The 41,422-nt window shown below is 62.7% G+C and carries 39 protein-coding genes and 2 tRNA genes; 18 read left to right on the top strand and 23 right to left on the bottom strand.

Features of this window, described 5'->3' with window-relative positions; all coding sequences use genetic code 11:
- A partial coding sequence (locus D580_RS0111315; RefSeq protein ID WP_018954497.1) for an ISL3 family transposase occupies nucleotides 1-273 on the top strand: 273 nt, incomplete at its 5' end.
- On the opposite strand, the gene D580_RS15480 is transcribed toward D580_RS0111315, so the two are convergent.
- The 6 genes from D580_RS15480 to rfbC all read right to left on the bottom strand — a co-directional run bounded on the left by D580_RS15480 (nucleotide 245) and on the right by rfbC (nucleotide 6,664).
- A complete protein-coding gene (locus D580_RS15480) occupies nucleotides 245-2,608 on the bottom strand; it encodes a glycosyltransferase (RefSeq protein ID WP_155999828.1) in 2,364 nt (787 codons plus the stop codon). The two genes, D580_RS0111315 and D580_RS15480, sit on opposite strands and share 29 nt — an antisense overlap.
- A 66-nt stretch (nucleotides 2,609-2,674) precedes the next feature.
- Nucleotides 2,675-3,607, bottom strand: coding sequence for a glucose-1-phosphate thymidylyltransferase RfbA (gene rfbA / locus D580_RS0111305; protein ID WP_051081801.1), 933 nt, complete (start codon nucleotides 3,605-3,607; stop codon nucleotides 2,675-2,677).
- A gap of 70 nt (nucleotides 3,608-3,677) precedes the next feature.
- A complete protein-coding gene (locus tag D580_RS0111300) occupies nucleotides 3,678-4,040 on the bottom strand; it encodes a four helix bundle protein (protein WP_018954493.1) in 363 nt (120 codons plus the stop codon).
- A gap of 31 nt (nucleotides 4,041-4,071) precedes the next feature.
- Entirely contained in the window at nucleotides 4,072-5,205 is a 1,134-nt protein-coding gene (gene rfbB, locus D580_RS0111295; protein WP_018954492.1) for a dTDP-glucose 4,6-dehydratase, read from the bottom strand.
- The gene (gene rfbD, locus D580_RS0111290; protein ID WP_018954491.1) at nucleotides 5,202-6,110 is read right to left on the bottom strand and encodes a dTDP-4-dehydrorhamnose reductase; all 909 of its coding nucleotides are present in this window, start codon (nucleotides 6,108-6,110) and stop codon (nucleotides 5,202-5,204) included. Before rfbD ends, rfbB begins: the two co-directional genes overlap by 4 nt.
- Nucleotides 6,107-6,664, bottom strand: a complete 558-nt coding sequence (gene rfbC / locus D580_RS0111285; RefSeq protein WP_026289924.1) for a dTDP-4-dehydrorhamnose 3,5-epimerase — start codon at nucleotides 6,662-6,664, stop codon at nucleotides 6,107-6,109. The genes rfbD and rfbC overlap by 4 nt, the downstream gene beginning before the upstream one ends.
- A gap of 610 nt (nucleotides 6,665-7,274) precedes the next feature.
- On the opposite strand from rfbC, the gene D580_RS15860 reads away from it, so the two are divergent.
- The 5 genes from D580_RS15860 to D580_RS0111260 are packed head-to-tail and all read left to right on the top strand — an operon-like array spanning nucleotide 7,275 to nucleotide 11,822.
- Complete coding sequence (locus D580_RS15860; protein WP_231363544.1) at nucleotides 7,275-7,589, top strand: DVU3141 family protein; 315 nt, start codon at nucleotides 7,275-7,277, stop codon at nucleotides 7,587-7,589.
- Complete coding sequence (locus tag D580_RS0111275) at nucleotides 7,589-9,286, top strand: polysaccharide biosynthesis/export family protein (RefSeq protein WP_026289923.1); 1,698 nt, start codon at nucleotides 7,589-7,591, stop codon at nucleotides 9,284-9,286. The genes D580_RS15860 and D580_RS0111275 overlap by 1 nt, the downstream gene beginning before the upstream one ends.
- 15 nt (nucleotides 9,287-9,301) lie before the next feature.
- On the top strand, nucleotides 9,302-10,081 hold the full coding sequence (locus D580_RS0111270; protein WP_018954487.1) for an ABC transporter permease: 780 nt from the start codon (nucleotides 9,302-9,304) through the stop codon (nucleotides 10,079-10,081).
- Complete coding sequence (locus tag D580_RS0111265; protein WP_018954486.1) at nucleotides 10,078-10,740, top strand: ABC transporter ATP-binding protein; 663 nt, start codon at nucleotides 10,078-10,080, stop codon at nucleotides 10,738-10,740. The genes D580_RS0111270 and D580_RS0111265 overlap by 4 nt, the downstream gene beginning before the upstream one ends.
- Nucleotides 10,740-11,822 (top strand): chain-length determining protein, encoded by a 1,083-nt coding sequence (locus tag D580_RS0111260; RefSeq protein ID WP_018954485.1) that lies wholly within the window; start codon nucleotides 10,740-10,742, stop codon nucleotides 11,820-11,822. Before D580_RS0111265 ends, D580_RS0111260 begins: the two co-directional genes overlap by 1 nt.
- 155 nt (nucleotides 11,823-11,977) lie before the next feature.
- On the opposite strand, the gene D580_RS16995 is transcribed toward D580_RS0111260, so the two are convergent.
- The gene (locus tag D580_RS16995; protein WP_269208102.1) at nucleotides 11,978-12,112 is read right to left on the bottom strand and encodes a hypothetical protein; all 135 of its coding nucleotides are present in this window, start codon (nucleotides 12,110-12,112) and stop codon (nucleotides 11,978-11,980) included.
- Between the two features lie 20 nt (nucleotides 12,113-12,132).
- Between D580_RS16995 and D580_RS0111255 the strand changes: the two genes are divergently transcribed.
- Nucleotides 12,133-13,467, top strand: coding sequence for a capsule biosynthesis protein (locus tag D580_RS0111255; protein ID WP_018954484.1), 1,335 nt, complete (start codon nucleotides 12,133-12,135; stop codon nucleotides 13,465-13,467).
- A gap of 102 nt (nucleotides 13,468-13,569) precedes the next feature.
- Here the strand turns inward: D580_RS0111255 and D580_RS0111250 are convergent, their stop codons facing one another.
- On the bottom strand, nucleotides 13,570-14,202 hold the full coding sequence (locus D580_RS0111250) for a hypothetical protein (protein ID WP_018954483.1): 633 nt from the start codon (nucleotides 14,200-14,202) through the stop codon (nucleotides 13,570-13,572).
- 360 nt (nucleotides 14,203-14,562) lie between these two features.
- Between D580_RS0111250 and D580_RS0111245 the strand changes: the two genes are divergently transcribed.
- The 5 genes from D580_RS0111245 to D580_RS0111225 all read left to right on the top strand — a co-directional run bounded on the left by D580_RS0111245 (nucleotide 14,563) and on the right by D580_RS0111225 (nucleotide 20,774).
- Complete coding sequence (locus D580_RS0111245) at nucleotides 14,563-15,858, top strand: citrate synthase (RefSeq protein WP_018954482.1); 1,296 nt, start codon at nucleotides 14,563-14,565, stop codon at nucleotides 15,856-15,858.
- A 50-nt stretch (nucleotides 15,859-15,908) separates the two neighbouring features.
- The gene (locus D580_RS0111240; protein ID WP_018954481.1) at nucleotides 15,909-16,112 is read left to right on the top strand and encodes a YgaP family membrane protein; all 204 of its coding nucleotides are present in this window, start codon (nucleotides 15,909-15,911) and stop codon (nucleotides 16,110-16,112) included.
- A gap of 98 nt (nucleotides 16,113-16,210) precedes the next feature.
- Nucleotides 16,211-16,924, top strand: a complete 714-nt coding sequence (locus D580_RS0111235; protein WP_018954480.1) for an MBL fold metallo-hydrolase — start codon at nucleotides 16,211-16,213, stop codon at nucleotides 16,922-16,924.
- A gap of 212 nt (nucleotides 16,925-17,136) precedes the next feature.
- Nucleotides 17,137-17,991 carry a phosphate/phosphite/phosphonate ABC transporter substrate-binding protein gene (locus tag D580_RS0111230; protein ID WP_018954479.1) on the top strand — a complete coding sequence of 285 codons (855 nt, stop codon included), beginning with the start codon at nucleotides 17,137-17,139 and terminating at the stop codon, nucleotides 17,989-17,991.
- A 2-nt stretch (nucleotides 17,992-17,993) separates the two neighbouring features.
- Nucleotides 17,994-20,774 carry an EAL domain-containing protein gene (locus D580_RS0111225; protein WP_018954478.1) on the top strand — a complete coding sequence of 927 codons (2,781 nt, stop codon included), beginning with the start codon at nucleotides 17,994-17,996 and terminating at the stop codon, nucleotides 20,772-20,774.
- Between the two features lie 443 nt (nucleotides 20,775-21,217).
- Here the strand turns inward: D580_RS0111225 and D580_RS0111220 are convergent.
- Nucleotides 21,218-21,294 (bottom strand) — tRNA-Arg (locus D580_RS0111220).
- Between the two features lie 245 nt (nucleotides 21,295-21,539).
- On the opposite strand from D580_RS0111220, the gene D580_RS0111215 reads away from it, so the two are divergent.
- On the top strand, nucleotides 21,540-22,004 hold the full coding sequence (locus D580_RS0111215) for a c-type cytochrome (protein WP_018954477.1): 465 nt from the start codon (nucleotides 21,540-21,542) through the stop codon (nucleotides 22,002-22,004).
- Between the two features lie 92 nt (nucleotides 22,005-22,096).
- The gene (locus tag D580_RS0111210; protein WP_038043630.1) at nucleotides 22,097-22,927 is read left to right on the top strand and encodes a c-type cytochrome; all 831 of its coding nucleotides are present in this window, start codon (nucleotides 22,097-22,099) and stop codon (nucleotides 22,925-22,927) included.
- Between the two features lie 16 nt (nucleotides 22,928-22,943).
- Here D580_RS0111210 and D580_RS0111205 read toward each other — a convergent pair whose 3' ends face one another.
- The 14 genes from D580_RS0111205 to D580_RS0111140 form a co-directional block, all read right to left on the bottom strand.
- Complete coding sequence (locus D580_RS0111205; RefSeq protein WP_018954475.1) at nucleotides 22,944-23,498, bottom strand: YqiA/YcfP family alpha/beta fold hydrolase; 555 nt, start codon at nucleotides 23,496-23,498, stop codon at nucleotides 22,944-22,946.
- A gap of 12 nt (nucleotides 23,499-23,510) precedes the next feature.
- Entirely contained in the window at nucleotides 23,511-25,322 is a 1,812-nt protein-coding gene (locus D580_RS0111200; RefSeq protein WP_018954474.1) for a 3'-5' exonuclease, read from the bottom strand.
- 61 nt (nucleotides 25,323-25,383) lie between these two features.
- Entirely contained in the window at nucleotides 25,384-25,728 is a 345-nt protein-coding gene (locus tag D580_RS0111195) for a DUF86 domain-containing protein (protein ID WP_018954473.1), read from the bottom strand.
- Nucleotides 25,721-26,254, bottom strand: coding sequence for a nucleotidyltransferase family protein (locus tag D580_RS17025; protein WP_331270972.1), 534 nt, complete (start codon nucleotides 26,252-26,254; stop codon nucleotides 25,721-25,723). Before D580_RS17025 ends, D580_RS0111195 begins: the two co-directional genes overlap by 8 nt.
- Before the next feature lie 248 nt (nucleotides 26,255-26,502).
- A tRNA-Ser gene (locus tag D580_RS0111185) sits at nucleotides 26,503-26,593 on the bottom strand.
- A 90-nt stretch (nucleotides 26,594-26,683) separates the two neighbouring features.
- Nucleotides 26,684-26,878 (bottom strand): carbon storage regulator CsrA, encoded by a 195-nt coding sequence (gene csrA / locus D580_RS0111180; RefSeq protein ID WP_012637860.1) that lies wholly within the window; start codon nucleotides 26,876-26,878, stop codon nucleotides 26,684-26,686.
- 90 nt (nucleotides 26,879-26,968) lie between these two features.
- On the bottom strand, nucleotides 26,969-28,198 hold the full coding sequence (locus tag D580_RS0111175) for an aspartate kinase (RefSeq protein ID WP_018954471.1): 1,230 nt from the start codon (nucleotides 28,196-28,198) through the stop codon (nucleotides 26,969-26,971).
- Nucleotides 28,199-28,288: 90 nt separating this feature from the next.
- Entirely contained in the window at nucleotides 28,289-30,886 is a 2,598-nt protein-coding gene (alaS, locus tag D580_RS0111170; RefSeq protein WP_018954470.1) for an alanine--tRNA ligase, read from the bottom strand.
- Between the two features lie 102 nt (nucleotides 30,887-30,988).
- Complete coding sequence (locus tag D580_RS0111165) at nucleotides 30,989-31,396, bottom strand: regulatory protein RecX (RefSeq protein ID WP_018954469.1); 408 nt, start codon at nucleotides 31,394-31,396, stop codon at nucleotides 30,989-30,991.
- A gap of 37 nt (nucleotides 31,397-31,433) precedes the next feature.
- Nucleotides 31,434-32,465, bottom strand: coding sequence for a recombinase RecA (gene recA / locus D580_RS0111160; RefSeq protein ID WP_018954468.1), 1,032 nt, complete (start codon nucleotides 32,463-32,465; stop codon nucleotides 31,434-31,436).
- Nucleotides 32,466-32,553: 88 nt separating this feature from the next.
- On the bottom strand, nucleotides 32,554-33,120 hold the full coding sequence (gene thpR, locus D580_RS0111155) for an RNA 2',3'-cyclic phosphodiesterase (protein WP_018954467.1): 567 nt from the start codon (nucleotides 33,118-33,120) through the stop codon (nucleotides 32,554-32,556).
- A gap of 171 nt (nucleotides 33,121-33,291) precedes the next feature.
- Complete coding sequence (locus D580_RS0111150; protein ID WP_018954466.1) at nucleotides 33,292-33,789, bottom strand: CinA family protein; 498 nt, start codon at nucleotides 33,787-33,789, stop codon at nucleotides 33,292-33,294.
- Between the two features lie 4 nt (nucleotides 33,790-33,793).
- Nucleotides 33,794-34,090 (bottom strand): PilZ domain-containing protein, encoded by a 297-nt coding sequence (locus D580_RS0111145; protein ID WP_018954465.1) that lies wholly within the window; start codon nucleotides 34,088-34,090, stop codon nucleotides 33,794-33,796.
- Nucleotides 34,091-34,199: 109 nt separating this feature from the next.
- On the bottom strand, nucleotides 34,200-34,634 hold the full coding sequence (locus D580_RS0111140) for a host attachment protein (RefSeq protein WP_018954464.1): 435 nt from the start codon (nucleotides 34,632-34,634) through the stop codon (nucleotides 34,200-34,202).
- Nucleotides 34,635-34,932: 298 nt separating this feature from the next.
- Here D580_RS0111140 and mutS point away from each other — a divergent pair, with 298 nt between their 5' ends.
- The 4 genes from mutS to fdxA all read left to right on the top strand — a co-directional run bounded on the left by mutS (nucleotide 34,933) and on the right by fdxA (nucleotide 41,240).
- A complete protein-coding gene (gene mutS, locus D580_RS0111135) occupies nucleotides 34,933-37,524 on the top strand; it encodes a DNA mismatch repair protein MutS (protein WP_018954463.1) in 2,592 nt (863 codons plus the stop codon).
- Between the two features lie 311 nt (nucleotides 37,525-37,835).
- A complete protein-coding gene (locus D580_RS15470) occupies nucleotides 37,836-40,079 on the top strand; it encodes a glycosyltransferase (RefSeq protein ID WP_018954462.1) in 2,244 nt (747 codons plus the stop codon).
- On the top strand, nucleotides 40,025-40,771 hold the full coding sequence (gene bcsS / locus D580_RS0111125) for a cellulose biosynthesis protein BcsS (RefSeq protein ID WP_018954461.1): 747 nt from the start codon (nucleotides 40,025-40,027) through the stop codon (nucleotides 40,769-40,771). Before D580_RS15470 ends, bcsS begins: the two co-directional genes overlap by 55 nt.
- Nucleotides 40,772-40,916: 145 nt before the next feature.
- Nucleotides 40,917-41,240, top strand: a complete 324-nt coding sequence (gene fdxA, locus D580_RS0111120; protein WP_018954460.1) for a ferredoxin FdxA — start codon at nucleotides 40,917-40,919, stop codon at nucleotides 41,238-41,240.
- Nucleotides 41,241-41,422: the final 182 nt, after the last annotated feature.

Here is a 41,422-nt window from a genome sequence, read left to right as displayed (position 1 = left end):
TTCTTCGAGCGCTGGCAAGACGCCCTCAAGTGGCAGCGGCTGGAACCCTACCGCAAGTTCGCGCGCATGATCGAACGTCATTGGGACGGCATCGCCTCTTACTGTCATCCGAACAACAAGGTTAGCCTCGGATTGGTCGAGGGGTTGAATAACAAGATCCGCGTCCTGCAACGCAGGGCCTACGGCTATCGCGACGAAGAGTATCTCAAGCTCAAGATCATCGCCGCCTTCCTGCCGCCTCTGCCTAAATATGCAGAAAATGACCCACACTAATCCGCGAAGACCCATTAAGTTTCTGAATCGCCTCATCATCTCTGTACTTACCGGTTACATGTACCCCCTGTGCAATCAGCGCCGCGTTATTCATGGTGTAGCCTAGCACTGAAAACCTCAGCGGAAGATCACGTTCTTTGGCGTCTCGCGCACAGGCTAGCAGTACGTCATACCCCTTGAGTTTACCGATGGCGCCGATCACCACGACATGCAGCTCGTCTTTACCTGGCTGAATCGATCGTTTTACATGTCTGTAAATGCTATCGACATCTTCATGAGGTGACACAGTCATCTCGAGACCGGGGAAGTAACGCCCGATGCGACTCGAGACATCCTCGTCGGGTACAAGCACCTGATCTGCCGCCTCCAGGGCCTGCCAGTGCATCGTCCTCCAGTGTCGAATATCCCTGACGCCGAAATCACTGCCACGCACAGCCAGACAACGATTGCATTCATCTTCTCCAGGCTCACCGCAGTAGCGACCTTCAGTGTCTGCGAGATTGATCCGTGGGCAGATAACCTTGTAGTCGTGCAGATTGGCTTCCCAACGTATGCCCATCTCCTGCACCAACTGCTGGATCAGTTTCGGCGACTCCGGTTCGAAATCAACGAGGCTGTGGGTGTGAAGCTCAGTAATACCCAGCTGATTCAAGCGAAGCATGAGGTCACTCAGGTCCCTGAGTGGAAACGACGGCAGATTCGGCACAGACTTAATATTTGGGCTTCCCAGATAGACATGGGCGCTGTTCTCACGGGCTGGACGCATGTGGAACACGCCGACACCAGACTCCGTCAGCCTTGCACTGTCTTCCTGCACATGGCGTTCTGTACCACCGCCCCGATTGTGGCTGACAATCAGTACGTTGTTGTCTCTCCGTAACCTTTTGAGTCGTGCCCAATCCAAGCACTCACGCGCGGGGGCAAGGGGGTCCTTCTGGATGAATTCAGACACATCCTTCTTATAGCTGGGGTAGCGCTTATCCAGTATCTTGAGTGCATGCTTGACCCGCTTGGCCTTTTCCCCCTGAAATGAAGTGGAGCCCCAGTGGCGGACGAAGACATCTGCAGCAATGACGTTGCGCCAGGCGCGGCGGATCGCTCTTTGGCAAAAATCGTTTTCCTCGCCATAACCCTTGCCAAAGGCCTGCTGGTCGAAACGGCCCACCTCAGCCAGGCAGGCGCGCTTGATGTACATGCAGAAACCCACGCCGGTGGGCGCTTCGACTTCGAACCCGGCGTTGATGCTCGCAGCTAAGGCGTCCAGCTCTCTGTAACTCAACTCCAGAGGATACGGGTTATCGTGCAGGAACCTCGGATAGCTGCAGATCGTGGCGTTGTTCGAGAGTGGCGTGACGGTGCCCGTACGAGGATGCCGACAGGCAGCCGCGTGTAAACGATCAAGCCAGCCGTCATAGACCTCGGTGTCGGAATTGAGAAGGACCACGTCACGGCCATTATGCAGACCCATCCCCCGATTGACGGTTTTCACAAAGCCTCGATTCTCGTCATTTGTGATGAGTGTGAATAAACCCGATTCTGCCAATCGTTCCAGCTCGGCGACCAGATCCGCTTCCGGACTGGCGTCGTTGATGACGATCAACTCATAAGGGGTCGTGTTTTTTGATGCGAGCACACTGAACAGGCAGGCGAGCGTTTCAAGTTTGCCTTTGTAGACTGGCACGATAACGTCCACCCGTGCACCACTGACACCAGCACGGGGTTGCAACTCTCTCCATTGATCAGGCTCAGGCACTATGGGCGGCAGGATCTCAAGCGATTCAACACCCTGATCGCATTCCGGATCTGGCCGTACTGGACGACCATCCGTACGCCCACCCAACAGGTAGTGCATGAGCGGATTCATGCGTGCGTGCATCACATCGGGATTGGTGCGCAGATAGAAGGCGCCGTCGAATTGCGGACTCGGGGAGCGGCCTTCCAAACCACCCCACTTGAGGTAATGCAGCAGAGGATCGATCCCGGATCGCGCAACGTCCTTGTTTTCACACAGGTAGAAGTCGACATCGAACCAGGGGCTTGGAGAGATGCGCAGGTATCGACCGACGTAGATGTAGTGCAGCAAAGCATTGACCTGCTTGGTGCGTCCGGGGGCATGGGCGCGGTAGTAGACCGGGTCAAAAAATGCCATGGGCGCGCGCCCTTCACGGTCTCCGTGGGACACGTAATGACGCAGGGGGAGCATACCCGCCTGCGCCACGTCGTGGTGGTGTTCCAGGTAGTAAGCCCGATCGAAGAGCTCGGTCTTTTTAATAAGGTGTACCAAGAGGGAACGATAGACAGATCGTAACCCGGAGGACGTGAAAAGCAGCTTCATGAGCCATAGCAGGCCCAGAAGCACGCATCCTCTCAATGCCTTGATACGATCGCGGACTAGCACGCACTACTCCACGCTACCAGGGCGATCCAGCACGAGCAGCTCCCGCAGATACTGGCCATAACTGCTCTTGGGAAAGGACTCTGCAATGGCGTTGAGCTGGGCATCATCGATCCAGCCACTGCGCCAGGCGATCTCTTCGGGACAGGCGATCTTGAGTCCCTGCCGACGTTCGATGGTCTCGATGAACTGGGAGGCCTCGAGCAGGGATTCGTGGGTACCGGCATCCAGCCAGGCATCACCCCGCCCCATGCTGATGACATTCAGTTCACCCTGGGAGAGGTAGATATTATTGAGGTCTGTGATCTCCAGCTCTCCTCGCCGGGAGGGCTTCAGAGTCTGGGCGTACTCCACGACACGGCTGTCATAGAAGTAAAGACCGGTGACCGCGTATCGTGAACGCGGCACGCTGGGCTTCTCCTCCAGGGAGACAGCCCTGCCCTGTGCATCAAACTCCACAACGCCATAACGCTCCGGATCCTTGACCCGGTAAGCGAATACCGTAGCGCCGCGTTCATCGACGGCAATCGACTTCAGGTTCCTGGTCAGGCTCTGACTGTGAAAGATATTGTCTCCCAGGACCAGGGCACTCGAGTGCCCATCGATGAACTCGGCACCGAGGATAAAGGCCTGCGCCAATCCATCGGGGCTTGGCTGCATCTGGTAGCTGAGACTCAGACCCCACTGGCTGCCATCCCCCAGTACCTGTTCGAAACGCGGGGTATCCTGGGGCGTGGAGATAATGAGGATATCGCGGATACCCGCAAGCATCAGGGTGCTGAGCGGGTAGTAGATCATGGGCTTGTCGTAGACCGGCAGTAGCTGCTTGGAAACGCCTGCGGTGATGGGATAGAGGCGCGTGCCTGAGCCGCCGGCCAGGATGATGCCCCTTCTAGGTGAGTTAGGGGGTGAGGGGTTAGGGGTTAGGGGGGAAGACATTAGTCCTTCTCCGTTGAGGGCTTCGGGACCCAGTTATAGGGTGAGCAGTGAGGGGTTAGGGAGGGAGACATTAGTTCTTCTCCTTTAGCTTTCGGATGAGGCCTGCGAGGAGGGTGAAGGTCTTGTCGATTCGGGCCTGCACCGCCTTCCCTTCGACTGGATAACCGAGGTCTCGGGCAATCAGATACTCGGTTTCCAATTCGCTCAGGGAACCGCGAGCGATGTAGAGGAAGTTCATGAACTCCTTAGCGCTGTTACGAGCCGCGCCCTCGCTGATGTTCGCTGGAACCGAGACCGCAGCCCGTCTCATCTGGCTGATCAGCCCGAACTTCTCATCCTGTGGAAAACAACTCGTCATGTCGTAGACGTCCCTTACCAGATTCATGGCTTCTCGCCAGACCAACAAACCGTGATGCGCCCTCTCCCTGGCCACCCCTCACCTCCTAACTCCTAACTCCTAACTCCTAACTCCTAACTCCTGACTCCCCAAGTCCAAGCCGTTCCCCCCTGTAGCTTCCATCCCTCACGCGCCGCCACCAGGTTTCATTGTCCAGATACCACTGTACCGTTTTGCGCAGGCCGGTTTCGAAGGTTTCCTGGGGTTTCCAACCTAGTTCACACTCGATCTTGCTGGCGTCGATGGCGTATCGACGGTCGTGGCCCGGGCGATCTTTGACGAAGGTAATGAGTGAGGAGTGAGGAGTGAGGGGTGAGGTTTTACCCTCCTGACTCCTGACTCCTGACTCCTGACCATCCTTTCCTGACTCCTCGCCCCTGCCCCCTAACGCCTCATCAAGGATGAGGCACAGTGCCTCAACCACCTCAATATTGCGCTTCTCGTTGTGTCCGCCGATGTTATAGACCTCGCCGACCTGCCCATGCTCCAGCACGTGGACCAGGGCGCGGGCGTGGTCGTCGACGTAGAGCCAGTCGCGGATCTGGCCGCCGTCTCCGTAGACGGGCAAGGGCTTTCCGTCCAGGGCGTTGAGGATCATCAGGGGGATGAGTTTTTCCGGGAACTGGTAGGGGCCGTAATTGTTAGAGCAGTTCGTGATGATCGTGGGCAGGCCATAGGTGTGGTGCCAGGCGCGGACCAGGTGGTCCGAGGCTGCCTTGCTGGCGGAATAGGGTGAATTGGGGGCATAAGCCGTGGTTTCGGTAAACAAACCCTCTTCGCCCAGACTGCCGTAGACCTCGTCGGTGGAGATGTGGTGGAAGCGAAAGCGTGTGCGGGCCTCGGCATCCAGCTGATTCCAGTAACTGCGGCTCACCTGCAGGAGCTGGTAGGTGCCGACGATGTTGGTGTCGATGAAGGCGGAGGGGCCATCGATGGATCTGTCCACGTGGGATTCGGCCGCGAGGTGCATCACCCCATCGGGACGAAAATCCTCGAACAAGGCGGTCATGGCCTGGGCATCGCAGATGTCTACATGGGCAAACCGGTACCGGGGGTCATCGGACACCGAGACCAGGGATTCCAGGTTGCCGGCATAGGTGAGCTTGTCCACGTTGAGGACGTGATGATCGGTGTGCGCGATCAGGTGGCGGATGACCGCCGAGCCGATGAATCCGGCGCCGCCTGTAACCAGCAGTTTCATGAGTGTCCCTTAGGGGAAAGGTCTTCCAGGCACAGTGACAGCGCATCGCGCCAGTCGGGCAAAGTGATGCCGAAGGCCTGTGAGAGCTTTTTGTTGGAAAGGACTGAATAGGCCGGGCGCTTGGCCGGCGTCGGGAATTCCGCGGTGGCGATAGGCTCGATCACGTTCGCGCGTCGCTCGGCTGGGTCCATGGCCTCGACAATGGCTCGGGCGAATTCATACCAGGTGCATTGGCCCTGGCAGGTCAGGTGGTAGATGCCCTGGTGCGCCCGGAGATAGTCCGGGGTCAGTGCGCCCTGCGCCAGGATCTGGCTGGTGGCCTCTGCGATGCTGCGGCTCCAGGTGGGGGCGCCGATCTGGTCGTTGACGATTCTGAGTTGTTCCCTTTCCCGCGCCAGGCGCTGGATCGTGGCCAGGAAATTGCGCCCACGGGCGCCGTAGACCCAGGCGGTGCGCAGGATCAGGTGGGCCACGCCGGAAGCGGCAATGGCCTGCTCTCCGGCCAGTTTGCTCTGACCGTAGACGCCCAGCGGTGCGGTGGCATCCGTCTCCTGGTATGGGCTGAGAGCAGAACCGTCGAAGACATAGTCAGTGGAATAATGAATCAGCCATGCGCCGATCTGGCTGGCCTCTTCGGCCATGATCCCGGGCGCGATGCCATTGATGGCCATCGCGGTTTCGGCATCGGCTTCCGCCGCATCCACGGCGGTGTAGGCGGCCGCGTTGACGACGATGTCCGGCCGGGTGTCGCGGATGACAGAGCGGACCTGGTCCGGGTCCGCCAGGTCTGCGCACGGGCCCAAGCCATCGCGCGCAGCCACAGTGACCCGTCCTAGGCTTGCCAGCGTGCGCCTCAGCTCATAGGCAACCTGACCGTCGCGACCGAATAACAGGATCTGCTTCATGGGCGATAGGGCACGAGTCGGTCCTGGGGCAGATCCCTGAGGCGCATGCCTTGCCGGTCCTTGTCAGCCAGCTGCGGGGCCTCAGTGGGCCAGGGGATGCCGATGTCCGGATCGTCCCACAGCAGCGTACCCTCGGCCTCGGGGTTGTAGTGATCGCTGCACTTGTAGGCAAACAGGGCCTCGTCGCTGGTCACGCAGAAGCCATGGGCAAGACCGGGTGGAATGTAGAACTGCCGGTGGTTCTCGGCGCTCAGGGTCACGCCATACCACTGACCGAAGGTGGGCGACCCCAGGCGGATATCAACAGCCACGTCGAACACCTCCCCTTGCAGGACATAGACCAGCTTGCCTTGGGGGTTGGGATTCTGGAAATGCAGACCGCGCAGCACACCCTTGCGCGAATAGGAGAGGTTGTCCTGCACGAATTGCTCGAACAGGCCGATCTTGGTATAGCGTGACTGATTCCAGAGCTCGGTGAAGTAGCCGCGATGGTCGCCGAATACCTTGGGCTCAATCACCAGCACGCCATCTATAGGGGTTTTTGAAACTTCCATATCAATCTTCATGCCTGAAGATCTGAAACAGGATTCCCCGAATCAAATCCGTCGATTCTTAAAATCTCTATCAATGGTGAGTGTGGCCTACATCACACTCTCGGCAAAGATAGCCATAGCTGGAGCCAAAAACCACTACAGATTATCCGGCCAAGCAATATAAATAATTTATGGATTTCTAATACTTAGAGTCTGAATACACCCCACGTGATGGGGTTAGGCAGACTTGAGTGTCGGTGATTTTTACACGAATGACAGGGTAGAATCCAGATGTTTATTCCACTGCTCCAAGCCGCACGTAGCGCCTGCGAGCCTTGTTGCGCCAGCTTGCTGAGGCATTGGGGGGGCGAGTATCGCGTCTCGTAGACCTGAATCGGGTGCCTTGCTAACATCCGTGCCATCTGCGGGGAATAACACGACCACCCCACCCAAAGCCATAAACTGCGCTTATTGAACCATCAACGCTGGACGCCCTGCATTGATCAACGCTCCCTCTGGATCCGCTCACCCGAAAGGATTGCCCTCTCACGTGAATGCTCACGCCCTTACCCTGTTGATCTTGACCATCATCGCGCTTGTTTCCGGGTGCACCACCATCCCAGCTGCCCCCATGAACAGCAGCAATCATGTCGTCGCAGTGCATTTTCCAGATGCCTTCCAATCCATGCTGTTCGAGGCACCGGCAGGCAGTGTTGCCCGGCTGGACCAGAGCCCCTGGGGCCGGGACGTAACGCTCGTGTTGCACGAACCCTATCATGCTGCCAGCGGCCGCATCTGCCGTGGCATCACGGCTGAGACTGAGGGCATGCACCGCCCGGCACTGGTCTGCCAACGCAGGGACGGCTCCTGGGAACCCGTCAGGTTGCTGCACCAGGGTGGACGACCGGCCTTCGGAAATCTGCCTGTTGAGGGGGGATTCCACTGATGGCTCGTTCACGCTGTTTGACAGGGCTGTTCTGTGCCCTTTTGTTGATCTCTCTGCCGGTTGTCGTCCAGGCACAAGCCATTACGGGCATGGGAGACATCCCGAGGGAACAACAGGCGGAACCAATTCGAGATGCCTTGGAACCGCAGCCCTCCCTGGAACGGCGCACGGGCACCTACGGCCCGGTGGACCACCAGCGACTGCACGCCGATGAAATCCCTCCCTTTGGCGCAAATCTGTTCAGGGGTGGCTTCAGAGGCATTCGCAGCTCGGGGATTAACCCGGCCTATCGGATCATGCCCGGGGATCAGATCACGCTGCGCACCTGGGGGGCGGTCGCCATGGAGCGGGTGCTTCCGGTGGACGCCCAGGGCAACATCTTCATCCCCCAAGTAGGCCCCGTGCAGGTCCAGGGCACCTCGGCGGCTGAACTGAACGGCCGCGTCGAATCAGCCATCCGGCGGGTCTTCCGTGACAACGTTTCCGTGTACACCAACCTGCAGGGGGTGCAGCCTGTCGCGGTGTTCGTCACTGGCTTCGTCAACAGCCCGGGGCTGTATGCGGGCGTCCCCAGCGACTCGCTGTTGTATTTCCTTGACCAGGCTTCAGGCATTGATGTCGCCTCTGGCAGCTTTCGTGATATCCGCATCCTGCGGGGCGGACGAACCATTGCCACGGTCGACCTCTACCCATTCCTGCTGAGTGGCGAGATCCCCAGACCCCAGTTCGAGGAGGGCGATACCCTTGTCGTGGGTCCGCGCGGGCCCATGGTCACTGTCACAGGGGATGTGTCACAGCCCTATCGCTATGAACTGGATACGGCACCACGCAGCGGCCAGGATCTGCTGCAATGGGTGCAGACCATCCCCGGCGTTTCCCATGCCCTGGTGCGGGGCGTCAGGGAGACAGGTCCCTTCTCCGTCTACCTGCCCATAACCGCCTTTCGCACCGAGGCGCTGAACGCGGGGGATGAGATCGTCTTTTCCGCAGACCAGCGGGCAGACACCATCGTCGTGGAGCTCGAAGGCATCTACGAGGGTCCCTCACGCTTCGCCCTGCCCCGGGACGCCCGACTCCTGGATCTGCTGGACAGCATCCCGGTCAATCCGGAACTCGCTGAAGTCCGCAGCGTGTCCATCAAGCGACTCAGTGTCGCCGAACGCCAGCGCCAGTCCCTGGAAGACAGCCTGAGGCGGCTTGAGACCGCCTATCTGGGTGCCTCGTCCGCGACCGCGGAAGAAGCGGCCATTCGTGCGGCCGAGGCAGAACTCATCCAGAATTTCGTGCAGCGGGCCCGACAGGTCGTACCCACGGGACGCATGGTGGTCGCACATCAGGGCCAGATCAGCAACATCCGGCTGCAGGATGGCGACATCATCACCATCCCCAGCCAGTCCGATTCGCTGCTGATCAGCGGCGAGGTGCTGGTACCCCAGGCCATGATCTACGTGGCCGGCCAACGGGCTGAGGACTACATCCGGCGCGCCGGCGGTTTCACGGATCGGGCCGACGAGCGCAACATCCTGGTGGTGCGGCAGAACGGTGAGGTGGTCGCGGCCAGCGAGGTCGAGCTTCGTCCGGGTGATGAGATCCTGGTACTGCCGGTGGTGCCGACCAAGAACCTGCAATTGGCCTCCACCTTGGCGCAGATCATGTATCACATTGCGGTGGCGGCCCGGGTCGCGCTCAATATCTAGCCCCGCGAAGGCCTGATGCGCACCCACTGGGAAGTCACCCGATCCGTCTGGCACGCCACGTTCATGCGCGAGGCCCTGGCGCGGACCACGGGTGACCGCTTTGCCTGGTTCTGGATGCTGGCTGAACCGATCGCCTTTGTGGTGATCATGGTGCTGGTCAGGGAGCTTTTGGGACGCCTGCGCCTGATTGTGGGCGCTGAATGGATCCCCTGGCTGGTCGTGGGATTGGTGGCCTTCTTCCTGTTCCGGGAGGGCGTGCTGCGGTCTCTGGGGGCCGTCGAGGCCAATCGCGGCTTGTTTGCTTACCGGCAGGTCAAACCCGTGGATCCGGTGCTGGTGCGAAACGTGCTAGAGGGGCTGCTCAAGACCCTGGTGCTGTTCATCCTGATTGCTGGTGTGGCCCTTCTCGGTTACGACATCCTGCCCTCCGATCCCCTCGGGGCGATGTTTGTCTGGATATCCATCTGGTTGCTGGGACTCGGCGCGGGCCTGGTGGTCTCCGTGGTGGGCGCCCTGGTACCCGAGGTGGGAAGGCTGGTGCGCATGCTGATGCTGCCCATGTTCCTGCTCTCGGGCGCGATCATCCCGCTGCAGACTCTGCCTTATCAGATACGTCAGTATCTGATCTACAACCCGGTGGTACACGGGCTTGAGAGCCTGAGGCTCAGTTTCTTCGAGGGGTACAAGTCCCTGCCGGGCATCGACCTGACCTACCTCTGGCTATGGAGCCTGAGCATGATCGCGCTGGGCCTCGCCCTGCACCTGCGCTTTGACATGAGACTGAAGGCCCAATGATCGAGGTTCACAACGTCTACAAGCGCTACCACAACCATCACGGCAGCGACTGGGTGTTGAAAGGCATCAACTTCACCCTGCCCAAGGGGGTGAGTGTCGGCCTGTTAGGACGCAACGGTGCCGGGAAATCCACGCTGCTGAGACTGATCGGCGGCATGGACTATCCGGACCGGGGTGAGATCGTTCGCAAGTGCCGGGTTTCCTGGCCCATCGGACTTACCGGCGCCTTCCAAGGTTCCATGACGGGGCGCCAGAATGTGAAATTCGTTGCGCGAGTTCATGGCAATGAATCCAGCATCGATGAAGTGATGCGTTTTGTGGAGGACTTCGCCGAGATCGGCAAGGCCTTCGACGAACCGGTGAAGACCTATTCCAGCGGCATGCGCAGCCGGCTGGCGTTCGGTCTGTCCCTGGCTTTTGATTTCGACGTCTACCTCTCGGACGAGGCAACGGCCGTGGGCGACAAGGCCTTCAAGGAAAAGGCCAAAAAGGCGTTCAAGGATCGCGTGAGCAGGGCCAGTCTGATCATGGTGTCTCACAGCGAGGGGATCCTGAAGGATCTCTGCCAAGCCGGCCTCTGGCTCGACAAGGGCGAAGCAGTCTGGTTCGACGACATCAACGATGCGCTGAACGCCTACCACGAGAGTATTGAAAAGTGATGAAAACCCTTTTGAAGAAACATCCCTACTGGCTCGTGGCGCTGGTGGCGATCCTGCTGAGCAGTGTGTACTGGGCGTTTATCGCCAGCCATCGCTATGTGTCCCAGGCCAACGTCGTGATGCAAAGCGCTCAGATCTCCACACCGGGTGTGGGTATTGCAGCCATACTGAGTGGCGCCGGCTCCAATGAGCTTCTGATCCTGAGGGATCACCTGCAGTCTGTGGACATGCTACGCAGGCTTGATGCCGCCCTGGATCTACGCAACCACTATTCGCAGCGCCATATCGACAGGCTGTCGCGCTTGGCTGTTGCAGACGTGCCCATGGAGGATTTTCATCGCTATTACCTGCGGCGGGTCTCTGTGGATTTGGACGAATATGCGCAGGTCCTGCGGGTGAAGGCGGAGGCCTATGATCCAGAGATCGCCCAGGCGATCGTGGTGCTGCTTTTGCGGGAAGGTGAACTGCACATGAACCGGATGGCCCAGCGGTTGGCCGCCGAGCAGGTCAAATTCATTGAGGCCCAGGTGGACGAACTCAGTGTGCGCCTGGCAAAAGCTCGCGATGCCCTGCTGGATTATCAGAATGAAATGGGACTGGTCTCACCGACGGCCACCGTGGAGAGCATCAGCGCCGTGATCGCGAGCCTTGAGGGAGAACTTGCCAGACTTAACGCGCGACGGACCGCGCTGGGCGCCTCCCAGAGTGAACGTTCTCCCGAGATGGTCAGTCTGCGTAACGAGATCGAGGCCGTTCGCAACCAGATCAGCATCGAACGGGCACGACTGGCCGCGCAAACAGGAGACACGCTGAATCTGCTCTCGGCCGAATATGAGACCCTCAATCTACAGGTGGAGTTTGCCCGTGACATGTATGCGAATGCGCTTGCTGCACTGGAGAACACTCGAGTCGAGGCGGCCCGCTCCTTGAAACAGATTGCTGTGCTACAGGAACCGACGCATCCGGAGTATCCCACCGAGCCAAGGAGAGTGTACAACATCACGGTGTTTACCATCCTCGCCCTGCTGGCGGGGCTGATCGCGCACCTGTTGGCGGCTATTGTCAGGGATCACAGGGATTAGGGGCGGGTGAAGGATGACCAACATCGTAGGATGGGTGAAGCGTAGCGCACCCATCAGGTCTCGAACGGCATGGGCACGCTGCGCTTTGCCCATCCTACGGGCTACGGGCGAGAGATGGGTGAAGTCCGTAGGATGGGTGAAGCGCAGCGCACCCATCAGGCCTGGAACGGCATGGGCACGCTGCGCTTTGCCCATCCTACGGGCGAGGGACGGGTGAAGTCCGTAGGATGGGTGAAGCGTAGCGCACCCATCAGGTCTGGAACGGCATGGGCACGCTTCGCTTTGCCCATCCTACTCACTGCTGAATGTCATGATCATCGTAGGATGGGTGAAGCGCGGCGCACCCATCATGGCCCAAATAAGACACATGCATAAAGATTTCGCAGGACGCCATTTTCTGTTGCTCCAGGGCCCCATGGGCCCGTTCTTCAGACGCCTGGCCCAGGAGATCCGACTCAACGGCGGACGTGTCAGCAAGATCAATCTCAATGCAGGGGATGCCCTGTTCTTCCACGGTGACAATTGTTACGCCTACCGTGGTGATGTGACGGGCTGGACCGACTATGTTTCTGATTTCGTGCAAAGGCATGAGGTTGATGCAATCGTCCTGTTCGGCGATCAACGTATTTACCACAAGCCTATGCGGGAGCTATGCGACGGGCTTGGCATAGAACTGTACGTCTTCGAGGAAGGCTATCTCAGACCCAACTACCTGACACTGGAACGCAACGGGGTAAACGGCCATTCTTCGACGCCCCGCAATCCGGTCGTTTTCAATAGCCTACCGTCGAAACCTCTTCAAGAGACAGCTCGACGACCCACAGGCTTCTACCACGCGATTGTCTACGCCATTGTGTATCACGTTGCCATGACCCTGTTCGCGTGGCGCTATCCCCACTATCAGCACCACCGCAAGGTCAACGCCCTTTACCAGGGGTGGGCCTGGAGTTGGGGAGCGCTGCGATGGCGCTGGCTGACATACAGACAGACCCCCCTTGCCCGTCTGCTCAGCGGCCCTCTTTCTGGACGCTATTTCCTGGTGCCTTTGCAGGTACATGACGACGCTCAGATCGTGCACTGGTCGCAGTACAACAGCGTCGAGGAATTCATTGAGGAGATCGCGCAATCCTTTGCCAAACACGCCTCTGCTGAAGACTCTCTGGTGTTCAAACACCACCCTATGGACAGGGCCTACACTGATTACCATCGCCTGTTCAGGCGGCTTCGGTGCAAGACCGGCCTTGGTGACCGGCTGATCTATGTCCATGGCATCCCCATGCCCAGACTGCTGGATCATGCCCGCGGCATGGTGTGCGTGAACAGCACGACTGGACTTTCTGCGCTTCAGCATGGTGTGCCCGTGAAGATTCTGGGAACAGCCTTTTACGACATCCCGGGACTCGTGAGCGAACAGCCTTTGGAGCAATTCTGGCGGGATCCAGGCGAGGTGGATCTGGGGTTCTACCATCAGTTCAGGAATTGGTTACTCCTGAACAACCAGCTGGATGGCAGTTTCTACCGGCGGCTTCCCGGCGTTGATACCCCGACGGCGATCATCTGGGAACCGGTGCAGTGGGGTAAGGATAACAATTTCGAAGGATCTGTGGACGTCAAGATAGAAATGGTTAAAAAGGCGCGGCTTTAAGCGCTTGGATCATGGTTCTTCATGGGCACGCTGCGCTTTGCCCATCCTACAAAGGCTCCGTAGGATGGGTGAAGCGAAGCGCAGCCATCTGACCTGATGGCTTCACAATGCAAAGCGAATCCCCGCGGTGACGAAGTTTGATCCCACCCGGCGCGGGGCAATCACCCCATAGATCCCGGACCGATGGTGTACGCGTGTAAACAGCGCGAGTCGCGCACTTTGCCGTGCACTCCACTCGATCTCATAGGCCTGAAAGCTCTGAAATTTATAGCGGCGATCTGGATCATCGATTGGGCCATCTTCGTAACTGGGCGTACCGAAGGCATAGGACAGGCCTATGGCAAATCCGGGCCTGGCGCTGATGGGGCCCAGATCCCATCCCCTGAATTGCAGGAAGTAGGCAAGATCGACTTCCCAGTTCTCCTGCAGTCCGAAGTGTTTGACCAGGATGCCCTCAAGCCCTGTCTGGGTGCCCGGCAGATAGAGCCAGTCAAACACGGATTGCACGGGTGCTGGCGTTGGAAGCGGCTGGAGATAACTCAGGGCGGTGAGATAGCTGGCTTCATAGACCAAGTCGTTGTTAAGAAAATCGCCCGGCAGCTGCAGCAAATCCGAATCCACGCCCTGCCCCCAGTAGAGCGAGATGGCCTTGGGATTGCCTTCGAGGGCATGGGCGTGGGTGGCAAGGACAGTGGCTAGGATGAAGATGGCCAGAGTTCGTTCTATTGTCCGCATTCTTGAATATAAGCTTTTGTATTTACTTAATTATTATGATCACTGTGCGACAACAGAAGCCGAGCATTTCATTGTTCTGGTGGGCGCAATGCTTGAATCGTGCACGAAACGGGCTGTAAAACCACACCTGTCGTAGGTTGGGTGAAGCGCAGCGCACCCATCGGGCCGTGGTCGGCATGGGCACGCTCTCGCTTTGCCCATCCTACGACTTGGGATTGTCAGCGTTACCCGACGACACGGATATCCCCATCCGGCCAGCACACAGGCCGAAAGACCTGTTATCGGCTACAGGCATGGGGAACGGGATTTAATATATCATGTTGCTTTGACATAAGGCCCACCGAACCACGAGGAGCCCGCATGAAACCCCGCACCGTCACCCTCACCGATAACGCCACGGGCAAACAGATCGAGCTCCCGGTCCACGAGGGACAGCACGGCCCGGCGGCCATCGATATCCGCACGCTGTACAAGGAACTGGGCTACTTCACCTACGACCCGGGCTTCATGTCCACCGCCAGCTGCTCCAGCGCCATCACCTACATCGACGGTGATGAGGGCGTGCTCATGTACCGGGGCTATCCCATCGAGCAGCTGGCCGAGCACAGCACCTATCTGGAGACCTGCCACCTGCTGCTCTACGGCAACCTGCCCAGCTCGGATGAACTGAGCAAGTTCTCGCGCATCATCAAGGAGCACTCCATGCTCCACGAGGCGATCCGCCGCTTCTACGGCGGTTTCCGCCACGATGCGCACCCCATGGCCATCATGGTGGGCGTGGTGGGCGCGTTGTCGGCCTTCTACCACGACAACACAGACGTCCATAACCCAAGGCACCGGGAGATCTCCGCCCATCGGCTCATCTCCAAGATGCCCACCATCGCCGCCTGGTCCTACAAGTACGCCACCGGACAGCCCTTCCAGTACCCGGACAACAACATGGGCTACACGGAGAACTTCCTCAAGATGATGTTCAGCGTGCCCACGGAGGAATACAAACCCAACCCGATCTTCGTGCGCGCCCTGGACCTGATCCTGATCCTGCACGCCGACCACGAGCAGAATGCCTCCACCTCCACGGTGCGCCTCTCAGGCAGCTCCGAGGCCAATCCCCTCGCCGCGGTCTCAGCCGGCATCGCCTCCCTGTGGGGGCCGCTGCACGGCGGTGCCAACGAGAAGGTGATCAACATGCTCGAGGAGATCGCCAGGACCGGCGACGTGAACCAGTACGTCAAGCGCGCCAAGGACAAGGACGACCCCTTCCGGCTCATGGGCTTCGGCCACCGGGTGTACAAGAACTACGACCCGCGCGCCAAGATCATCCGCAAGATGTGCCACGAACTGCTGGCGGAACTGGGCACCGAAAACCAGCCCCTGTTCGACGTGGCCCTGGAGCTGGAACGCATCGCCACCGAGGACGAGTACTTCGTGGAGCGCAAGCTCTATCCCAACGTGGACTTCTATTCCGGCATCATCTTGCGCGCCATGGGCATTCCCCTGAACATGTTCACGGTGATCTTCGCCCTGGCCCGCACCGTGGGCTGGATCTCCCACTGGAACGAAATGATGGACGACCCCGAGTCGCGCATCGGCCGCCCGCGCCAGCTCTACGTGGGCAGCGCGCCCCGGGAATACGTGCCCATTGAGCAACGGTGAGTTTGGATGTAAATTAGAAAAATCTAATATTGAAAGGAGGCTTTCGCATCATGACCATCGACCGTTTCGTTATGGCCTTTGCCGGCACCGTGATCCTGGTGACCCTGGCCCTGTCCCAGCTGCACAGCATCTACTGGCTGTGGTTCACCGCATTCGTGGGCTTCAACCTGCTGCAGTCCGCCTTCACCGGCTTCTGCCCCCTGGCCATCATCCTGAAGAAGCTGGGCGTGACCCCCGGCCAGGCCTTCGGCTGATCAGCGGGTGCGGCAATGCCCGGCTTGCCGGGCGGTTTGCACCCCGGACCGGCGCCCTGCCGGTCCGGGTCCCTTGAGCCCTACTCAAGGAGTTCCCCATGCACAAAGACACCCCCTATAGCATCCACGCCCTGGAACTGGGGCCCATGGAGAACTTCATCTACCTGATCCATGACCACGCCACGGACACCGCTGCGGTGGTGGATCCCGCCTGGGATGTGCCCGAGGTGGAGGCCCTGGCCGAACGGCTCGGGGTACGCATCACCGACATCCTGCTCACCCACAGCCACCACGACCACATCAACGGCATCGGCGAGGTACTGGAGCGCCATGACGCGCGTATCCACCTGCTCAAGCCCGAGGCCCAGTTCTGGGGCCAGCAGCTCGCCCGCCCCGAACTGCACCACGGGGGCGACCGCATCCGCATCGGCGAGACCGAGATCGACATCCTGCACACCCCGGGACACACCCCCGGCTCCGCCTGCTATCGCATCGACCGGGACCTGATCACCGGCGACACCCTGTTCGTGTTCGGCTGCGGGCGCTGCGATCTCAAGGGCGGCGACCCGGAACAGATGTTCCAGACCCTCAAGCGCATCCGCGACGACCTGCCCGCCGACACCCTGATCCACCCGGGCCACAACTACGCAGAGAATCCCACCTCCACCCTGGCGGAGCAGGCCGAGGGCAATCCCTTCATGTGCTTCACCGAAGTGGATAAGTTCATCCGCTACCGCATGGTGGATCATGACCGGATCCGCCACACCCCCTACCGGGCCGAACCCTGCAGTCACGCCCATCACAAAGCCTGAGCAAATCACTTGACCGATTGCCCATTCGGGCATACACAAGGATATAAGGCATACATCGACGGGTGAGGGGAAATCGCCGCCAGCCGTGCCCGATACCCGGGACGCGGCAAGGCATAATATCCCCAAATTCCCGGAGGACACCGATGTTTTCGCATACACACGGACCGTATAGCCCGGCAGCAGTCCGCCCGCGCCGATTTCCTGGCAGATGGATGTTGATCACGGCCTTGTGGCTCACACTGTTCCTGCCGCTGGCTGCCACACAGGCGCAGGCAGCCCCGGATACCCAGCAGCCCACCCTCAAGTTCGGACTGCTGCCCTTCGCCAGCCCCGTGGCCCTGTTCGAGCGTTTCGCCCCCCTGCGGGACTACCTCAACCTGCAGCTGGGCACCCAGTTCGTACTGGAGACGGCACGGGATTTTTCCGTGCATGTGCAGCGCATCGAGGCCGGTGACTACCACCTGTTGCTGACCGCACCCCATTTCGTGCCCATCGCCCTGGACAGCGGCCACTACCAGCTGCTGGCGGCCTACAAGGAGGACCTGTCCACCGTCTACCTGGTGGGCCGGTACGACCCCGCCACCGACCTCAGCGCCCTGGCCGGCCGGCGCATCGGCACGCCGCCCCCGGAGGCACTGATCACCCTCGTGGGGGAGGACCACCTGCTCAAGATACTGGGAGACCAGGCACCCACCCCGGCTTTCGTCCCCTTCCCCAGCCACAACGCCGCCATCCACGCCATTGCCAGCGGCCTGGTGGATGCCGCCGCGGTGTCCATCAACGTGGCACGCATGGAAATCAACCGGGGCGTTGCGGTGCGGATCCTGGACGAGACCCCGTCCTTCCCCGGCGTCGGCATTCTGGCCCGCAAAGACCTGGCCGAGCCCCTGCGCGAGGCGCTGCGGGAAACCCTGATCGGCATGACCGATCGCGAAGACGGCAGCGACGTGCTGCGGGTGATGATCTACGCGGGCTACAAGCCCGCGAGCGCCGAGGACTATGAACCCTTCCGGGCCATCCTGCCCCGTGCACGCCAGTACCTGAGCCCCGCGAGTCCCGAGCCCTGACCATGCGCCTGCGCTTCTCGCTCCAGATCATCATCGGTGCCGTGGCCATCCAGGTGGCCATGGTGAGCCTGCTGGTCTGGAACACCACCCACCAGATCCGCGAGAGCCATACGGAGCTGCTGGTACGCTCGGCGGAGCAACAGAGCCTGCTCATGACCAGCGCGCTTGTGCCGGGTCTCGCCTACAGCGACGCCGCCATGCTTCAGGACGTGCTGCAGCTGGTCTCCGGCCAGCCCGACCTGGTGTACGCCGTGGTGATCGATGCCGGCGAGCGGCGCCTGGCCGTCGTGGGCACGCCGCCGGAGTCCCTGCTGCCGGTTACCGGCACCCAGATCGATGACCGTGGCCAGGTGCACATCACCCGCCGCATCGACCTGGCCGGTCAATCCCTGGGGCTGCTCGGCGTGGGCTACTCTCCCGAGGGCGTCAACGCCCTGAGCGACGCCCTGCTGGAGCGCAACGTCACCCTCGGCATCGCCATGCTGGCCCTGTCCATCCTGGCCGCGGTGCTCTTCGGACTCGTGGTCACGCGGCGGCTCAGACAGCTGGATACCGGCGCCCGTGCCTTTCGGGCCGGGCGGCTGGATCATCGCATCCCCCCGCTGGCCAATGACGAAATGGGCGACCTGGCCCGCGCCCTCAATGCCCTGGCCTCGGACCTGGGTCAGTCCCAGAGCACGCTGCGCCAGCAGAACCTCAAGCTCAACCGCTCCGTGGAACGCATGGAGGCCCTGTTGCGCGGCGCCGAGGCGGTGCTCTGGGAGGCGGAGCCGTCCACCGGGCAGTGGCGTTTCGTCAACGGTGACACCCAGACCATCCTGGGCATCTCCGCCCAGCAGATCGGTCAGCCCGGCATCCGCGAGGCCCGCGTGCATGCCGATGACCTGCCCCGGCTGCGCGAGACCTACCGAAACGCGGGGCCGACCCCCAGCTCCGTGGATTACCGCTACCGCAGCGACGACGAAAGCTGGGTCTGGCTCAGGGACATCGTCTCCTCGGCCAGCGACAGCGATGGCCAGACGGTGCTGCGCGGTCTGACCCTGGATGTGAGCCCCCAGAAGCAGGCCGCGTTGGCCCTCGAGGACAGTGAGAGCCGCTACCGCGAGGTCATCGAACACGTCTCGGAGGTCATCTTCCGGACCGACCACCAGGGACGCTGGACCTTGCTCAATCCCGCCTGGGAAGAACTCACCGGATACAGCATTGCCGAATCCCTGGGCCGCCCGGTCGGCGAGTTCGTCTGCGCCGAGGACAGCCCCCTGCTGGAGGCCCTGACGAACCAGCTGCTGCATGGCAAGAAGTCCCAAGTCCGGGATGAATTGCGCCTGCTCACCCGAGCGGGCGAGCCCCGCTGGGTCTCCGTGTTCGTACGCAGCAGCCTGGACGCCGAGGGTCGCGTCATCGCCACCTTCGGCACCCTCACCGACATCACCGAACGCAAACGCGCCGAGGAAGAGATCCGTCGCCTGGCCTTCTACGACAGCCTCACGGAACTGCCCAACCGCAGCCTGCTCTACGATCGCCTGCGTCTGGCCATGGCCAGCGCGGCCCGAAGCCGACACCACGGCGCGATCCTGTTCCTGGACCTGGACAACTTCAAGGACATCAACGACACCCTGGGCCATGACGTGGGCGACGAACTGCTGCGGCAGGTGGCCAGCCGCATGCGGGGTACCATCCGGGATACCGATACCCTCGCCCGCCTCGGCGGCGATGAATTCGTCATCATCCTCAACGACCTGCACCCGGAACAGGCCCAGGCGGCGGTCGAGGCCGAGACACTCGGCAGCAAGCTGCTGCATCTGCTCTCCGAGCCGTTCCGGCTGGGTGAACACGAACGCCACTGCACTCCCAGCATCGGCGCCACGCTGTTCGGCGATGGCGACGTCAGCGTGGACGAACTGCTCAAGCAGGCGGACCTGGCCATGTACCGGGCCAAGGATTCTGGGCGCAACACCCTGTGCTTTTTCGAACCCGAGATGCACCAGGTGGTCAAGGCGCGCGCGGCCCTGGAGGCGGATTTCCGCAAGGCCCTGCGGGACGATGAGCTGCAGCTCTACTACCAGCCTCACGTGAACGACCAGGGACACATCCTCGGCGCCGAGGCCCTGCTGCGCTGGTCCCACCCGGAACGCGGCATGGTGCCGCCCATGGAGTTCATCGCCGTAGCCGAGCAGACCGGGCTCATCATCAAACTCGGCCACTGGGTGCTTCAAACCGCCTGCCAGCAGCTCGCCCGCTGGCACCGGGAGAGCCACTGGATGCGGATCAACATGGCGGTCAACGTCAGCGCCAAGCAGTTCCGTCATCCGGATTTCGTGCGCGAGGTGGCCGAGATCCTGCAATCCACCGGCGCACCTGCGCAACACCTGGTCCTGGAGCTGACCGAGAGCCTGCTGCTGGAGGACACCGAGACCGTCATCACGCGCATGAACGCCCTGAGGGAACTGGGCGTAGGCTTCGCCCTGGACGACTTCGGCACGGGATACTCTTCCCTCTCCTACCTCAAGCGACTGCCGCTATCGGTGCTCAAGATCGACCAGTCATTCGTGCGCGACATCCTCGTGGACGCCAATGACGCGGCCATCGCGGAAATGATCATCACCCTGGCGAAGACCCTGGGATTGGAGGTGATCGCCGAGGGCGTGGAAACCCCGGAGCAGCGGGATTTCCTGCTGGAGATGGGCTGCCACCAGTTCCAGGGCTACCTGTTCGGCCGCCCGGGTCCTGTGGATCAACTGGAGAAGCGACTCATGGGCCGGCGCACGGGGACCCACAACTGAGCCCGCAGGTGGCCTTACCCGGGACCGTATCCACGAGTCCTTCCCGGACATCGCTGTTCGCGGCAGGGTCGCCGCTCCTACGGGGACGATCGTAGGAGGCCTGACCCCGGGCCGAACGAGGGAGCCAGGCAAACAAGTCAATGGCCCCGTCCTGGTAAACAAAATGACGGCCTTGGCATCGTGCGCCCGGAAGGATTGATTCGGGCCTTCCATGGCCCTCACCCGAGGGGCATCGCGCTGGCGCGCAATGTCAGACTGGCTGTCCTGCCAGCCTTATGATTCGGGCCTTCCATGGCCCTCACCCCTGCGGGGCGGTGCCTTGCAGGCACCGTCAATCCGGCTGTCCTGCCGGATTAATCGAACCTGAGGTTCGAACCAGGGCCTCCCAGCCCGCCAGACAAACAAAAAGGCCCCGTCCAATGGACGGGGCCTTTTTGTTTGTCTGGCGCGCCCGGAAGGATTCGAACCTCCGACCACCTGGTTCGTAGCCAGGTACTCTATCCAACTGAGCTACGGGCGCTTTCAAAGCGGCGCATTATGGGGCGGCGTGGCCCGGGCGTCAAGTGCCGGGGCGTGGCGCAGGCCCAGACAGGATTGTCTGCATAGGGGAATCCGGCAAAACCGGTTGAACCCTGGGGGTTTGCTTGAGTCTAGATTCCCGGGGACTAGAATAAACCCCAGCAGGATTGCCGTATTCACGCTCACGGGACGGCCCGTCCGCCCCTTGAATTCGTTCGTTTGGTCGCATCATCAAGGAGGTGTTTCATGCATCAACCCATCAAGCTCGCCCTCTCTTTTGGTATTGCCATGACCCTGGGTCTCGGCGCCATGAGCCAGGTCCACGCCATCGATTCCGTGGAGGCGACGGTGGATTACCGCAAGGGCGTCATGCGGGCCATCGGCGGCAACACCGCCGCACTGGCCGCCGTGATCGTGGACGGTGCCAATGAATACCGGGACAACCTGGCCATCCATGCCCGCTACATCGTGGACATGACCCGCGACATCCCCGCCCTGTTCCCGGAGGGCAGCGACTTCGGCGAGACCAACGCCCTGCCCGCCGTGTGGGAGAACCAGGAACGCTATGCCGAGCTCTCCGAGAACACCCACAAGGCCGCTGTCGCCCTGCTGGGGGCCATCGAGGGTGGCGAGCAGGACCTCGGTCCCCGCTTCCGTGAACTGGGCCAGTCCTGCCGCGCCTGCCACGACGACTTCCGTCAGCGCAACTAAGGGCCTCCGTGTCCCGTCTTGATGCATCCGTGCCGCGCGGCCCCGGCGGGGCCGCGCGGTACCTCCTCGCGCTGGTGCTGCTCCTCTGCCTGATGCCGGTGGCCGGGGCAGTCACCGCGGACGAGGACCTCATCAAGCGCGGCGAGTACAACCTGCGCGCCGCCGGCTGCATCTCCTGCCATACGAAAAAAGAAGACGGCGCCCCGTTTCTGGCAGGCGGTCGTGCCATCGAAAGCCCCTTCGGCACCTTCTATGGACCCAACATCACCCCGGACAAGGAGACCGGTATCGGCAACTGGTCAGTCGATGACCTGGTGCGTGCCCTGACCGAGGGACGCGGCCCCGACGGGCGCCATTACTACCCCGCCCTGCCCTACACCTCCTACACCCGCATGAAGCGGGAGGACATCGAGGCCATCTGGGCCTACCTGCAATCCATCGAACCGGTGCGGCTGGAAAACAAGCCCCACGAACTGGTCTGGTTCGCCCGCTTTCGCCCCGCCCTGCGCTTCTGGAACGTGCTGCACCTGCGCCCGGGTGAATTCGTACCCCGTGAATCAGAGTCGGACGAATGGAACCGTGGTGCCTACCTGGTCAACGCCATGGCCCACTGCGCCGAGTGCCACAGCCCGCGCACCCGCACCGGCGGCCTGGACCCCAGGCTTCTGTTTGCCGGTCAGCGCCTGCCGGATGGGAGTGTGATCCCCAATATCACCCCGGACCGGGAAACCGGCATCGGCCGCTGGACCCAGCGCCACATCGTGCGTTATCTGGACACGGGCATGGATCCGGATGGCGACTTCGCCGGCGGTTCCATGGCCGATGTGATCGAGCACGGCACCACGCACCTGAGCAACCAGGACCTGCGTGCCATGGCCGTCTATCTCATGTCCCTGGAGCCCATCCGCCACGACGTGCGCTGATGGGCTGAACCGACGCTCAGGGGCCGACGAAAGCGCGAATCAGCGGAATGCTCTCTTCCAGATGCGCAAAGGCGTGATCGCCGCCCGCGAACACCTTCACCTCGGCGATCCCCTCGTAGGCCTGCACCGCCATACGGTAATCCAGCACCTCGTCACCCTCATCGAGCAGCACGAGCGCAGGCACCAAAAGCGGCACGTCATAGGCCATCAAGGCCTGCACGTCCGCCTCGGTCCAGTCATAGGGCTCGCCGGTGTAGTAGTTGCGCACCGGACCGATCAGCGTACGCAGAAGCTCCGCCTTCACCACGGGATTGATCAGCACGGCCCTGGCCTCAAAATGACGCGCGAGATAACGGCTGTAGAGACCGCCCAGGGATGATCCGATGAACACGCAGGGCTCCCGCCCCGCACCCGCCGCCTCGGCCTGCGCGAGCAGGTTATGCACCGCTTCATCCGGCGCATAACCATAGTCGAGACCGATCACGCGATGTTCGGGCAACAGCTGCTTGAGCGCCTGCCCCTTGCGGCTCTGGGACGTGCTGCCGAAACCGTGGACGTAGAACAGGATCATGAATGCAATGGATTACGACACGGCCCTGAGCATATTGACGAATTCGGACTCTTGGCTTGCGGTCAGCAGAAGCTTGTCCGTTGATCGGGTCATGGCCACGTAGAGCAATTTCGCATCCGAGGCAGGATCGTCGTACTGACCCGGCAGGCCTCCTACCCCTGGAATGACCACAACCGGGAACTCCAGACCCTTGCTGCTGTGCATCGTCATGACCTTGACGGTATCCCGCGCCGGGTCAAAGGCCTTCTTCTCGACGGACTCCACGAGGCTATCAACGGGTATACCCGATGCGCCCAATCCCTTTGTAAGCTGCTTGGCAAGATTGCGGGAGTGGCAGGTGACAGCCATATCTCGCCAGAGGACTCCTTCACGGTTGAGCCGTGACAGCGTGTGTGCGATGTAGCGGATCTCCTCATCGAGAGATGAACACAGCTTCAGATATGGTGGTGGCCCATGGCGACCAGCCGCCTGGGGTTCGACCAGTGGCACATGGTCCTCGTCAGAGTCCGTCGGGTTCAGGTAATGCTTGGCGAATCGGTAGGCAAAATCGAGGATTTCATTGGTGTTGCGATAGTTGAGCTTCAGTATCGTGGTACGGCCACGGGCCTGTATACCCACGCTGGAGAGGCTGAAATCCAGTGCCCTGTTCTTCTTGTAGATGGACTGGGCGTCATCGTAGAGCAGCAGCAGGGACCCCTCGTCGGGATCGACCATCTGAACGACCAGCCTGAGCCAGTCGGCCTCGAAATCATGGCCCTCGTCGATCATCAGGGCGCCATACTGGCCGCGGGGGATCTGCCCCTTGTCAGTGGCCTCGATCACCCTGGCAACCAGTTCTTCCAGGTAACGATCACCCGGTGCGGGTCGCTGAACGTGGTAGCGCTTGAGCTGCTCACCGCACCAGTCGTGGAAGTGGTAAACGTGGACACGGTCGTTGATGCCCTGCGCCTCCATCATGCCCCGCAACCGGGCTGCCAGGGTGATATTGAAACAGATGACGAGGATGGGCTTGTGCAGAAGGCGGGCCAGATAGAGGCAGCGGTACCCTAGAATCAGCGTCTTGCCAGAGCCCGCCACACCATGGATGACCCGATGCCCCTGGCCGAGACTCCGGGCCAGCTGCTCCTGCTGCATATCCATCACTTTGATCAGGTCAGGAATCAGTTCGTCAGCTGATTTGCCTTCCTCGCCCCCTGCCCCATCATCAGGTGTCTCGTCGAACAACCCCGCCTGACCGTCCCCGATCCGGATCTCAGGAAAGATGTGCCAGCGCACCCGGTCGATCTGCGGCAGGCTCATCTGACGCGCAAAGCTGACATTGAACATGTCCCAGAGACGCTTCTGGAACTCCTCCGGATCCGTGCTCTCCATCATCTCGTCACGGCAGATCACCTGGTGCTCTGGCATGACATCCACCATGCCACTGGCATTGAACTGCTCGCGGCTGATCTGGGTCAGGACCACACCATAGCCATAAGGAAAGCAGAGCTTGCCCTGATAGCGTCCAGAGGGGTTGACCAGCTGCGGATCGCTTTCAAGACGGTTGACCAGCTGGTAAGCGCACTGGCGCACCTGTTCCAGGGGATTGCTGGCGGTGTTCAACCCATTGGGCGTCAGCAGGGTCACGCTGCTTCTATCAAGGCTGTGGATGGTCTCCATCTTCCAGTCCTTGACCTCAAGCAACAGAAGACCACGGGCGGGGTGCAGGACAATAAAGTCCGAATATCGTTGCCGCCGCCCCACTGGCATCTCGTACCAGCAGAGATAGTCATCTTCCAGATGACTCTCGAGACGACGCGCAAAACGCTTCTCACCGGCCTGCATGCGACCAAGGCAACTCGTTAGTGAGGGTATCAAGGTTGCCATGATGCTTGAGGAATCCCCGTCAGCCTTCCTGCTTCTGCAAAAGCTTCAATGTCTGCACAAGAGTTGGCACATCGTCACGAATGATGCTCCACAGGGTATCGTTATCGATTCCAAGATATGCATGGATCAACCGATTTCGCGTTGCGATGATCATCCTCCAGGGAATGTCGGGATTCTCTGCACGTACCACTTCCGGAACATGCGTCGCGGCCTCCCCGATGAGTTCCAGGTTACGGAGCGTGGCATCGTAGTTGATCGGCGTGGCAACAAACGCATCCTGGTCCATGCCCGATGTGTATGAGAGTACGTTGCCGGAAAATCGGATCATGTCATCGATGTAGAAGCGCCATTCGCGCTCAGACATTGATCGCTTCCTGCTCGATATAGGGGCGCAACTCAGGTCTCAAGGCCTTGTTGGACACCAGGTCCACCGGGCGACCCAACTGGTCCTCGAGGAGGAATTGAACACCGAAGTAACGCTCGGAGGTCGCAGGCCCATCGAAATCGACCACCACATCCACATCACTGTCGGCCCTGGCCTCATTTCGCGCCGTCGAACCGAACAAGGCCAAACGTGTGACGCCAAATTTCTCAGCCAGTTCAGGCTTGAGCCGGGAAAGCACCTTGAGTGCCTCGTCCCGGTTCGCGACCGGCCGTTGGGCCCCTTTATTGTGGCCATGTTCTGGCGTTAGGTACCGACAGCCACGCCCCCGTCCCACACTCACCAGACGTCGTTTTTCAACCAACAATGCCAAGCGACGCTGCAAGGTGCGTCTTGGGATATCGGCATCCAGCACGCTGGCGATCTCCTCCACCGATGCGCCAGTAGGAAACGCGCCGATGGCCCGACAGATGGTGTCGAGTTCAGTCTGTGAGGGGGTTCTGGGCATCGAGCACCTGCTGTACAACGCGATACCATCGAGCATAGCCAGCAATGTGGCGCATTTCAATAATCGCGCCACATTTCCCCGCCAATCCCAAGGCATGTCAGGACCACCCCGCCATAAATCACACCAGTGCGCGGCACGCGAGCTTCCTGCTTGGAATAATCGACCAGGGGACAATATCAGGAATCTGCAGTCGCTATATCCAAACAAAAAGGGGCCCCGGAAAACCGGGACCCCTTTACGTTTCGATATGGCGGAGAGAGAGGGATTCGAACCCTCGATGGGCTTTTGACCCATACTCCCTTAGCAGGGGAGCGCCTTCGACCACTCGGCCATCTCTCCGGGTTTGCTGCACATGAAGGCCTGACTGCAAGTCAGGCGCGTAGGATACCCGCCACTCCCTGGCAGGTAAAGGTTTGGGCTACGGGCGGCTCAGTTACCGCCGGTGGCCTGGCCTTCGTCACCCTCGTTCTTGATGCGCTCGTAGATCTCTTCACGATGCACGGCCACATCCTTGGGGGCATTGATGCCGATGCGCACCTGGTTGCCCTTCACGCCCAGCACAGTCACGGAGACCTGGTCTCCGATCATCAGGGTTTCGCCGACACGGCGGGTCAGAATCAACATAGTCCTTACTCCATTGCTCCAATCACCAAAGTCCAATAGCCGCACATCGTTGTGCGACACTCCTTGTGCCCCGAACCGGCCGCAGTCGTTTCAAGCTCCCTGCTGCGGTTTTTCCAGTTCGAAGGCGTCGTGCAAGGCCCTGACGCCCAGTTCCAGGTATTTCTCATCCACCACCACGGATACCTTGATCTCCGAGGTGGAAATCATGCGGATGTTGATACCCTCTTTGGCCAGGGCCTTGAACATCTTGCTGGCGATGCCGGCGTGGGAACGCATGCCCACGCCCACCAGCGAAATCTTGACGATCTTGGGATCGCCCGACACCTGTCGTGCGCCCAGTTCAGTAGACAGGCCCTTGAGGATGCCCAGGGCCTTGTCGTAGTCGTTGCGGTGCACCGTGAAGGTGAAGTCCGTGGTCGCATCGGCGCCCACGTTCTGCACGATCATGTCCACCTCGATATTCGCGTCCGAGATGGGACCCAGGATGCGGTAGGCCACACCAGGCTGGTCCGGTACACCCAGTATAGTCAGCTGGGCCTCGTTCTGATTGAACGCGATGCCTGAAATCAGCGCCTGTTCCATGCCTTCTTCCTCGAACGTGATCAGTGTGCCGGGGCCGTCCTTGAAGGAGGACAGCACGCGCAGGGGCACGTTGTACTTTCCGGCGAATTCCACCGAGCGGATCTGCAGCACCTTGGAGCCGAGGCTGGCCATCTCCAGCATCTCCTCGAAGGTGATGCGATCCAGGCGCCGGGCGTTGGGCACGACGCGGGGGTCGGTGGTGTAGACCCCGTCCACGTCGGTGTAGATCTGGCACTCATCGGCCTTGAGCGCCGCCGCCAGTGCCACGGCGGTGGTGTCGGAGCCGCCCCGTCCCAGGGTGGTGATGTTGCCGTGCTCGTCCACGCCCTGGAAACCGGCCACCACCACCACGCGCCCGTCTGCCAGATCCCGACGCACCCGGGCGCCGTCGATGTCGCGGATGCGGGCCTTGTTGTGGGCGCTGTCGGTGAGGATGTGCACCTGGGCACCGGTGTAGGAGCGCGCCGGACAGCCACGGGCCTCGAGCGCCATGGCCAGCAGGGCGATGGTGACCTGCTCGCCGGTGGACAGCAGCACGTCCAGCTCGCGGCCCTCGATGCGGGGGTTGATGGAGCGGGCCAGCCCCAGCAGGCGGTCGGTCTCGCCGCTCATGGCGGAGACCACCACCACCACCTCGTGGCCATCCTTACGATAGGCCAGCACCTTGTCGGCCACGTGCTGGATGCGCTCCACCGAGCCCACCGAGGTCCCGCCGTATTTCTGTACGATCAATGCCATGTGTGTGCCTGCATCAGGCGGTTATTGTGCGATGCCGCAAATCCGGGACGCCATTAAACACGAAACCGCCGAAATTATGAAGAAAATCTTTCAGCCCAGCCGTTCGCGGACCCAGTCGGGCACCGAGGCCAGCGCCCCGGGCAGACCCGAGGGATCGGTGCCGCCTGCCATGGCCATGTCTGGCCGTCCACCGCCCTTGCCGCCCACCTGCTGGGCCACGGCGTTGACCAGTTCACCGGCCTTGAGGCGCGCGGTCTGGCCCTGGGTCACACCGGCCACCAGGCTCACCTTGCCGTCCTTGACCGTGGCCAGTACCACGGCGGCCTCGCCCAGCTTGTTCTTGAGCTGGTCCACGGTGTCGCGCAGGGACTTGGGATCGGCGCCTTCCAGGTTGGCGGCCAGCACCTTGATGCCGTTCACCTCCACGGCCTGATCGGCGAGGCTGGAACCTGCGGCGCTGGCCAGCTTTCCCTTCAGCGCCTCCAGTTCCTTTTCCAGCTGCCGGCTGCGTTCCACGAGCAGGGCCACCTTCTCGTCCAGGTCGCCGCGACCGGCCTTGACCATCTCCGCGATGCGGGACAGGTTCTTTTCCGTCTCGCCGATGTAGTTCAGGGCGTTCTCACCGGTGACCGCCTCGATGCGGCGGATGCCCGAGGCCACGCCGGACTCGGAGAGGATCTTGAACACGCCGATGTCGCCGGTGCGGCGCACGTGGGTGCCGCCGCACAGTTCCGTGGAAAAGCCGCCCATGGACAGCACCCGCACCTCATCGCCGTACTTCTCGCCGAACAGGGCCATGGCGCCGGACTCCAGGGCCTTGTCAATGGGCATGATGCGCGCCTCGACCTCGGCATTGGCGCGGATGGCCGCGTTGACCCGCCGCTCGATGCGCTCCAGTTCCTCGGCGCTCACGGGCTGGAAATGGGAGAAGTCGAAGCGCAGGCGGTCGGGGGCCACCAGGGAACCCTTCTGCTGCACGTGATCGCCCAGGATCTCCCGCAACGCGGCATGCATCAGGTGGGTGGCGGAATGGTTCAGCACCACCGCCTGGCGGCGGGCCTGGTTGACCTTCGCACCCAGCACGTCGCCCTTGGCAATGCGCCCTTCCACCACGCGACCCACGTGGGCGTGGGCGGCACCGTGCTTGCGGGTGTCGGTGACCTCGAAGATCACGCCCTCGGCCAGCAGCTCACCGGTATCGCCCACCTGGCCGCCGGATTCGGCGTAGAAGGGCGTCTCGTCCAGCACCACCAGGCCGTGCTCACCGGATGCAAGTGCGTCCACAGGCTCGCCGTCCTTGAACAGGGCGATGACCCGGCCCCGGCCGTCCAAATGCTCGTAGCCGGTGAAGGCACTCTCACCTTCGATCTTGATCTTGCCATGGTAATCAGCGGCGAAATGGCTGGCGGCCCGGGCGCGTTCACGCTGAACCTCCATCTCCGCCTCGAAACCGGCCATATCCAGGGTCAGGCCCCGCTCCCGGGCGATGTCGCCGGTCAGGTCCACGGGGAAGCCGTAGGTGTCGTAGAGCACGAAGATGGTCTTGCCGGGAATCTCGGTGCCCTTGAGTCCGGCGATGTCCTCTTCCAGGATGCGCAGGCCCTTCTCCAGGGTCTCGGCGAAGCGCTCCTCTTCCTGGCGCAGCACCCGCTCCACCATGGGCTGGGCCTTGACCAGCTCCGGGTAGGCCTCGCCCATCTCGGCCACCAGGGGGCTCACCAGTCGGTGGAAGAAGGGCTCATCCAGGCCCAGCTTGTGGCCGTGACGGGCGGCGCGGCGGATGATCCGGCGCAGCACGTAGCCGCGGCCCTCGTTGGCGGGCATGACGCCGTCGGCCACCAGGAAGCTGCAGGATCGGATGTGATCGGCGATCACCCGCAGGGAAGGGCTCGTGGGATCCGCGCCCTTCGCCATGTCGAGGATGGCGCGGATCAGGTTCTGGAACAGATCGATCTCGTAGTTGGAGTGCACGCCCTGCATCACGGCTGCCAGACGCTCCAGGCCCATGCCGGTGTCCACGGAGGGACGGGGCAGCGGGGTCAGGGTGCCGTCCTTGGCCCGGTCGTACTGCATGAACACCAGGTTCCAGATCTCGATGTAGCGATCGCCATCCGCCTCGGGGGTGCCGGGCGGGCCGCCGGGGACCTCGGGACCGTGGTCGTAGAAGATCTCGGTGCAGGGGCCGCAGGGACCGGTATCGCCCATGGACCAGAAATTGTCCGAGGCGCCGATTCGGGAGAAGCGCTCGGGATTGACGCCCACTTCCTTGAGCCAGATCTCGGCCGCCTCGTCGTCCTCCTCGAACACCGTGACCCAAAGCTTTTCCTCGGGCAGCTTGAGTACCTGGGTGAGGTACTCCCAGGCGTACTGGATGGCCTCGCGCTTGAAGTAGTCGCCGAAGCTGAAGTTGCCCAGCATCTCGAAGAAGGTGTGGTGGCGCGCGGTGTAGCCCACGTTTTCGAGATCATTGTGCTTGCCGCCGGCGCGCACGCAGCGCTGGGAGCTGGTGGCGCGCACGTAGGGGCGCTGCTCACGACCCAGGAAGACATCCTTGAACTGCACCATGCCGGCATTGGTGAACAACAGGGTGGGGTCGTTGCCCGGGATCAGCGGGCTCGAAGGCACCACCTCGTGGCCCTTGGACCTGAAGTATTCGAGGAAGCTCGTTCTTAAGTCGGCGCTTTTCATAAAGGTCTCGGTGTGAATCAAATTCAAGATTCAAGATTCAAGATTCAAAGGGACAGACCACACAAGCTCATCAGCCTTTGAATCTTGCACTTGAACTTTGAATCATCTTTTCAGGGCCCGCCGCACCATGTCGGCGGAGAAACCACGATACTGCAGGAAGCGGGCCCGTTTCGCCCATTCCCTGGCATCCTTGGGGAGCAAGTCGCCGAAGCGCCGATGCAAGGCCTCCTCGGCAAGCCGCTGCCAGTCAGCCACGGCGGCGGCGATACCCGCCTCGGCCTCGGCCTCATCGATGCCCCGTTCGCGCAGTTCGGCGACGATACGCACCGGACCGTAACCCTGTTGGACCCGGTGGCGCACGAAGGTTTCCACGAAACGCGCGTCGCTCTGGTATCGCTGCGCCGCGAGCCGGTCAAGGGCCTCGTCCAGTGCCTCGGGCTCATGGCCCTTGTGGGCGAGCTTGCGACGCAGCTCCGAGCGGCTGTGCTCGCGGCGCGCCAGGAGTCGCACGCCGTCGGCATAGGGATCGCCCGGCTCAGTGGGGTCCTCAGACTTCCGCCGATTCCGCCTCATCCGCCTTGGCCGACCGCTTGGGCAGGTGCTTCTCGCGGATCTGGCGCTCGATCTCCCCGGCCATCTCCGGGTGCTCCTTGAGGAAGCTGCGGGCGTTGTCCTTGCCCTGGCCGATGCGCTCGCCATTGTAGCTGTACCAGGCGCCGGACTTGTCCACGATGCCGTCCTGCACGCCGATGTCGATCACCTCGCCCAGGCGCGAGATGCCCTCGCCGTAGAGGATCTCGAACTCCGCCTGCTTGAAGGGCGGGGCCACCTTGTTCTTGACCACCTTCACCCGGGTCTCGTTGCCGATCACCTCGTCGCCCTTCTTGATGGCGCCGGTGCGGCGGATGTCCAGACGCACGGAGGCGTAGAACTTGAGCGCGTTGCCACCGGTGGTGGTCTCGGGGTTGCCGAACATGACGCCGATCTTCATGCGAATCTGGTTGATGAAGATGACCAGCGTGTTGGAGCGCTTGATGTTGGCGGTGAGCTTGCGCAGGGCCTGGGACATGAGCCGGGCCTGCAAGCCCACATGGGCATCGCCCATCTCGCCCTCGATCTCCGCCTTGGGCGTGAGCGCGGCCACGGAGTCCACCACCACCACGTCCACGGCGCCGGAGCGCACCAGCATATCGGCGATCTCCAGGGCCTGCTCGCCGGTGTCCGGCTGGGAGACCAGCAGGTCGTCCACGTTCACGCCCAGCTTCTCGGCGTAGCCCGGGTCCAGGGCATGCTCGGCGTCCACGAACGCGGCGGTGCCGCCCTGCTTCTGGCACTCGGCGATCACCTGCAGGGTCAGGGTGGTCTTGCCCGAGGATTCAGGGCCGTAGATCTCCACCACGCGGCCCTTGGGCAGGCCGCCGATGCCCAGCGCGATGTCGAGCGCCAGGGAACCGGTGGAAATGGCCTCCACGTCGCGCACGGCGCTGCTGTCGCCCATGCGCATCACGGCGCCCTTGCCGAACTGGCGCTCGATCTGCCCGAGTGCTGCGGACAGGGCCTTCTTGCGGTTTTCGTCCACGGTGATTCCTCGCAATCTGTTGGGTGCCCTGGAGGGTCAGGACACTAGATGGTGTGTCGGCGGCATCCGGGGGACACCAAACCTCGGATTATCCCATAGAACCGGAGCGCTCCGAAAGCGAGCCCGGCGGACTGTCGCCCAGCGGATAGGTTCTGAGCACTTCATAGCCCTCGCCGGGCCGGGAGCACACCAGACAGAAGGCATCCGCCTCCCAAACGCCGCCGGGCGGCGACACCTCCGGTAGGCGGCCGGGCAGACGGCGAATCAGGGTCACGTGGGGATGGAAGGGACGCGGATCGGGCTCCAGGCCGCAGTCCGCGAGCAAGCCGGCCAGGGCGGCGGCCAGATCCCCGAGGGCGGGTGGGCAGAGGGATGGGCCGGTCCAGAACAGGCCGCGCTTGAACAGACCGATACGGTCCAGCGTCATCCGGAAGGGCGCCCCACGCACCTGCTGAGCCCCCTGCTCCAGGCAGTCCCGGGTGGCTGCGTCCACGTCGCCGGCAAAGGCCAGGGTCAGATGCAGATTCCGGGACGGTACGGGACGCCCTCCGGATAAAGGCTGGCCTTCACGCCACCGGACCAGGGCCCGGCGCTCTTCGTCGGAGGGCCAGAGGGCGAAGAACAGTCGCTGTGGGGTGTCTTGGGTCTCTTCCATGAGTCCTCCCGTAGGTGGTAGACAACGATGAAAACACAAAGGCCGGAACGCAAAGGGCCGAAGCCTCCGGGGATGGCAGGGTTGTTCTGTTTCGACCAGGGCACTGCACAACCTTGGCGCATCCCTTCGAGTCCCTGGCGGCCAGTTTCCTGCCTTCCTTGAGACCGGGATTCAGGGCGACAGTCTTGCCAACACGCCCCCCAGGGCCGCGGCCACCGCCTGGCGGCGCACGGCATCCCGGTCGCCGTCGAACTGATAGCGGCGCGCCTCTGCGCCACTGCCGGCCCCCGCCCAGGCGAGCCAGACGGTGCCCACCGGCTTCTCGGGGCTGCCGCCGCCGGGGCCGGCCACCCCGCTCACCGCCACCGAGACATCGGCACCGCTGCGGGCCAGGGCACCTTCCGCCATGGACCGTACAGTGGCCTCGCTGACCGCACCGTGGACATCCAGGACCGCTTGCGGCACGTCCAGCAGTTCCATTTTGGCGCTGTTACTGTAGGTCACCAGACCCCGCTCGAACCAGGCGGAGCTGCCGGGAATGTCCGTGAGCAGCTTCGCGATCCAACCGCCGGTGCAGGACTCGGCGGTTACCAGCCTCAGTCCGGCTGTGGCGAGGGCCTGCCCCGTGTCCCGGGCCAGTCCGGCGAGTGCCTCGTCCCCGGGAACCACGACCTCAGTCCAGCATGCGGCGAATCCGGGCACCCACCAGGAAACCCTGTCCCTCTGGTTCCTCGCGGACCACCTCCACCTCGGCACGCAGGGGTCGGACCAGGGTGTTCTCGGGGCTCACGGTGGCCTCGAGGATGGCGCCGGGTCCGAAGGAACGGCCTGCGTGGAAGGAAAAGCCCTGGGCGCTCAGGTCACGCCCCTCGGCGTTCAGGACCTCGCCCGTGGCCATGTGCCTCAACTGCACGGTGCAGTCGATCTGCATGCGATGGAAATCCCGCTTCTCCTCGTAGTCCCGGCTCATGCCACCTCCCCTGTTGTTCGCCCGCATGGCGGGCTGTTTTGGCTTCCGGGAACTGTAGCCCCATCCCGCCCGGCAGGGAAAGGCCGGACGGGCGGGGAACGGACAGGCGTCAGAGGAAGTCGGGCAGATGGCTGCGAATGGTGTCCACGTCGTGGGTCGTGAGGTTCTTGTCCAGTTCGCCGACGATGGACTTCTGGGTCACGCTGTTCATGCACTGGCGCATGGTGCCCAGGAAGGCGGGAGCGGCCACGATGTAGAGCTTCTCGAACACGCCCGTGGCCCGGGCGTTGTTGAGACGGTCGCACAGCACCTTGGCAAAACGCACTGCCTCCTGCTTCTTGGGCGGAACCTCCTTGCCCATGGCATGACGGCCGTCGCCAGTACTGTCGAAGGCGCGCCCCGGTCGATCGGAGTTGAGATCCTGGTCGTGGAGACGCCCCTCGGGATGGCTGATGTCTTCCACCTCCTGCAGGGCACTGAAGGACTTCTCGGCGCTGAAGATCCGGGCGCGGCTGGCGTCTGCGACAATCACCCATGTGGTCATGCGGTCACCTCCTTCAAGGTTTGCGAAACAGCACACGAAAAAGCGGCGCGCCATGTGGCGGCGCCGCGAGAATCAAACAACCATGAAATCAGCAGGATGGCGGAAAAACATCATGCCAACTCGAGACCTGAGGCAGGCTGACAGCACTGCATCGACGCTGTGCGCCGAAGATCCCGAGTAACCACGAAAGTGCCCTTCATATGTGCTGAATATAGCCTCTTACTCGAATCCCACCAGCCCCGCGGTCGGAAATTCGAGTTGTCCTTGATCCTGGTCAGGTCATGTAGAATTCCCGCCCATGTCAAGCCACCCCACCGCCACCGCCAGCCCCCAGCACACCCCCATGATGCAGCAGTACCTGGGCATCAAGGCGCAGCACCCGGACATCCTGGTGTTCTACCGCATGGGCGACTTCTACGAGCTGTTCTACGATGACGCGATCCGCGCCGCGCGCCTGCTGGACATCACCCTGACCAAGCGCGGCCAGTCCGCCGGCGAACCCATCCCCATGGCCGGGGTGCCGGTGCACGCGGTGGAGAGTTACCTGGGACGCCTGATCCGCCTGGGAGAGTCGGTGGCCATCTGCGAGCAGATCGGCGACCCAGCCACCAGCAAGGGCCCCGTGGAACGCAAGGTGGTACGCATCGTCACCCCCGGCACGGTCACGGAAGAGGCCCTGCTGGAGGAACGCCGGGAGAACCTGCTGGTGGCGGTGTGCGGCCGGGAGAACCGCTTCGGCATCGCCGCCCTGGACGTGAGCACCGGGCGCTTCCGGGTCCTGGAGGTGGAAGGTGTCGAGGCCCTGACCGGCGAACTGGAGCGCTTGAACCCGGCGGAGCTGCTGCTGCCCGAGGGCCAATCCCTGCCCGGGACCAAGCGCCCGGGCACGCGCCTGCGAGCGGTGTGGCACTTCGAGGCCGAGGCCGCCCGCATCCTGCTCACCCGGCACTTCGGCACCCGGGACCTGGCCGGCTTCGGCTGCGAGGGCCTGGCGCTCGCCTCCGGCGCCGCCGGGGCCCTGCTGCAGTACGTGCAGGACACCCAGATGAGCGCCCTGCCCCACATCAACGGCCTGGGGGTGGAACGCCGGGAGGACGGCATCATCCTGGACGCCGCCACCCGCCGGAACCTGGAGCTGACCCAGAACCTGGCCGGCGGCCGGGAACATACCCTGGCCGCGGTGCTGGATGAGACCGCCACCGCCATGGGCAGCCGCCTGCTGTCCCGCTGGATCCACCAGCCCCTGCGCCGCCGGCAGGACCTGGAGGCGCGTCTGGGCGCGGTGGCAGAACTGCTGGAGGGCCGCGGCTACCGGGCGCTGCACGAGCGGCTGCGGCGCATCGGGGATATGGAGCGCATCCTCTCCCGGGTGGCCCTGGGCTCCGCACGGCCCCGGGACCTGGTGACCCTGCGGGACTCCCTGGCCGTGCTGCCGGAGATCCGCGGGCTGCTGGCCGGGACCCCCGCGCCGCGGCTTGAGCAGCTCGCCGGGAGCGCCGGCGAACACCCGGCCGTGGTGGACCTGCTCACCCGTGCGGTCATCGAACAGCCCCCGGTACTGATCCGCGACGGCGGCGTCATCGCCCCCGGCTACGACCCGGAGCTGGACGAACTGCGCGCCCTGTCCGAGAACGCCGACCAGTTCCTGGTGGACCTGGAGGCCCGGGAGCGAGAACGCACCGGCATCCACACGCTTAAAGTGGCCTACAACCGGGTGCATGGCTACTACATCGAGATCAGCCGCGCCCAGGCGGAGAAGGCCCCGGACGACTACACCCGGCGCCAGACGCTCAAGGGCGCCGAGCGCTTCATCACCCCGGAACTCAAGGCCTTCGAGGACAAGGTGCTCTCCGCCCGGGAGCGGGCGCTGGCCCGGGAGAAGGCCCTCTACGAGGCCCTGCTCGAGGCCCTGCTGGAACCCCTGCCTGCCCTGCAGCGCACGGCCGAGGCCCTGGCGGAACTGGACGTGCTGGCCTGCTTCGCCGAGCGCGCCGAGACCCTGGGCTATAGCCGCCCGGAACTCACCGACACCCCCGGCATCTTCATCGAGGACGGCCGCCACCCGGTGGTGGAGCAGGTACTGGACGAGCCCTTCGTGGCCAACGGCGTCGAGCTCACGGACACCCGCCGCATGCTGGTGATCACCGGTCCCAACATGGGCGGCAAGTCCACCTACATGCGCCAGACGGCGCTGATCGTGCTCATGGCCCACCTGGGCGCGTTCGTGCCCGCGCGCCGGGCGTTGCTCGGCCCCGTGGACCGCATCTTCACCCGCATCGGCGCCTCGGACGACCTGGCCTCCGGGCGTTCCACCTTCATGGTGGAGATGACTGAGGCGGCCAACATCCTCAACAACGCCAGCGAACACAGCCTGGTGCTCATGGACGAGATCGGCCGGGGCACCTCCACCTTCGACGGCCTGTCGCTCGCCTGGGCCTGCGCCGAGCACCTGGCCCGGCACAACCGGGCCTTCACCCTGTTCGCCACCCACTACTTCGAGCTGACCGCGCTGGCCGAGCAGCACGAGGCCATCGCCAACGTGCACATCGACGCCGTGGAACACGGCAACCGCATCGTGTTCCTGCACGCGGTCAAGGAAGGCCCCGCCAACCAGAGCTACGGCCTGCACGTGGCGGCCCTGGCCGGCGTGCCCGCGGCGGTGATCAAAAAGGCCCGCCAGCGTCTGGCGGAGCTGGAACGCCAGAACCTGGCCGCCAGCGCTGCCGACCCCCAGTTGGGCCTGTTCGCCCCCGCCCCGCCACCCTCGCCCGCCCCGGATCCGTCCCTCGAGGCCCTTCGCGAGGCGGTCGAGGACCTGGACCCGGACAGCCTTTCGCCCCGGGAGGCGCTGGAGGTCGTGTACCGGCTCAGGGCGCTATTGGCAAAGTGAGAAGGGTGAATTGGGAAGTGGGAATTGAAGTCCTTGACTTCCCACTTCCCACTTCCCACTTCCCACTTCCCACTATCATCCCAACTTCCCAATCTACACTTCAAAGTTTCCCTATCTTTCTGACCAACGGTCATTTTTTTTGACGAGCGTAAAAAGTGTCGCATTGCACAATTATGTGATATTCATCACAATAATGCCATCTGAGTGATGATCCCCGAATTGGGGCCTTCACCAGACCGCGCGGCACCGGCACTCACCGGGCGCCGGGCGATACCGAAACGGCGTCTCGCCCATTGCCCGGAAGCACCATCGTGAACCAACCCCAGGTCACCCGTCGTGACTACGAAGAGCTGAGCCCGGCGCGCAAGCTGCTGGTGTTCGCCTTCATCGGCGTGGCCGTCTGGTACCTGAGCTGGCGCGCCGGCACCCTGAATCCCGATGCCCTGACCTTCTCCCTGCTGCTCTACGGCGCGGAGCTGTTCGGTTTCACCGCCACCCTGCTGCACATCTTCATGACCTGGCGCCTGAAGTGCCGGGTGAGCCCGCCGGTGCCCGAGGGGCTCAAGGTGGCGGTGTTCATTCCCACCTACAACGAGTCCGTAGACCTGGTGCGCAACACCCTCATCGCCGCCCTGCACATGGACTACCCCCACGAGACCTGGCTGCTGGACGACGGTAACCGACCCGCCATGCGGGCGCTGGCGGCGGAGCTGGGCGCCCGCTACCTGGCGCGCGGCGACAACCTGCATGCCAAGGCAGGCAACCTCAACCACGCCCTGGGCCATACGGATGCGGAGTTCATCGCCGTGTTCGACGCCGACCACGCCCCCCAGCGCCATTTCCTGGAACGTACCCTGGGCTACTTCTCCGCCGACGAGAAGGTGGCCTTCGTGCAGACCCCCCAGGACTTCTTCAACCTGGACTCCTACCAGCACCGCTGGCTGCCCGGGCGTCGCTCCGTGTGGACCGAGCAGTCCCTGTTCTTCCGGGTGATCCAGCGGGGCAAGGACACCTGGAACGCGGCCTTCTTCTGCGGCAGCTGCGCCGTGGTGCGCCGGGAGGCGCTGGATCGCATCGGCGGCTTCGCCACCGAGACGGTCACCGAGGACCTGCACACCTCCATCCGCCTGCACAAGCTGGGCTACCGCTCCGTGTATCACCCGGAGTCGCTGGCCTTCGGTGTGGCACCCTCCAACGTGGTGCCCTTCCTCAAGCAGCGCATCCGCTGGGGCCAGGGGGCCATGCAGGTCTGGCGCCAGGAAGGGGTGCTCACCGCCCGGGGGCTGACGCTGGCCCAGCGGCTCAATTACTTCGCCTCCATGTCCACCTATTTCGACGGCTGGCAGAAGGCCATCTTCTACCTGGCCCCTGCAGTGGTGCTGCTCACCGGTGTGATGCCCATCAACGCCCTGGGGATGGAGTTCTTCGTGCGCTTCATCCCCTACTACCTGCTGTCCTTCTGGCTGTTCGAGGAACTGGGCCGGGGCTATGGACGCACCGTGCTCATCGAGCAGTACAACATGGGCCGCTTCGCCGCCTTCGCCTGGGCGACACTCGCCCTGTTCAAGCGCCACCTGCGCTTCTCGGTGACCCCCAAGGGCCTGTCCCGGGCCCGGGAGACCTACCACTTCCTCACCCCCCAGATCCTGATCCTGGCGCTCAACGGCATCGCCCTCCCCCTGGGCCTGGCCCTGTTCATGGTCCTGGACAATCACCTGCCCCTGGAGGCTGCGGTCGTCAACCTGATCTGGGCCAGCCTGAACATGGCGCTCGCCCTGTCGGTGGTGCTGTTCACGCTGAACCGCGCAGACCAGCGCCGCAACGAGTACCGCTTCCCCATCCCTCTGCCCGCGCGCATCAGCACGGACAGCGGGGAGGAACTGCTGGCCACCGTGGACGACATCTCCTCCGCCGGCTGCCGCCTCTACGGTCCACTGCCCGAGAGCCTGGAACCGGGCCGCTGGATCAGCGGCGAGATCGCCCTGCCCAGCGGCAGGCAGTCGTTTCGCGCTCGGGTCGCCTCACGGATCGCCTCCGAGAGCCCGGAGGGTGGCTATACCAAGGCCATCGGTTGCGAATTCCACTGGAGCAGCAGTCAGGAGCGGGATGCCCTGAAGCTGTTCCTGTACGGTTCTGACCTGCAGTGGCAGCTTCACAGCCTGAGCGAACAATCCCGCACCCCCCTGGACCGACTGCATCGGCTGATCCATGGCCAGTCCCTGCGCGAACCGGCGCTGGATCACTGGAGCGCCGTGACCTTCCGGGTGGGTGAGGATGGCCAAAGTGAGCTCGGGCTCATCTCCCTGCCTCTGGACGAGGACGGGCCCCATCGGATCATCGGCTTCCACCCCCTGCCCGAGGGGGTGAGCATCCAGGGACAGCTGGTCACCCGCACCCGGCAGGCGGATTTCCGGGCCGTCACGGGCCTGATGCGCAGCCTGGAGAGTCCCGTGGCACCCCTGTACCTGGCCCCGGTCAACGATTTCGAGATCCACGAGACATGGCTACATACCGAGCCCGCCCCCGTCGCCTCCGCGGTCAGCGTCGCGGCCTGACACACCTGCTGGCACTGGGCCTCCTGCTAGCTGGCCTGCTGGCAGCCGCACCTGCCTGGTCCCAGGAGAGGCTGTGGCTGGCCGGGGCCGAGCTCAGCCCCGGCAACAGCTACGCCTATGCCGGCGTCCTGCTGCCCGCCTTCGGTGGCAACCTGGGCGAGGGCTTTGTGCAGCGCTACTGGGTGGACCGGGTCACCTACCGTTATGACAGCAATGGCCAGACCATCGAGGCCAAGGGCCCCGGCGCCGAGGCGGCCCTGGGTTACGTGACGCCCACCACCGGCGGCAGCCTCTCGGGCATGCTCGGCATCGTCTACCGGGACACGCGCCTCAGCCCCGACGACCCGGACAGTGCCGCCCGTGGCGCCCACTGGAGAGTCAAGGCCCAGGGCGAGTTCAACCACGCATTGACCGATGAACTGGACCTCGCCCTGATGGCCAGCTACGTGTTCGGCCAGCGGGGCTACTGGAGCCGCGCCCGCCTGGGTCATGCCCTGGGCAACGGCCTGCGCGCAGGCCCCGAACTGGTGATCCAGGGCGACCCCGACTACCGGGTGACCCAGTACGGCGCCTTCCTGACCGGCCTGCGCCTCTCCTCCTCCGTGCAGGCCGGCGTCAAGGCCGGCATGCGCGACCAGCGCGACGAGAGCACCCGCGGGTACCTGGGACTGGAACTGACCGGACTTTTCTGAAGTCGGAAGTGTGAATTGAGAAGTGGGAAATGAAGCCCTTACTTCCCACTTCCCAATTCACACTTCGCACTTCCTGAGTGGGTTCTCGAATTCAACCTCCCTTGCCGATACACTTGGCGGCAAAATATCCAGAAGAGGCCCGCCCATGACATTCGTCGTCATCGAAAACTGCATCAAGTGCAAGTACACCGACTGCGTGGAGGTCTGCCCCGTGGACTGCTTCCACGAGGGGCCCAACTTCCTGGTCATCGACCCGGAGGAGTGCATCGACTGCACCCTGTGTGAACCCGAGTGCCCGGCCGAGGCCATCGTGCCCGAGGATGACATCCCCGAGGGCCAGGAAGTTTTCCTGGAACTCAACGCCGAGCTATCCCGCCAGTGGCCGGTGATCACCACCCGCAAGGAACCGCCGCCCGACGCCGAGGAGTGGGACGGCAAGCCCGACAAGCTCAAGTACCTGGAGCGATAGTGTCCTGTCTGATAAATATCTTGCCATTCAGAGCCTCGCAAAAGCGCCAAGGCAAGGCGCGCACCGCAGCCAATGGCACGCCCTTGGCAAGGTGCGCAACGCCGCATTGGCGCTTTTGCGAGGCTCCCTGCGGGCGCGGCTGTGCGGGCGTGTGGCGTTGTTACGCTTGCTTGAAATGGGGG

The sequence above is a fragment of the Thioalkalivibrio sulfidiphilus genome, from assembly GCF_000377945.1.
Lineage (GTDB): Bacteria > Pseudomonadota > Gammaproteobacteria > Ectothiorhodospirales > Ectothiorhodospiraceae > Thioalkalivibrio_A > Thioalkalivibrio_A sulfidiphilus_A.
This window is presented reverse-complemented; position numbering and strand designations above follow the sequence as displayed.

Bases quoted from the DNA above. Each gene is read 5' to 3' on its own strand.
- D580_RS0111235 (WP_018954480.1), top strand. From the start codon at position 16,211: ATGCACAAAGACACCCCCTATAGCATCCACGCCCTGGAACTGGGGCCC.
- D580_RS0111260 (WP_018954485.1), top strand. From the start codon at position 10,740: ATGAAAACCCTTTTGAAGAAACATCCCTACTGGCTCGTGGCGCTGGTG.
- D580_RS0111200 (WP_018954474.1), bottom strand. From the start codon at position 25,322: ATGCAGGCCGGTGAGAAGCGTTTTGCGCGTCGTCTCGAGAGTCATCTG.
- D580_RS17025 (WP_331270972.1), bottom strand. From the start codon at position 26,254: ATGCCCAGAACCCCCTCACAGACTGAACTCGACACCATCTGTCGGGCC.
- thpR (WP_018954467.1), bottom strand. From the start codon at position 33,120: ATGGAAGAGACCCAAGACACCCCACAGCGACTGTTCTTCGCCCTCTGG.
- rfbA (WP_051081801.1), bottom strand. From the start codon at position 3,607: ATGTCTTCCCCCCTAACCCCTAACCCCTCACCCCCTAACTCACCTAGA.
- D580_RS0111250 (WP_018954483.1), bottom strand. From the start codon at position 14,202: ATGCGGACAATAGAACGAACTCTGGCCATCTTCATCCTAGCCACTGTC.
- mutS (WP_018954463.1), top strand. From the start codon at position 34,933: ATGTCAAGCCACCCCACCGCCACCGCCAGCCCCCAGCACACCCCCATG.
- D580_RS0111175 (WP_018954471.1), bottom strand. From the start codon at position 28,198: ATGGCATTGATCGTACAGAAATACGGCGGGACCTCGGTGGGCTCGGTG.
- D580_RS0111145 (WP_018954465.1), bottom strand. From the start codon at position 34,090: ATGAGCCGGGACTACGAGGAGAAGCGGGATTTCCATCGCATGCAGATC.
- D580_RS0111255 (WP_018954484.1), top strand. From the start codon at position 12,133: ATGATCATCGTAGGATGGGTGAAGCGCGGCGCACCCATCATGGCCCAA.
- csrA (WP_012637860.1), bottom strand. From the start codon at position 26,878: ATGTTGATTCTGACCCGCCGTGTCGGCGAAACCCTGATGATCGGAGAC.
- D580_RS15480 (WP_155999828.1), bottom strand. From the start codon at position 2,608: ATGAAGCTGCTTTTCACGTCCTCCGGGTTACGATCTGTCTATCGTTCC.
- bcsS (WP_018954461.1), top strand. From the start codon at position 40,025: ATGGCTACATACCGAGCCCGCCCCCGTCGCCTCCGCGGTCAGCGTCGC.
- D580_RS15860 (WP_231363544.1), top strand. From the start codon at position 7,275: ATGAACAGCAGCAATCATGTCGTCGCAGTGCATTTTCCAGATGCCTTC.
- D580_RS0111265 (WP_018954486.1), top strand. From the start codon at position 10,078: ATGATCGAGGTTCACAACGTCTACAAGCGCTACCACAACCATCACGGC.
- D580_RS0111230 (WP_018954479.1), top strand. From the start codon at position 17,137: ATGTTGATCACGGCCTTGTGGCTCACACTGTTCCTGCCGCTGGCTGCC.
- D580_RS0111215 (WP_018954477.1), top strand. From the start codon at position 21,540: ATGCATCAACCCATCAAGCTCGCCCTCTCTTTTGGTATTGCCATGACC.
- D580_RS0111225 (WP_018954478.1), top strand. From the start codon at position 17,994: ATGCGCCTGCGCTTCTCGCTCCAGATCATCATCGGTGCCGTGGCCATC.
- D580_RS16995 (WP_269208102.1), bottom strand. From the start codon at position 12,112: ATGGGCAAAGCGAAGCGTGCCCATGCCGTTCCAGACCTGATGGGTGCG.
- D580_RS0111240 (WP_018954481.1), top strand. From the start codon at position 15,909: ATGACCATCGACCGTTTCGTTATGGCCTTTGCCGGCACCGTGATCCTG.
- rfbD (WP_018954491.1), bottom strand. From the start codon at position 6,110: ATGAAGCAGATCCTGTTATTCGGTCGCGACGGTCAGGTTGCCTATGAG.
- D580_RS0111140 (WP_018954464.1), bottom strand. From the start codon at position 34,634: ATGACCACATGGGTGATTGTCGCAGACGCCAGCCGCGCCCGGATCTTC.
- D580_RS0111210 (WP_038043630.1), top strand. From the start codon at position 22,097: ATGCCGGTGGCCGGGGCAGTCACCGCGGACGAGGACCTCATCAAGCGC.
- rfbC (WP_026289924.1), bottom strand. From the start codon at position 6,664: ATGGAAGTTTCAAAAACCCCTATAGATGGCGTGCTGGTGATTGAGCCC.
- D580_RS0111270 (WP_018954487.1), top strand. From the start codon at position 9,302: ATGCGCACCCACTGGGAAGTCACCCGATCCGTCTGGCACGCCACGTTC.
- D580_RS0111205 (WP_018954475.1), bottom strand. From the start codon at position 23,498: ATGATCCTGTTCTACGTCCACGGTTTCGGCAGCACGTCCCAGAGCCGC.
- alaS (WP_018954470.1), bottom strand. From the start codon at position 30,886: ATGAAAAGCGCCGACTTAAGAACGAGCTTCCTCGAATACTTCAGGTCC.
- D580_RS0111275 (WP_026289923.1), top strand. From the start codon at position 7,589: ATGGCTCGTTCACGCTGTTTGACAGGGCTGTTCTGTGCCCTTTTGTTG.
- D580_RS0111245 (WP_018954482.1), top strand. From the start codon at position 14,563: ATGAAACCCCGCACCGTCACCCTCACCGATAACGCCACGGGCAAACAG.
- D580_RS0111195 (WP_018954473.1), bottom strand. From the start codon at position 25,728: ATGTCTGAGCGCGAATGGCGCTTCTACATCGATGACATGATCCGATTT.
- fdxA (WP_018954460.1), top strand. From the start codon at position 40,917: ATGACATTCGTCGTCATCGAAAACTGCATCAAGTGCAAGTACACCGAC.
- rfbB (WP_018954492.1), bottom strand. From the start codon at position 5,205: ATGAAACTGCTGGTTACAGGCGGCGCCGGATTCATCGGCTCGGCGGTC.